We start from the raw sequence: 53,996 nt of genomic DNA, 5'->3' as shown, positions 1-53,996 counted from the left end.
CTTATGTCGTGATCTCCCCGGGGAGCGATGCACTATTGCCCCCGTCGCCTTGCGGATGGCTGATGCGTGTGCCCGGTCGGGCAACCCACATCACCGCAACGCTTGACGCACAGACCCCGGGCGTCAGGACCACACGATTTTGCCGTACGCCGATCACACCGGTCGTGCGCGCGAGGCCTTCACTCACGGTTGCCCGCCCTGCGAAGCCCATCGCGCCGATGTGACCAACGTCCACCGCCATCCGGCCCGCGTTCGTGACGATCGCGATACGCCCCTCTTCCTTGGGCCGGAGTGAGGCCTGGATATGCTATTTCCGAATTTCGGTAAAGTGGAATATTTTTAGTGGCGCGCGTTGACGGACAGTTTGGGTGTTTTGCCCGACGGGCAACACACGGCCTTGTAGCCCGGATGGAGCGCAGCGTAATCCGGGGTTGTCGAAGGCGGACGCAGCGGTCCCGGATTGCGCTGCGCTCCATCCGGGCTACGGACCTTCGGACGCGACTAGTCCTCGCTGGACGTCGCCAAGCGGCTGCGCAGATGGGCCTGCGACAACAGAAAGAACAATGCGCGCTCGCCATGATATTTGGCGGACGGCCGGGTGCGCTCGAAGCCATCGGCAAATTTCTTGCCGGATTGGTCGCACACCTGCCACCGCCAGCCGAACCGCTTACGCCTGGTGAGGATCACTTCGAACATGTCGACGAGCTTGGCCCCTGCTCCTTGCCGGTCTCGCAGACGCACGAGCCTGCTCCGGCCTCCTCCGTTGGAGTGATGCCCGACATATAGCGCAGCAGGATGGAAAGCGACTAAAATTGATTATCGGAAATAGGTATCTTGCACCGGCTGTGAGGAAGTCGCGGCGTCGCTGGAATAAGCCGGCAGTGCCGGTGTTGGTCGGTCCTGCTTGGTAGCGCTGCCAGAGCTGTTCAAATCGAAACACCAACCAAATCGCAACGCCAAACCGGGCAGCGGAGAGCATCTGCTTTCGCACGCGGGACTGGCGGTAATACGATATGGGAGATCCGTGCGCTGAATGAGAAGTATTCACCAGACACGAAGACCTGCGTCGGGCCGCATGCGGGATCACCGCTCACGCACTACCGCGCGACGACTTCTACTTCGCCGTCGACGCCGTTGACGACGTTGAAGCCGCGCTCGTAAACCTTGCCCTCGTTCTTGGCGATGGCGCGGTATTCGCCTTCGGAGAGCACGACGCGCGGAAAGGCGCCGATCGATTCCTTGATGACGTCGCCGCCCGGGGTCAGCACCGACCAGGCGGTGTTGGCGAGCGCCTCGCCGCCCCTGTCGCTGACAAGCTTGAGCGTGATGACGGCGGCGCGGTGGGTGATGGTGACGTCGGTGAGCTTGCTGGCCTGGACGCGGATGTCCGAGCGCACCACCGAATTGGCATCACCGTAATTCGAGATGATGTAATAGGTACCCTCCGGCAGCAGCACGACGTCACCGGCGGCGACGTTCGGCACCAGGGAGGCGCGCTCGCCGGATTCGAACTGGCTGCCCTTGTAGATCGCGAACGAGATCTGGTTCTGCGGAATGCGACTGGTGCCGACGCGGCCCTCGATGCGCAAGCCGCCGGCGGGCAGCACGAAGGATTCCCGGTCGGTTTCGGCCTTCAGGGCGACGGTGCGCACCGCGCTGACCAGACCAAAGGCGACGTGCACGACGTAATTGCCGGGCGGCAGCACGATGTTCGGCGTGGCATTGCGGTCTTCGCGGATCAGCTTGAAGGTGCCGTTCTCGTCGGGACGATCGGCAAACACGCGCCAGACCAGACCGCTGGTGATCGGCGGGGTGTCCTTGCCGTATTTCGCCGTCAGCGACAGCACGCCCTGTCCGGGCACGGCCGCGTTGAGCGGCGGAGCGGACGGCACGGTCGTGACCGCGGGCGGCGGCATGCTGGGCGTGGTCGGCTGCAACAGGGTCGGCGGCAGGCTCGGCGGTCCGGCACCCGGGCCGGAGGGCGGCGCCAGGCTGACGGCACCGCCGGGATCTGGCACCGACGCGGGCGGCACCGGCGGCGGACGATCGGAGAAAAGCTGCGCCTGCGCAGCATTTTGGCCAAGAGTATAGAGGCAGGCAGCAAGGACCAGCGCCGGCAGCAGCGATGCGCTGCGCCGCCATCCGATGATGCCGTCACCCCCGAGAGTCATGCCACCTGCTTTTCACCGAAAACGCGGCAAATTCAAGCCTCTGACTCCCCGAGAAATACGGCCCGACACGGTTTTGGAACCTGGTTGACGCCTGCGTGATTACCCGAGAGGCAGCTGCGCCTCGCCATACTCCTGCCCCGTGCGCTTCCCAAACCGGCATAAACCATGCTTCGGCCCGGTTCTGGCGGAGCGCGAGTACGGTGCCTAGTCTGATGGCGGGTCCCGGCGTAGGAGAGTTTCGGTGCTGGACATATTGAAGGGTCGGGGTTCGAACAGCGATAGGGTCGCCGAGAAAGTCGGCCTGGGCAGCATCCGCCGGCCGGTCATCGGCCTTGCGCTTGGCGGCGGCGCGGCGCGCGGCTTCGCTCATATCGGCATTATCCGGACCCTGCTCGCCAACGGAATCGTGCCCGACGTCGTGGTCGGCACCTCGATCGGCGCGGTGGTCGGCGGCCTCTATGCGGCCGGCCGGCTCGATACGCTGGAAGAATGGGGCCGCAGCCTGCAAGGGATGCGCAACATCCTCGGCTATCTCGACATCCGCCTCAACGGCTCCGGCCTGATCGGCGGCGAGAAGTTGGCGACCCGGCTCGAGGCTGCCTGCGGCCAGAGCCAGATCGAGGATCTCCCGATCAAGTTCGCCGCCGTCGCGACCGAGGTCCGTACCGGCCACGAGATCTGGCTGACGCGCGGGCGCGTGGTCGACGCGATGCGCGCCTCCTATGCGCTGCCGGGCATCTTCTCTCCGGTCCTGATCGGCGATCGCTGGCTGGTCGACGGCGCATTGGTGAACCCGGTGCCGGTCTCGGCCGCCCGTGCGCTCGGCGCGGAAATCGTCATCGCCGCAAATCTTTCCAGCGACATCTTCACCTATTCGACGACGGTGTATTCGCACGGCGCGATACCTGAACCGGTGATCCCCCCGACCGAAGAGCCGGCGTCAAAGCGGCGCTTCCCGAGATTCTTCTCGCCTGAGAAGACGGTGAAGCGCGAGTTCTTCGGCGGCGGCAGCGCCCGGCCCGGCCTCTCTTCGGTGATGGTCGACGCCTTCAACATCATGCAGGACCGCATCACCCGTGCCCGCCTCGCCGGCGATCCGCCCGATATGCTGATCACACCGCGGATCGGTCAATTCGGCTGGTTCGATTTCCACCGCTCCGAGGACCTCATCGCCCTGGGCACCCGCGCTGCCGAGCGCGCGCTGGAGTCCATCCAGGAGGCAATCCAGGAACTGGCGCCGGCGCCCGAGGGCGCCGCGCCCAAAGCCGACCAGCAGGCCTGATCAGGCGGTCTTACTGATCAGGCGGTCTTGATGTAGTCGCGCAGAGCTTCCTGCTCGGACTCGTATTCCTGCACCCGACGCTTGACGATGTCGCCGATCGAGATCAGGCCGACCACCTTGCCGTTGTCGACCACGGGCAGATGGCGGAACTTGCCGGTGGTCATCATCTCCATGAGCTCGGCGACCGTGTCGGTCTCTTTGCAGGTGACCACTTTGCGGGTCATGACCTGAGAGACCGGCTCCTCCAGCGCGCCGGCGCCGCGCTCGCCGATCACCCGCACGATGTCGCGCTCCGAGAGGATGCCTTCCAGCCGGCTCTGGTTCATCACCAGCACAGCGCCGATCTTCTTCTCGCCGAGCAGTTTGACCGCGACCGCCAGCTTCGCGTCCGGCTCGACGCTCATGATCTGGTGGCCCTTGGTGTTGAGAATCGAACGTACCGTCATTGTCGCCTCCCTGAATCGCAACCGTCCGCTGTTCGCGGTCCGGACTTGTTCTTCGAGTCTTCAACTAACAGTTTCAGCGCCGGTTTCACGCTCGGGCGCTTTGCGAAGCAAAGCCGCTAGCGGCCTGTCGCTTCGGAACATTCTTCTCGGGAATGATGGATGAATTCGGGCGGCGCCGCAAGCGCCGCTTCAAATGCGGTCTGAAATGTCCCGTGATGACGCATCCGCAGCATCGCTTCGCACGCGCGGCACGGGATCGAACAGCGTGAACAGCAACAGGCCGGCAAGGAAGCCGCCGATATGCGCCTGCCATGCGACGCTCGTGGTCTCGCTATCGACGCCGATCGCGCCGACGCCGAAGACGATGTTCACGCCGAACCACACCGCGAGGAAACCAAGCACTCGCCCGTCGCGCAGCGCGCGCGCCAGCGGCAGCGCCGGAACTCTTGCGGCGGTATCGGCATCCGATCGGCTGAACGACAGGAAGCTGCCGCGAACGAAGGCGAAGCGGATGGCCGCCGCCATCGCGCCGGACACCGAGGCCGAGGCGCCGATCATCGGCGCCACCGCGTGCTCATGGGTGACGAGATGGGCAAGCGCGCCGGCCGCCGCCGTCACCGCGAGGAACAGGAAGAACCTGATGGCGCCAAAGCGCCGCGCCAGCGCGCTGCCGAACGGCAACAGCCACAACACGTTGAAGCCGATATGGGTGAGATTGGCGTGCAACAGCGAATAGGTGACGAAGGTCCAGACCTTCGCGCCGGCCCCGCCGGGAATTTCCAGATTGAGCAGCGAGGAATCGTAGCGCTTCGGGATGAAGCCGAAGACGTCGATGGTCCAGTTCTCCAGCTCCGGCGGCAGCAGCACCCGCAGATGGATCGCCGCGAGCAGGAGGATATAGGCGGTCAGCGCGAACGGCAGCGTCAGGATCGGCTCGCGCGGAGGCTCCCCGACAACGGCCGGCACCTCCAACGAAGCATCTTGCAACGGAGGATCTTGCGGCGGAGAATTTGGCGGGGAATCCAAGGCGGCTTCGCTTTCAGGCGCGATCGGAGCGACAGTCTTGACGACAGGCCTTGGAGATAGTCGCCTTTGCCCGCCCTGCGCAAGTGCACAAAAGGAAAAGGCAGGGCCCTGGGAAAGCCCTGCCTATCCGTGTCGGACTTCCGGTACCCAGAGAGACGGGAATATCCCCACCCCTCCCCGCGGCCGGTGACCAAACTGTTTGACGCCTGTGTACAGGCCTCGCCGAGAACCTGGAGAAAAGCGGCGAAGCTTGCGACCGCGGCCACCATAGCAGCGGGGCGGCGCACGGAAAGCGCATAGTTAATTTAACGTTAACGACGCAAAGGCAGCGCCAAGGGCGCCGAAAACGCCGCGGCGGCATGGACGCTGCAAAGTCCCTCCTGCACAACAACACAGGGATCGTGGCTGCACTGAAGCGGGACAGGTTTGTCCCGCAAGCTTGCGCCCCGGGATAAGCGTTCAGCCATGAAACATCCGTCGAGCCGCGAGTTCTTCGCATATTGGAACGAGAAGCGCGGTACTGCGCGGGCGCCAGACCGGGCCGATATCGATCCGGCCGCCGTGCGCGGCCTGCTCGGTGATATCTTCGTGCTGTCCTGCGAGCCCCATCTCGGCTTCCCGTTCCGCGTCGCCGGCACGCGCGTCTGCGCGCTCGCGGGGTGCGACCTCAAGGACTCGAGCTTCGCGGCGCTGTTCGACGAAGGCAGCCGCCGCGAGATCGAGGAGATCACGACCATCGTCGCCGACGAGAGCCTCGGCGCAATCGCCGGCATCACCGCCGCGCGCGACGACGGGAGCAAGGCGCATCTCGAGCTGCTGCTGCTGCCGTTCAATGCCCGCCCGCATACACCTGTGAGCGTGACAGGCGTGCTCGCGCCGTTCGACGACGAATGCGGCGCGCTCGGCCCGTTCGCCCTCACCTCCTGGCGCTATCTGCACCAGCCGGAAAAACTGCTGCCGCGCGCGATCCGCAAACTGCAGATCGCACGCGGGCTGATGGTGTATGAGGGGCTGCGCTAGGAGTGCACCCCGCTCACGGCATCGCCAAATGCCAGGCGCCGTTCAGAAAGCCGTCGCCGGTGACGTCGCCGGGCTTGGTGTCCTTGGCAAAGGTGTAGAGCGGCTTACCCTTGTAGGCCCATTGCTTCGAGCCGTCGTCGCGCGTGATGATGGTGTAGCCGTCGGCGGCGGCATCGCTCGCTTCGGCCTTCAGCACCGGCCAGTTGGTCGCGCAGGCACCATTACAGGCCGACTTGCCATCCGCGTCCTTGTCGAAAGTATAGAGCGACATGCCCTTCGCGTCGGTGAGCACATTGCCCTTGTCGGTCTTGCCGGTCTTGGTCGGCGGTGCCGCGAAAGCAGCGGGAACCATCGCGAGCGATATTGCGAGCGTGAGCGCGAGGCGGATCGAGGATGTCGTCATGGTCTCTCCTGTCATGCAATGGGCTTGCATGGGTAGGACGCCGCGCGAGCCGTCGTATTCCTGAGATCGCGGCAAAGATATTTTTCGCTGCGCGCATCGTCGCATCGGAATAAACTGGGATGATTGAGACGGAACGACGGATCGACATGAGCAAGCCGCATTGGCGTCCCGCCCGCGCCTCCGATCTGCCGGCGATCAGCGTGATCGCAGCGCGGATCCATCCTGATCTGCCTGAGCGGCCTGAGGTCTTCGCGGAAAAGATGCGGCTCTATCCTGACGGCTGCCGCGTGCTTGTCGCGGACGACGGGATCGTCGGCTACGGTCTCGCGCATCCCTGGATGCAGCACCGGATTCCGCCGCTCGACGGCTTCCTCGAGCAATTGCCCGGCCATGCGGATTGCCTCTATTTGCACGACGTCGCGGTGCTGCCCGACTTTCGCGGCGGCGTTGCGCGCGACTATGTCGTCGTGGTCGAACAGCTCGCGCGCGCGTCAGGAATCGCGATGCTCGCATTGGTGTCGGTCTACGCCACGCGGCCGCTGTGGCAGCGTCTCGGCTTTCGGCCGGTCACGGCGGATGCGGAGCTGCGGGCAAAGCTCGCGTCCTACGGCGACAGCGCAACCTACATGCTGCGCGACCTCGCTGCGACGTAACGTCCCTGCCCCGCCGGCGCAGCTCACGCCGGCGTGAAGCTATTCCCTCGAACCGGGTTCGATCAGCTCTCGTCCAAGAACTGTGCGGACCGTTCTGGTCTCGCCGAATCGAGGCTGGAGAATTTCCATGAAACTCACATTGTCGAAACTTGCTTTGCTTGCCTTGGCTGCGACGGCCGCGTTCAGCGCAACCAGTGCCAACGCGGCTCAATTCCGGACCTATGGCTGCGATTCCGCTTTCTTCGAGGGCTGCGGCATCCTGATCGAGCAGCCAACGCCGAGCGGCAGAAGCCGCGTCAGCGTCACTCACGACACCTCGCCCACCTACATGAAGCAGACCGATCCCCGCTACATCTCGTCGATGCGCGATGCCGGCGGTGGTGGCGGCGGAGGTGGTGGTGGTGGCGGCGGCGGCGGTGGCCGCTGAGCCCATCCGGCTTTTCAGATGATGTCGCCGGTGCAATCCGGCGGCATCGTTGCTGTCGCTGCTGAACAGCGCCCGTTCAACCGCGATGCTTTTTCTTCTTCGGCTTCTTGCCCGACGCACCCTTTTCAGACCACGGCGTGACCGAAGCTTCGGAATGGCCCGGCTTGGTCTTATGTTTCTTTTTCTTCGCGAACGCCGGAGCGTCGTCGAATTTCGTCGGGCGCTCGCCGAAAGTCTTGCCGCGCGGCTTGAATTCGCTCTTGTCGCGCGGGCGATCGTCTCGACGTTCACGATGATCGCTGTCGCCGCTCTCGCGCCGCGGCGCGTGGGGCCGCTCTTCCGAAGCCGCTTGCCGCTGCGGCGCATCCGCCATCGGCTCGAGGCGGATATTGTCTTCCTTGTCCGGACGCTTGATCTTCACGGCGAAGGAGTCCGCGACCCGCTGGGAAATTTCGAATTCGGTCGTGGTGTCCATGATCTTGATCGCGCCGATATCGCCCTTGTCGATGCCGCCACGGCGGCAGATCATCGGCAACAGCCAGCGCGCTTCCGCGTTCTTTTTTCGTCCGATGTTGGCCCGGAACCAGACGCTGCCATCCGCCATGCCATGTTTCGACGACGATTTGCCCGCTTTGGGACGAGCCCTTTCGGGCCGATCGTCGCCACGCGAAGCGCGGACATCGTCGCGCGGTGCGCGCGTATCGTTGCGGCCGCGATCCTCGCGCGGCCGGCCAGCTCGCTCGCCGGGATCCATGATGTCTTCGGGCGATGGCAGCCGCGCGCGATAGAGCCGTGCGAGTGACGCGGCGATCTCCTCGGCCGACCGCTCGGCCAATAGCGCCTGCGCCAGCGCCCGATCGTCGGCGGTGGTCTCCTCCGTGAACAGCACGTCCTTCATGCGCTCATGATCGAGCTTGCGGATCTCATCCGGCTGCGGCGCCGTCCCCCAGACCGCGTCGATGCCCGAGACGTTCAGCAGCATTTCCGCACGCCGCCGCCGCACGGGCGGCACCAGCATGACGCTGGTCCCCTTGCGGCCCGCGCGTCCGGTGCGGCCGGAGCGATGCTGCATGACCTCGGCGTCGTTGGGCAGATCCGCATGAATGACGAGGTCGAGGCTCGGCAGATCGATGCCGCGGGCGGCGACGTCGGTTGCCACGCAGACGCGCGAGCGTCCGTCCCGCAGCGACTGCAACGCCGTGGTTCGCTCGTTCTGCGTCAATTCGCCTGACAGAGCGACCACGGAGAAGCCACGCTCCAGCAGCGCCGCCTGCAAATGCCGGACGCCATCGCGCGTGCTGCAGAACACCAGCGCGCTCGGTGCCTCGTAGAAGCGCAACACGTTGACGACGGCGTGCTCGGCATCGCCGGGCGCGATCCGGATCGCGCGATACTCGATATCGGCATGACCGCCTTCGTCGCCGGCGACTTCGATCCGGAACGCCCGCTGCTGATACTGCTTGGCCAGCGCGACGATGCCGCGCGGGAACGTCGCCGAGAACATCAGGGTGCGGCGCGTGTCCGGCGTGGTCTTGAGGATGAATTCCATGTCTTCGCGAAAGCCGAGATTGAGCATCTCGTCGGCCTCGTCGAGCACGACCACCTTTAATTCCGAGATATCGAGACGGCCGCGGCGCAAATGATCGCACAACCGGCCGGGCGTGCCGACGACGATATGAGCGCCGGCCGCAAGCTCGCGCTGCTCGCGCCTGGGGTCCATGCCGCCGACGCAGGAGACGACGCGCCCGCTCGCGTGCTCGTACAGCCACGCCAGCTCGCGATGGACCTGCAAGGCAAGCTCGCGGGTCGGCGCCACGATCAGGGCAAGCGGTGCACCCGCCCGCTCGAACCGCTCGGCGTCGCCAAGCAAATCCTTGGCCATAGCCAGCCCGTAGGCCAGGGTCTTGCCGGAGCCGGTCTGGGCCGAAACCAAGAGGTCGCGGTCAGCGGCCTCATCGGTCAGCACGGCGAGCTGAACGGGGGTCGGACGGTCGTAGTTGCGCTCGGCCAAAGCTCGGGCGAGCGGCGCACTCATGGTCGGAAAAGACACGGGATAAACCTTGGTTGGTCCAGGCGCGGAACGTCGAGCCGCGCGACCTGAAGCTGCGTAGGCGGCAAATGGTCCAGCCGCACGCGTGGTGATTTGATTTGGACGCTCTTTACGCCAAGTGCGGGCAAATCACCATGCCTATGACGCATGGCTTTGGTGATGCCGAGAATAAGCTTACCGGCCAGCTCGACCCACTATATCCAGCGTTTTCGAGCCGTTTCGCTGCATCTAGCGGGATTTTCCACCGAAGCCGCCGCCGCAGTGCGCAAACTCGCATAGAGAGCGACGCGCGGGCCCTAATCCCTGGAGGCCACCAGCCTGCCGAAGCCGCCAGCCAGCCTGGCTCTGGCCCGGGCAACAGTGTCTCTTGCCGCGCGGCCCAAGGCTCGGACCGCGCGCCAGGCTTCGGTGGCCTGCAGCCATGCCTTGACGTCTGTGAACTTGCCATAGGCCCAGGCGAAGGCCGGAATCCGCATCAGCTTGTCACGCGTGAGATGGAACAGGCGCTCGACCAGGACCAGCTTGAGCAGCTCGCCGATGATGAATGTCACGGCCCCGCTCACGACCTGACCGGTTGCGGCGAGATAGGCCGCCACGGGCTTGACCGGCTCCAGGATGATGACGGGCACGGAAAACAGGGCGAGCGAGCAATAAGGCGACAGCGATCTGATCCAGCCGCGCAATCGCTTCAACTGGAGATGCCGCCCGATCCAGCGCGAGATCGGCCTCGCCACGGCCATGAAGACCGCATCCACCAGGAAGTAGATGGCGGCCAGGATGTAAGTGACGGGTTTCAGGATCCGCTTCACGATGAACTCTCCCGTGAACTGAAAGCCGAAACCCGGGCCTGAGTTTCACCCCGGCGTGAAAAACTCGATGGAACTTTTCGTGCACGGCCGCCCGCTCCCGCGGTTCAGATCTCCGCATAGACTTCCAAAAGATTGCCGTCGGGGTCGCGAAAGAACAGCGTCCGATGCCCGAACGACTGGTTCGTTGGGGGTGACAGCAGCGCCACGCCGTGGCGTGCGAGTTCGTCGGCACACGCATCGACTTCGGCCGCGGACACCCCGAAGGCCAGTTGCAGCGCGGCACTGCCCGCCGGCGTCGGCGCGTCAGTCGCAGTTCGGCCCGGTGTAGCGAGAGCCAGCGTGTTGGGGCCCAAGCCGTACTCGATCCAGTTCGGCGACAGCTCCCGCAGCAGCGGAAACGCGAGGACGTCTTCATAGAAGCGGCGCATCGCCGCCATGTCGCGCACGAAGACGACGGTGTAGTCGATCGCGCGGATGGCACGGAAGGGCGAGCGCGTGCGTTGGCCTGGCTCGGTCGTTTGTTCGTTTGTCATCTCGTCCTTCATTCCAAACGCCGGCCCGTAGCCCGTATGGAGCGTAGCGGAATACGGGACTGGCGGCCCCGGATTACGCTGCGCTCCATCCGGGCTACGGATCATCTAGCGCAACATGCCACCACCATAGCGCAGCTCGTAAAGCAGCGCGCCATCCTGCTGCGCAATCGTCTCGATGCCGTGGAAGCGATCGAAGGAGCCTTCGACCTCGTTGCGGTAGATCATGCCGTCCTGCTCAAACAGATGCGGCCCCCGGTACGGCTCCTCCACGGATACGGCCAGTAGTGCCTTGCGCAGGAATTTGTAGATCGCAAGGAAGGTGTCTCGCCCCGTGATCTCCGCGCGGACGCCACCGCTGTAGCTCATCGACCAGATGACGCGCTCATCCCGGGACACGGTCTCCTGCCCGACGAAGAACCCCATCCCGAAATAGATATCGCGATAGGCATAAGGCGGCGCGCGATGCTCAAGCTGCTTGGAGCCTCTGAGCAGCGGAGCGGCCACGGTGGCGTCGTCGTCCAGCCCCGCATAGGTGCTGCGCTTGGATTCGACCAGAAACGCTGCGAGGTCGTGCGGGATCGATGCCATCGTTACTCCACCAATTCCGGCCACGGCACGATGGTTGATTTCACCGTCTTCATCGCCATCGCATCCCTGACCGCCTGTGCGACCCCCTCTTCCGTGAACGGATAGATCGTCTGCATCTTGAGCCAGGGATATTTGTCCGCCGTGCGATAGAGCATGTCGACGCCGAGCGGCAGATCGTTGGCGGTAAAACCCCAGGAGCCCAGCACGTTGATATCCTTGGTGCATATGCGGTGCCAGGAGGTCTCGATCGAGCCGGCGTCTGTGAACTGGCCCATCTCGACATAGGTGCCGCCGTCGCGCAGCATCTCGATGCCTTCGGGGCCGGCGGAGGGGTGGCCCGAGCAATCCATCACCAGATCGGCGCCGAAGCCGCCGACGATGTCGCGTACGCGTGCGATGCGGTCTCGTGGTGACTTCAGTTCGTCGATGTTCACCGTCGCCTCGGCGCCGAACTCGCGCGCGAGCTTGAGCCGCGGCTCCTCCGGCGCACCGACGCAGATCACGCGCCCTGCCCCCATCTCCTGCGCCGCGGCGACTGCGAGAATGCCGATCGGGCCCGAGCCCTGGATCACCACCGTGTTGCCCCAGGAAAAACCGCCGGCGCGGCTGGCGCGATTGAAGGCGCGGATGCAGGAGGTCAGCGGCTCCGACAGCGCACCCAGCCGCAGCGACATGTCGTCAGGCAATTTGTAGATCTTGGTGCCCGGCAGCATGTCGAGATCGACATAGACATATTCGGCCCAGCCGCCCCACATGTGAGGTGCCTTGTCGAAGCCGAGATAGCGGCCGTAGTAAACCGGCGTCAGGCACTTGTTGGCGCTCAGGGGATAATGGATGCAGTAATAGCAGCGGCCGCACGGCATCAGCGGCGGGATCATCACTTTTGATCCGACCTTGAGCGGCTTGCTCATGAAGTCCTCGGTGAATTCGTCGCCGCATTCGACGATGATGCCGCCGAGCTCGTGGCCGAGCGTGAACGGCCAGGGCAGCGGCTTCGGCCAATGTCCTTTCAGGATGTGCAGGTCCGTGCCGCAGACGCCGCACGCGCCGACCTTGATCAGCGCGGCCTTTTTGCCAACCTTCGGCCATGGCACGGTGCGAATGACGGGCTCACTGCCCGGCCCTGCGTGGGTGCAGACGCGGATCTGGTCCATGGCGTGTCCTCGCTGCCCGTCTGTTATTATGGCTGATTGGTGCGAGCTGACGAGCAGCGTATGTGAGATGCGCGGTCATGCCAAGCCGTGGGCGCGTAGCCCGTATGGAGCGTAGCGGAACACGGGGAGCCGCAGGCGAGAATCCCGGATTACGCGTCGCTCCATCCAGGCTACGGGACCGCTGTTCTCACACACCCAAGTGTCTTGAGCGCTCGACGGCGAACGTGTAGGCACGGCGCGAAAGTCCCACCCAGGTGCCCTCTTGAACCCCCTCCCTCAAAATCCTGTCGTCGCATCCGGATCGTTCGCTGCGATGAAGTCGGTGCCGTATCGACTCCAGTTCATCGCTTACGTGCTGGCGATGATGGCCGATAATATCGAGCATGTGATCAGCTATTGGGTGGTGTTCCAGAAATTCCATTCGCCCGCGTTGGCGGGGTTTGCCGTGCTGTCGCACTGGCTGCCGTTCCTGCTGTTCTCGGTCGCGGTTGGCGGGCTCGCGGACCGGGTCGATCCGCGCCGCATCATTCAATGCGGCATGTTGCTGTTCATCGTGGCCTCGGCTGGATGGGGTTTCTTCTTCATCACCGACACCATTGAGATGTGGCACGCCATGCTGCTGCTGGTGATCCATGGCTGCGCCGGCGTGTTGTGGCAGACGCCGAACCAGCTGCTGCTCTACGATCTCGTCGGCCCCGCCGACCTTCCGAGCGCGGTGCGGCTGAATGCGATGGCGCGCTATCTCGGCATTCTGGTCGGACCTGCCGTCGGCGGCATCATCATGCTCACGCTCGGCACCTCGCATGGCATCATCTTCAACACGCTGTTCTATCTGCCGATGCTGCTGTGGCTGTTCTGGGCGCCGGTGCGCGACAGCAGCGTGGCCGTGCGGCGCTTCGCGGTGCGCGGCCTTGCCGACATCATGCTGACGATCGGCGCCATCGGCACGCAGCCGGTGCTGACGGCGATGACATGGCTCGCCGGCCTCACCTCTTTCATGATCGGCAATGCCTATCACGCCCAGATGCCGGGCTTTGCCGGCGATCTCGGCCATGGCGATCCCGGAATCTCCTACAGCGTGCTGCTCGCGGCAGATGCTGCCGGCGCGCTGCTCGCCGGCATCGCGCTGGAATCCTGGGGGCGGCTCAAGGGTACGCCGCGCACCGCGATCATGCTTGCGATGCTGTGGAGCGTGGCGCTGCTCGGCTTCGCCTCGGTGCGGATCTATCCGGTCGCGATCGTGCTGCTGTTCTTTGCAGGCTTCTTCGAGCTGTCGTTCAACACCATGGCGCAGGCGCTGGTGCAGTTGAACGCGCCGTCCGACATTCGCGGCCGCGTCGTCGGCCTCTACAACATGGCGGGGCTCGGGATGCGGGCCTTCAGCGGCATCACGGTCGGACTGTTCGGCGCGGCGATCGGCATTCACTGGTCGCTCGGGCTCTCGGCCGCGGTGCTGCTGGCGCTGCTATGTTTTCTCTATGGGCGCGCGACGAGGAAGACGTAAGCTCAGAGCTTGCGGTTGACTCCGGCGTCTCCCCACCGCACGCTCGATACAGGGTTCGGGGAGATGAAGCGTTGCGCAATCGGTGGGGCATACTTGCGATCCTGTTCGTCGTTCGCCTCACCATCGCGTTCCAGTTCCAGAGCGTGGCCGCGGTCGCGCCGCTGCTGCAGCAGAGCTTCGGCGTCGGACTCGCCGATATCGGCATCCTGATCGGACTCTATTTCACACCGGGCATCGTGCTGGCGCTGCCGGGCGGCGCGATCGGCCGCGCCCTCGGCGACAAGCCTACCACGATCGTGGCGCTGCTGCTGATGACGGCGGGAAGTCTCGTCATGGCCACCACCGACGTCTGGGGCTGGCAGATGGCGGGCCGGCTCGCCTCCGGCGCCGGTGGCGTGCTGCTGACCGTACAGCTCACCAAGATGGGCACCGACTGGTTTGCGGGTAAGGAGATCGCCACCGCGATGGCGATCTTCGTCAACTCCTGGCCGGCGGGCGTTGCGATCTCGCTGCTCGTGCTGCCGGCGATCGGCACGGCCTATGGCGCGGGCGCCGTGTTCCTGGTGGCCGGCGCGCTGACCGCGATCGGCATTGTGCTGATCATTTTCTACCAATCGCCGCCGGGAGCAACCGCCAGCGCGGCCGGCTCCGGGCGGCTTGATCCGCTCGCTCTCCTGGCGGTGATCGTCGCGGGTGCGATTTGGGGCCTTTATAATATCGGCTTCGCCATGATTTTCTCGTTCGGCCCCTCATTGCTCGTCGAGCGCGGCTGGAGCATTGCGGCGGCGGGCTCGGCGATCAGCCTCGTGATGTGGCTGTCGGTGATCTCGGTGCCATCAGGCGGATATCTCGCCGATCGCACCAAGCGCCCCTTTGTCGTGGCGATCGCGGCGAGCCTCGTGGTGGCCGGTCTGCTCGCCTGGCTGACCCGGTCCGACGCTGTGATCGCGATCCTGGTCCTGGGCGGCTTGATCGGCGGCCTTCCCGCCGGCCCGATCATGAGCCTGGCCGCCCGCGTACTCGCGCCGGAGACACGGGCGATCGGAATGGGCGTGTTCTACACTCTCTTCTATGCCGCGATGATGCTGGGGCCGGCGGTGGCGGGCCGGCTCGCCAAATCGGCCGGCACTGCCGCGGTCGCGCTCGACCTCGGCGCACTGACAGTGCTGGCCTGCCCGCCCCTGATGTGGCTTTTCGAACGCATTGTGGCTGTTCGTCATCGCCGCGCCCGATCCTAACGCGGCATTAACCCTGTGCACCTTAGGGTCGTCCCGGACTCCGCCAGGCGGGGGGTCGGGTTGTGAAAATGGCGTTGGCGCACAAAAAATTTCTTCCGGCCGCCGAGGAACGTCGGCGTTTCCAGCGGGTGAAGGTTCACCTGCTCGGCCGCTACATGCTGCCGGACCGCCGTGAATTCCCTTGCCAGGTGATCAACATGTCGCCGGGCGGGCTGGCGCTGCTGGCCCCCGGCATCGGCAATGTCGGCGACCGCGTGGTCGCGTATCTCGACCATATCGGCCGCGTCGAGGGCAAGATCACCCGCATCATCGACAATGGCTTCGCCATGACGGTCGGCGCGACGCCGCGAAAGCGCGACAAGCTCGCGGCACAGCTGACCTGGCTCGCCAACCGCGACATTCTCAACCTGCCGGAAGACCGCCGTCACGATCGTATCGTGCCGCGCAACCCGATCGCGGTGCTGACGCTCGAGGACGGCACCAAGATGACCTGCCGCATCATCGACCTCTCGCTGTCGGGCGCAGCCATCGCCGCAGAGAACCGCCCCCCGCTGAAATCGACGGTTCTGCTCGGCCGGGTGCAGGGCCGCGTGGTCCGAAACCTCGAGGACGGCTTCGCACTCGAGTTCATGCATTCGCAGCCAATTGAAACTCTCGAAGAGAGCGTTACCGCGCGGTAAAGCGCCAAGGCACCAAAACCACTGCATTTCCAGCCCTGAAGGCGGCCTCCGCGATGCGGACGCCGCCTTTTTCATGGGTCGTGACGGGCCTCGCGCGGGTTAACGCGGGGGCTGCGGGTGCGTGCAAGCAACAGTTCCGCCAGCGTTTCCGCGTTAATCGATAAAATTTGAATCAATCGCAGTCATATTGAATTTTATTCAAGTTTGACTCAAGTATAGATCGAATTCGCCGCGTGTTTTACTTGCATTCGTCTCGACTTGACTTGGCTGACTTAGCGGCAACTCAAAAGCTCCCTGCGCAATGTGGTCCCAACAAGAAACGGGGGCCGCAATGTTTGATTTCAGGGGACAGGGGAAGGGATTGGCGCTCGCCGCCATGCTCTTCGGAATGAGCGCGGCAGCGCAGGCCGGCGAAGGCCGTCTGCTCTACGCAAGCCTCGGCGACACCACGCGTGCGCCGATCGGCTGGGTCGAGTTCTGTGCGGATAATGCCGCTCAGTGCCAGGGCGCACCGACGCAACCGCGTGACATCGTGATGTCGCAGGCTGCATGGCGCGACCTCGTCAAGGTCAATCGCTGGGTCAACGAGACCGTCAAGCCTTTGACCGACCAGGAGCACTGGGGCGTGATCGAAAAGTGGTCGCTGCCGTCCGACGGTTACGGCGACTGCGAAGACTACGTGCTGTTGAAGCGCAAGATGCTGATCGATGCCGGATGGCCGCGCGAGGCCCTGCTCATCACCGTCGTGCGCGACAAGAAGGGCGAAGGACACGCGGTGCTGACGGTGAAGACCGACAAGGGCGAGTTCGTTCTCGACAATCAGAACGAGAACGTCGTTGCCTGGACGGAGACCGGCTACCGCTTCGTCAAGCGCCAGTCGCAGAGCGATCCCAACGTCTGGGTCTCGCTCGGCGACACCAAGCCGGCGGTTTCCACCGCCAGCGCGAGAGATCAGTAGAGACCAACGAAAGAGATACGCGACCCGGTCACATCCCCACCCCTCCCCGTCCCAGACCGGTTCGCGCGCGGCCAGCCATCCCCCAATGGCTGGCCGCAACTTTTTTAGGATGTGCTTAGCTCAGTCCTGCGGCGTCTGCCGCGACCAGGGCACGCGCGCGGCGGTGAAATCGCGCCATGTGCTTTGCAGGGCGGACTGCACCCCGACCGACGCGCGCGCCTGCCAGCCGGCGATCGCCGCCGCCGCGATGGCGCAGTCGGGCTCGGCACCAAGGCCGTCCAGCAATGATGCCGTGACCACCATGTCGTTGAAGGCGCCAAGCTGCTCCTGCAAGCCGGCGAGCCTGCGCGCGAATTTTCGCGCGCATTTGCGGTCCGCGAACAGCGGCAGCAGAAACTCGCTGACATAACGCAGCCGCTTGGTCGCGAGCCGCACGCGGTGCAGACCTTCGGCGGGAAGCGATTTGAAGCGGCGGCCGCGCCTGAGCACCTTGGCGTACTGCGCCGACAGGATGCGTGCCGCGAAGTCGGCCGCGGGTTCGGCGAGCCGGCCGAGATCCTGCGCGGCGACGTCGTTGCGCCAGCCGCGCGCCTCGATCCACCCGCCGAGGCTGATCAGGAATATCGCGCAGCGGCGATCGTCGAGCGCATCGTGCGCCTTGCGATAGGCATCCGACTGCCGCTCGGCCCCAACCTGGCCCAGCGCATCGAAGCCCGCGACCGACGGACAGGCTGTTGCGATCATCGGCAAGGTCTCGAGCCGGAACACATCCCAGTCGCGCGCGGCGGACAAATCCTGCGCCAGCCATTTGGCTTCGGTTCGCAGCGTATCGACGTTGCTCGACACGCCCGCCGAACGCATCAGATCCAGCACGGACCGCAGCCGGCGCAGCGAGACGCGCAACTGATGGATTCCTTCCGGATTGCGGCCGTCCTCGGCCGCTGGCAGCGACTGAAGCAAATGGAGAAAGCAGGAACGCAGGATTGTCGCGAACGCCTCGTCCAATGTCACCGACGGATCGAGACGAAGTTTTCGCGGACGCCGCGCCGAGGGCGGCTTGTCGGCGGCAAGATCGAAGCCGCGCGCCGATTTGGTGCGGATGGACGGCTTCACGACGCCGTGCTCCGCGAGCCGCAACGCGAGCTCGTAGATCGCGCTCGCGCTGCCGCTCTTGAGCTCCAGCTCGATCTCGCTCACCGGCAGTGAATGGTCGCCGGCCGTCAACTCGCCCCGGTCGAAGGCGATCTCGACCGTGCCTGACGGCAGGTCAATCATCCGCGCATGGCGATGGACATCGGCGGTGAAGACCACTTCGAGCGGTTGCGCTTCCAGGTGGCCGCGAAGCTTCTCGGGAATGAAAGGCATCGCCAAAGCGAGCTCGGGCGCAAGCGAAGGCACGCTCGCCTCCCACTCACCACGGCGGAGCGGATCATTCACCGCATCGGTCTTCACGGTTTGCACGAACCGCGCGCCGCTCTGACGAACGCGCAGGCTCAATCCGTTGCGCCGAAGTGTCCGCTCCGGCGTGTCATAATAGACCGACTTGAGCCGCTTGCGCGTGCCCTTGTTGCGCGCGTTGACCGCGATCATAGGCGCGGCGTTGAAATGCGCCATGCGATCGGCATCGACGAAAAGCTTGAGCTCGATCTCACCGGCACCATGCGCGGCAGCACTCGACCGGAGTGGTTCCGTTGCCGGTTCCGCGTCTTGCGATGGCGTCTGATCGATCACAGGTTCCGCGACGAGTTCGACAGGTTCACGTTGCCTGAAGAAGCCGGCGGTGACTTGCGTTCTCTTGTTGTCCCTCGCAACAGGATTCCCATCCCGCGCGCTCGGAGCCTTGCGAACCGACGTTGCGTCTGACTTCAGCATTTACGGTAACATGACAGTTCGATGACAGAGCGCCATCCTATAGCCGGTGCGGCTCGCGAGGAATAGTCACGTGACGTCGCAGCGCCCGACCATCCACACTAGGCTGGGAGCGCACAATCCAGCTCGACCACAGGAACTAAATTGCCGGCGGGCGCAACGTGCGATCGACTGGGCTGCGAATCCCGCCCTTCTCGAAACCGAGATGAACGCGTCAGCGAGCTTGACTCATGCCAGCCTTCCCGCAATCGGTAGCGATGGCGTCGAGCGCGCTGCCCTGTCCCTCCGGCGGTTGCTTCATCGGCTCACGACACAGGCAATCACAAGGAGTTGGCATGACGTCGTTCCGTCCGGTCATTGCGTTGTCCAGGGGTCTCGAAGTCCTGCGAGCGATCAATCAGGAACGGCAGTCGACCGTCGGGTCGCTGCACAAGGCGACGGGACTCAACAAGGCGACGATCGTCCGCATGCTCGAGACGCTGGAGCATGAAGGTTATGTGGTGCGCCGTACCGAGCCGGCCAGCTACGCGCCGACGGGACGCGCGCTGTTGCTCAGCGCAGGCTATGACGAGCCGACCTGGATTGGCGGCATCGCCGAACCCATCCTCAACAAATTCCGCAAGCAGATCCATTGGCCGTCAGACATCGCGGTGCTCGATCAGGAGTCCATGGTCATCGCCCACACGACGCGCGTGGATGGATCGCTGCTGTTCAGCCGCCCGCCGGGTTTTCGCTTTCCCGTCCTCGGCACCTCGATGGGACGCGCCTATCTCGCCTTCTGCGAGCCCGCCGAGCAGGAGCGCATTGCCGCGCGGCTTGCCCTCGGTCCAGAGCCTTGGAACGATCTGGCGCGCAATCCCGACAAGCTCAGCAAGGCGCTGCGCACGATCCGTAAAGCCGGGTTCGCGGTGATGGACGACAGCTACAGCCGCAGTATCTTCGGCGGCGCGGTCTGGGCGCTTGGCGTTCCCGTCGCGCTTCAGAACCGGCTGTTCGGCAGCATGAACGTGATGATGCTCCGCGAAGCGGTCAGTCCGGAGGAAGGCATACGCCGCTTCGTACCTCCGATGAAGAAAGTCGCTTCCGCACTTGCCGAGGCGCTCGGCGCCAAGCTTGCCGCGCCAGGCTCTTCTGCAGGTCGGCCGTGACCATTTCACACAGTGAAACGATATTTTGATTTCTTGACCCTCCTCCTTGCCCATGTGACACCTCGTTGCGGTGGCTTCCGGCTGCCCAATGACACAGGGAAAAGGGGAGGCCGAAGTGCGGACATCCGCGAGAATTTGGGCTGCCGTGATTGCATGCCTGACGATGGCCGCTTCTGAAACGGCTTGGGCCGAAGCCTGGCCGACTCGGGCCATCAAGATCGTCGTCTCCACGCCGGCAGGCGGCATCACCGATGCCTTCGCCCGTGCCTATGGCGACTATATCTCGCAGAAGCTTGGGCAGCCGGTCATCGTCGAAAACAAAACCGGAGCCAGCGGTGCGCTGGCGGCACAGTCGGTGAAGGATTCCCCGGCCGACGGTTACACGCTGATGTACACGATCTCGTCCACCTTGCTCGGTAACCGCCTGCTGCTGAAATCGCTGGCCTATGATCCGGACAAGGATTTCACGATCGTCGCGGTGACGCCTTCGGGGCATCTGCCGCTGGTGGTCCATTCCGCCACCAATGCAAAGACGATCGAAGAGTTCGTCGCGTACGCACGCGGCAACAAGGTCACGGCCGGCTCGTACGGGATCGGCTCGTTCGCGCACATTGCGATCGCCGAGCTCAACCGCCAATTCGGTCTCGACATTTCCATCGTGCATTACCGCGGCGAAGCGCCGATGTGGCAGGATCTGGCCGCCGGAGTGATCCAGGCGGCGGTCGGCAGCTATCAGGCCGCGCTGCCGGTACTCGATACCGGCATCGGCCGCCCGATTGCCGTGCCGACACCGGTGCGCATGAAGAAGCTGCCCGAGACCAAGACATTTGCCGAGCAAGGGGTCACCGGCAATGTCTTCCAGCTCATCAGTTTTACCGCGCTGGTGGCGCCCGCTGCGATGCCGGCAGACCGGATCGACATGCTCGCCAAGCTGATGGTCGAAGGCGGCAAGACGGAGCGCGTGCAGAAGCTGCTCGATGCCTTCGGCGTCGACCAGCCGGCCATGGATCGTGCATCCTCGATTGCGCTCTATGAAAAGGAAGGGCCGGTCTGGCTCGAGTCGATCAAGACTCTGGGATTGGAGCCGCAATAGTCGCGCCCGCGCCTATTCGGGTGCGGACGCCTCGTTACCCTCACGCACCAAGTACGTCCGCGAGACGCAACTCGTCGGCGGCGGGATCCTTCAGGAACAGCTCAGCCTCGATCTCGTTCAGATGCGACAACATCTGCGCGCGCGCGGCGTCCCTGTCGCATTTGCGGATCGCGGCGACAATTCCGGCGTGATGATCGGTGCCGCAGGCCGGCGTGTCGTGCCGGCGATAAAGCAGGATGATCAGCGAGGAGCGGGCAATCAGCTCCTTGAGAAAACCGAGATAGATGCTGTGGCCACTCATCTCCGCAACGAGTCGATGGAAGTCGCCGGAGAGGCGGACCGAAGCACGCGCATCGCCACGCAGTTCCGCCTCGCGTTCCTCGGCAAGATGCCGCTGGAGACGCCCGATCCACGCCGGCGACACCGCGTCAACGGCGTGATCGACGATCGTCGGCTCGATCAGGCGGCGCGCCTCGAACACTTCGCGTGCGTCCGCAGGTGTCGGCCGCGCGACGAAGGCGCCGCGGTTCTTCTCGATATCGACGATGCCCTCATGGGCGAGCTGTTGCAGCGCGGTGCGAACCAACGTTCGGCTTGCGCCGTAGATCTCGCCGATCTCGTCCTCGCCGAGTTTCGTGCCGGGCAGCAGGCGATGCTCGAGGATCGCCGCAGTTACACCTTCCCGGATGCGGCTGACGCGATCGCTCGCATCTGGCGCGTCGGATTTCGGTCGGGATTTGGCGGCCATGGGAGTGAGGACTCGATCGTCGAAGATGGCGTCGAATCCTAATCGACCAGCTGTATCCAATCACAGGCGAAACTTTATACAATCCACGCCTGTTTTGTGTGCACGCAGCTGCGAAGGCGGCGAGCCACCCAGACCATGCGATTCAATCTAACGATCTGACTCCGCTGCACTGTTTTGGAATTCGGCCCACCGAGAACGATTCAAGCGCGATTGGCATGGACCTTGCGGAGAGAGGCGCAGCATCGCCCTCGCCCCGGACACGCCATGGCCACTCCCGCCGCCCTCGAACTGGTCGCCGTCAGCAAGCGCTACGACACGACGCTGGCGGTCGACACCGTCAATTTGAAGATCCCGGCCGGCACCTATTGCTGCCTGCTCGGCCCCTCCGGCTGCGGCAAGACCTCGACCTTGCGCATGATCGCCGGTCACGAGGCGGTCAGCGAAGGCGACATCATCCTGGGTCCGCAGAACGTCACCGATCTCGAACCCGCCAAGCGCGGCACAGCGATGATGTTCCAGTCCTACGCGCTGTTTCCGCACCTCACCGTGATCGACAACGTGGCGTTTGCCCTGAAAATGCGCGGCATCGACCGGGCGACGCGGCACAAGCGCGCCGGCGAGTTGCTCGAGCTGGTCGCGATGACGCCCTACGCAGCCCGCCTCCCCGCACAGCTGTCCGGCGGCCAGCAGCAGCGCGTCGCGCTCGCCCGCGCGCTGATCACCGAGCCGCAGATCCTGTTGCTCGACGAGCCGCTCTCTGCGCTCGATCCGTTCCTGCGGGTGAAGATGCGGGGTGAACTGAAGCGGCTGCAGCGCGAGCTCGGCATCAGCTTCGTTCAGGTCACGCACGGCCAGGAAGAGGCGATGGCGCTGGCCGACCACATCGTCGTGATGAACCAGGGCAGGATCGAACAGCAGGGAAGCGCCCGCGACATCTTCCATCATCCCCGCACCGAATTCGTGGCGCGCTTCATCGGCGGTCACAACGTCCTCAGCGACGCAGGCAAACTCATCGCCGTGCGCGCCGATCAGCTCGGCATCGTGCCGATCGCCGACGGCGCGGTCGGCGCGCCGGCGCTGCTGACCCAGACCGAGTACCAGGGCTCCTACATCGCCGTCTCGCTCACGCTCGAAGACGGGACCGCTCTGTTCTCCCACCTTCCCGAGGCTGCCTTCGACGTCCACCAGTTCCGGCCGGGCGATCGCGTGCTGGCCACATGGGATCCCGCCAAGGCGCAACGTCTGCAATAGCGCCGATCAATCACCGGAATGCGCAACAGAGGAGTGAGTGATATGACCGAAACGACCAGGAAGAAGGGCCTTAGCCGCCGCACGCTACTGAAGAGCACCGCGGGTCTCGCCGGACTTGCCGCAGGCTCCGGCGCCATCACCGGCTTTCCCTACGTCATGTCGGCTGAGCCGAAGGTGCTGCGCTATCTCGGCACCGCGGTGAACGAGGGCGACGAGATCTCCAAGCAGTGCCTGAAGGACACGGGCATCAAGATCGAATACATCACCGCAACCACCGACGACGTCACCAAGCGCGTGATGACCCAGCCGAACTCCTTCGACGTGCTGGACACCGAATATTTCGCGCTGAAGAAGATCGTGCCCTCGGGCAACATCCTTGCCCTCGATGCCAAGAAGATCAAGGAATTCGACAACATCACGCCCGTCTTCACCAAGGGCGTCACCCCCGGCGGCAAGAAGATCGGCGGCCAGGGCACCGCGCCCTGGAAGGTGCTCTATCTCGAAGGCAAGGACTCCAAGAAGTTCGCGACGTCGGCCACCGAATTCGTCACGCTGATCCCGACCGTCTACAACGCCGACACGCTCGGCATCCGTCCCGACATCATCAAGCGTCCGATCCGCTCGTGGGCCGAGCTGCTCAACCCTGAGTTCAAGGGCAAGGCCTCGATCCTCAACATCCCCTCGATCGGCATCATGGATGCCGCGATGGTCGTGGAAGCCACCGGCAAGTACAAATATGCCGACAAGGGCAACATGACCAAGGAAGAGATCGATCTCACCATGAAGGTGATGACCGAGGCTAAGAAGGCCGGCCAGTTCCGCGCATTCTGGAAGGACTTCAACGAGAGCGTCAACCTGATGGCCTCGGGCGAGACCGTCATCCAGTCGATGTGGTCGCCGGCGGTGACGAAGGTCCGCTCGATGGGGATTGCCTGCACCTTCCAGCCGCTCAAGGAAGGCTATCGCTCCTGGGCCTCGGGCTTCTGCGTCTCCAAGGGCGTCTCGGGTGCGAAGCTCGAATGGGCCTATGAGTTCGTCAACTGGTTCCTGTCCGGCTATGCCGGCGCCTATCTCAACCGCCAGGGCTACTACTCAGCCGTGCTCTCCACCGCGAAGGCGCATATGGAGCCTTACGAGTGGGCCTACTGGATGGAAGGCAAGGCGGCCGAGAAGGACATCAAGGCGCCCGACGGCTCGCTGCTCGAGAAGGCCGGCGCCGTGCGCGACGGCGGCTCCTACGAGGACCGCATGGGCGGCGTCGCGTGCTGGAACGCCGTGATGGACGAGAACGACTACATGGTCCGCAAGTGGAACGAGTTCATCGCGGCGTAATTTGATGGACACGTCAGAGGACATCCTGCAACAGGCATCCCCGGACCTGGTCCGGGGATCGGAGACGGCGCGCCGCAGCAAAGCGGCGCGCCTGTCGCCCTCTTTCATCTCCTGGCTCCAGGCCGGGCCGATGATGCTGGTTTTCCTCGCCTTCTTCCTGATCCCGCTGGTCTTCGTCGTCATCGTCTCGTTCTGGGACTACAACGAATACCAGTTGCTGCCGGCCTTCTCGGGCCGCGGTTACACCGACACGTTCGAAGGCTGCATCGCGCAGCTCCCCGACCTCTGCACGATCGCCAAGACTTATCTGAAGACGCTGAAGCTCTGCTTCCTCGTGTGGGTCATCACCCTCTTCATCGGCTTCTGGGTCGCCTACTTCCTCGCCTTCCACGTCAAGTCGAAGACCTGGCAGATGGGACTGTCGCTGCTCTGTACGATCCCGTTCTGGACCTCCAACGTGATCCGCATGATCGCCTGGATCCCGCTGCTCGGGCGCAATGGCCTTGTCAACTCAGGCTTGGTCAAGACGGGGCTGATCAACCATCCCATTGAATGGCTGCTGTTCTCCGAATTCTCCGTGGTGCTGGCACTGGTGCACCTCTTCACCTTCTTCATGGTGGTGCCGATCTTCAACTCGATGGTGCGCATCGACAAATCGTTGATCGAGGCCGCCTATGACGCCGGCGCCACCGGCTTTCAGACGCTCGTCAACGTCATCATCCCGCTCGCCAAGCCCGGCATCGTGATCGGCTCGATCTTCGTCATCACCATTGTGATGGGCGACTTCATCACCATCGGCGTGATGGGCGGGCAGCAGATCGCGGCCGCCGGCAAGATCATCGAGACGCGGGTGAACGCGCTGCAATTCCCGGCGGCCGCTGCGAACGCCGTGATCCTGCTCGTCATCACGTTCCTGATCATCACCATGATGTCGCGCATCGTCGACATCAAGAAGGAGCTCTAGAGCATGAAGGAAGGACGGCCGCGCTCTTTCTACGTGCTCGCGATCTTCTTCGCGGCCTACACGCTGTTTCTCTACGGCCCGATGATCGCGATCTATGTGCTGTCGTTCCAGGGGCCGCAGGGCGGCCTCACCTTCCCGATGAACGGTGTGTCGACTTTCTGGATCGCAAAACTATTCCAGGGCACCGGCATCGTCGATCTCGGCGCGGCCTTTCGCCGCTCGCTGCTGCTCGGCGTTATCGTGATGATCGTCACCGTCGTGCTGTCGGTCGCCGCCGGCATGGCGTTTCGCCGCAAGTTCAAGGCGCAAAGCATCCTGTTCTACTCGGCGATCGCGAGCCTGATCGTGCCCTCGATTATCACCTCGCTCGGCATCTCGCTTGAATTCCGCATCATCGACGACCTGATCAAGGGCACCTTCAACGAGAATTTCGAGACCTCGATGGGTCTGCTCACCTCGGGCCTCGGTGCACATCTGACCTGGACGCTGCCGTTCGGCCTGCTCATCATGTTTGCGATCTTCAACCGCTTCGATCCCAGGCTCGAGGAAGCCGCGCGCGATCTCGGTGCGACGCCGTGGCAGGCCTTCCGTCATGTCGTGCTGCCGATCATCCTGCCCTCTGTGATCGGCATTGGACTGTTCGGCTTCACGCTCTCCTGGGACGAGCTCGCACGTTCCAGCCAGGCGATCGGGGCGGTGAACACGCTGCCTCTCGATCTCCAGGGCCTCACCACCACCGTGACGAACCCCGATATCTATGCGCTCGGCACCGTGATCTCGGCCGTCTCGTTCACGGTGATCGCGCTTGCGCTCGGCACCATCCACATGCTCAACAAGCGGCAGGCGGCCAAAGGCTCGGACGCCGGCAAAGGGCTTGTCTGATCTGATGCGGCTTCACGTCGTCAATCCCAACACCACTGCGACCATGACGGCGAAGATTGCTGCTGCCGCGCGAAGCGTCGCCCTGCCCGACACCGTGATCGATGCGCGCCAGCCCACGATGGGCCCGGTCTCGATCGAGGGATTTTACGACGAGGCGTTCGCGGTGCCGGGCATGCTCGGCTGCATCCGCGAGGCCGACCGCGACGGCGCGGATGCGCACATCATCGCCTGCTTCGACGACACCGGCCTCGACGCCGCGCGCGCCGCGGCAAAGGCACCCGTGATCGGCATTGGCGAGGCGGGCTTCCACATGGCGAGCCTGATCGCGGCGCGCTTCGTCGTGGTGACGACGCTCGGTGTCTCTATCGTGCCGATCGAACACAATTTGCGGAAATACGGCCTCGCCGATCGCTGCGTCCGCGTCCGCGCTGCCGAGGTGCCGGTGCTCGCGCTGGAGGAGCGCAACACCGATTCGCTCGCAAAAATCTCTACGGAAATTACGGCCGCGATCCGCGACGATCGCGCAGAGGCCATCGTGCTCGGTTGCGCCGGCATGGCCGATCTCGCCAGTGAATTCGCCGCCACGCACGGCCTGCCCGTGATCGACGGTGTCGCCGCCGCGGTGACCTTGGCGGAATCATTGGTGCGACTGGGGCTGAAGACCTCCCGGCTCGGACCCTATGCGACGCCGCGCTCGAAGACCTATTCAGGTCCGTTTTCGCCGTTTCAGCCCTGATCTCTGCCTCTGACGGACGTTCGGAGGCCCTAAGGCATCCTGATTGTTGGTTTTTTTGCTCTTGGCCTCTTTTTGGTCCCATTCCTTGCCGAAACGTAACGCTTTCGGGACCCCCGGTGACCTCAGGGTTGCCGGTCTTCACCACTCAAGTTTCAATTTGGGTTTTGTCAGCGATGATCGATCTCGCAGAGGACACACGGTCCCATCCCCTCCTTCGCCTTGGCGCCCAGCCCATCGCGCTGACGGCCGCCGCGCTCCTGCTGCTGATCGCCGGTGTGACCTCGATCGCGATCTGGCGCGCCTATACCGGCTCAGCCCCCGAGACCGACCGGGTGGTGGCCTCGCGGCAGCTTCAGGCACGTACCGCACAGGCGTCCGAGCAGCTGGTCGAGAAGACCAAGGGGTTGGAAGCAACCCAGCAGGAATCGATTGACCAGCTCCAGGTCGTGCAGGACCAGCTTCAGAGTGTGAAGCGGTTGCTCGCATTCCAGCAGGCCGACACCAAGCGTCTGTCCGAGCAGGTCACGGCACTCAATGAGTCCATCGACGGCCTGCGGCAATCCTTTGCCAGCGCCCGGGCGACCGAGGCGGAGGCTCCCTCGGTTACCCGCAGGAAACCTGCACGGCATCGCGTCCAGGCCAGTGCACGCAAGCGCTCGCGCGGCTGAGCAGTCGGCGCCGCTAAATTTTTGGACTTGTGAACTGGATCACATTCGCCCGTATGATTCCAAGCGATGCTCGCCGTTACCGGATGGCGTGAGCCGATTTCAATGTCCGGGGCTGGCAAGGCCGTTGACGGTATATTGCGTCAACGGCCTTGTTTTTTAGTGGCCCACCCGCCTCATTCGCAGACGTCGACGCGACGGTATCGCCATCCCGCAGACGTCATCACGCGCTTCCGGACGACGTAACAGCCACCATAACCGCCGTCGTCGTATCCGGTACCATAGTAATAGGAGCTGCCGTAGGAGGGGTAACCGTAGCCGTAATAGCTGCCGTAGTAACCGGCGCCGGCGATACCCGCCCCGATGGCGACGCCTGGCCAGAAGCCACCGCCATGCCAGTGGCCACCATGACCCCAGCCGCCACCATGGCCCCAGCCACCGTGACCGCCCGCTTGTGCCGCCTGCGGTATCGACAGCCCAACCGCCGCCACAGCCAGCGCCGTCAACATCATCTTCCGTAACATCACTCGATCCTCCGCGTGGAGACGCTCCACGCTTCAAAAGCAGGATCAAGCTAATTGGCTTGCGGCGTTCCTGACAGCCTCACTGTCTCACTTCCCCGCGAGCATCAGCAGCCGCGGCAGATGCTCTTGAGCTTCTTGTCGAGCAGCCGGTTCTCGGCGTTGACGGCGGCGTCGGTGGATCCACCTCCACCGGTCCCGGTGGTGGTTCCGGAGGTGGCATTCGCTCCCGATGATTGAGCAGTACCCAGACTGTTGGTGCCGGGCGCAGTCGCCGGAGAATTGGCCACACCTCCAGCCGATCCCGCCGAGCCGCCGGTGGCTTGCGCGAACGATACGGCCGGCATCGCGGCAAGGGCGAAGATCACGATCACGGTCTTGATTGAACAGGTTGTGGGCAATCTGGCCATTCTAGTTCTCCTTCGCCGATCAACCGCCGCAGCAATGACCGGTTCCGGAACAAATGCCGTCGCATCAGCTTGAAACCGGGAAGGCTCCGAAAACAGAAAGGCGCAGTCACGATGAACGATCGCGATGCTTTTGCAGAAGGCGAACGCGCGGCGCGTCAAAACATTCCGGCGGAAGCCAATCCGTACCAAGACGGCAGCGACGAGCATGCCCTGTGGTCCGCGGGGCACGAGAAGGTCGCAAGCGCACTAGAAGCGCGCGAGTCCGAAGGAAGCTGAGCTCACCCGATCCGCTTGAGGCCCTTCGTGAAGCGCGGGCCGTTGGCGACGTAGAACTTCGCCGCGCTACCCATCTTCTGCACCTGGGCGTCGTCGAGCGTGCGGATCACCCGCGCCGGCGAACCGATGATCAGAGACCGTTCGGGGAATTGCTTACCCTCGGTGATGACGGAGCCGGCGCCGACGATGCTGTTGCGGCCGATCCTGGCGCCGTTCATCACGATGGAGCCCATGCCGACGAGCGCGCCCTCCTCGATGGTGCAGCCGTGCAGGATGACGTTATGGCCGACCGTGCAGTTCCTGCCGATGTGAAGCGGAAAGCCGAGATCGGTGTGGCAGGTCGAGCCGTCCTGCACGTTGGCGCCGTCGCCGATCTCGATCCACTCATTGTCGCCGCGCAGCACCGCACCGAACCAGACGCTCGCGCCCGGCTTCAGGCGCACGCGGCCGATCACGGTGGCGGTCTCCGCGATGAAGTAATTGCCGTCGGCGGGAAGGTCGGGCGCTTGCCCGTCGAGCTCGTAGATCGCCATGAGGGTCTCCTGTCGCGTCAACCCCAGCCATAGCGAAACGGCAGCCTCGACGCAAAGGGCCGCCGCGCAGGCAGCCCTACAGGGCGGGCATCAGACCAGAACGCCGGCCGCGCGGAGCGTCATCAGGAAGAAGGTGCCGCTCATCATGCTCCAGAAGCCGGCGATGACGGTCGCCATCATCACGAATTCGACGCGGCGGCTCTCCAGCTGCCTGCCGCGCAGGGTGTTGCGCATGATGATGAAAGGCGCTGCGAACACCAGGAACGGAACCGCCGCGAAGGTCTTCGGCGCCACGCCGTCCTGCAACAGACCGAAGCCGGCCGGCCGCTGTGCGATCGTCTGGTATCCGCTCACGAGCGCTCCCGCGAGCGCGAAACCGATGCCGATCGAGAAGAAGGTATTGAGAGCTTCAGGTGTCATCGGAACGGTCCGCCCTTACGCAACGCGAGGTGCCTTCCTGTGACAAAGAGTGCCGGTTAACGCTACATTATCCTTAAGGGAAGGTTAACGCCGCCGGCCGACCCACGCAGGCCTCTCTCCCTTTCGTGCAGCCGGTGAACGCTCCGCGAAATCGCAGCCGCGTGGCATATTCGCCGCTGATTCGTCGGCCATCGGCCGACTTCCGGCTCATTGCGGCTCATGACGGTGTTTTCGGCAACCTCCCCCCAGTCTCCCCGGGCGCGCACCCGGGCCCACGTGGTCCCGATCGTGCTCGGCGGCATTGCCGCGGTGTGTGCCGTCGCGCTCGTCGCCTATTTGTTGTGGCCGACCTGGGGCCCGAGCGGCGCGAGCGCCCCGGACAAGCTGCCGGTGAGCGTCGGCGGCACGCTGTTCAACCTGCCGACCAACGCGATCCGCATGAAGATCCAGCGCCACTCCGGGCCGCAGGAGCGGATCGATCTCGATTTCCTGTACCCTTCGCTGGAGCCGCCGGGCGCGCCGAAGCACGTCACCGCCGATAGCGTGGATGCGGCGATGCAGCCGATCGACCGCATCTTCCTGTCGATCGCCGCGCATCGCGATGCGCTGTCGCCCGAGCAGCGCGCAGCCACGATCTATCCGCGCTATCTCGACCAGGCCGCGGCAATGCCTCAGGACGGGCTGACGATGCGGATATTCCGTGTCGACACGCCCTATGGCAGCGAGGATCTCTATTCTGCCGCAAGTCCCGCGCTGACCGCGCGCTGCACCCGCGATGGAGCGACGCCCGGCATGTGCCTCGCCGAACGCCGCGTCGGCGGCGCCGACCTCACCTTCCGCTTTCCGCGCAGCTGGCTGTCGCAATGGCGCGATGCGGCGGAAGCGATGGACCGCCTCACGGCGCAATTGCGCGGGCCGCGGGGCTGAGCGCGGCGTCTCTGCCGTGCCGCGCGACAGGCATGCGGGGACAAGCCTGGAGCCGTCCCAACAATAATCTCGAAAACAACCCCATGCACAGTAGCCAGGCGTCTGTAATCACTTCGCATTTTTGATACTTCGGTTTTTCGTAATCGAACTTGACCCGTCGGGCAAAACAGGAGCATGATGCCATCATGGGGCGATCGACTTGAACGATGCGGCAGCAGATCTCCCGCCCGGAGCCCAGTTGCTGGGACGGGAATGGCTTGGCTTCGACGACAACGGGGATGCGCTAATCCGCTTCCAGGCTCAGCCGGCTTTCACCAACAGGCACGGGACGATCCAGGGCGGATTTCTGGCGGCGATGCTTGACTCCGCCACCGGTATCTGTGCGCTGGCCGCGCTCTCGTCCGAGTTGACCGTCGTCACAAAGAGTCTTGATACTCGCTTCCTGAAGCCGGCAGCGGTCGGCCCCATCACGGCCCGGGCGCGTGTTGTCGAGCAGACCGATCGCGACATGGTCGTGCAAGCCAAGCTCGTCGATGCAGCCGGCATCACTGTCGCCGATGCCACGGCGCGGCTGCGTGTTCTTGCAAAGAAATAGCGTATGAGCTGCGGGAATAGGATCCGTAATTGCGAGCAAAGCGAAGCAATCCAGACCGCGTCCACGGAGAGACTTTGGATTGCTTCGCTCGCAATGACGAAAAGAAAACTATTCCTGGTCGACCAGGTCGTCCTCGAGGATCGCCATCTGGAACTGGAACGAGCGATCGTCGTCCTCGTCATCGACGAAGAGCACACCGATGAATTCCTCGCCGATATAGACCTCGGCGGAATCATCCTTCTTCGGCCGCGGCACGACGCGGATCTTGGGATTGCCGAATACGCGCTTCAGATACGCGTCGAGCTTCCTAACTTCCTTGACGTCCACGGCAAGTCTCCAATCGAAATCTGGGTTGGCGCGGGTTTTAGGACGAGACGCGACCAACCGCCAGCATGAATTGCCAAAGAATTTTGCGGACAAAAGGGGCAAAATCCGCCCCTTCCGACAAGCTCGAAGTCCCGCCTCAGAGTCCCCTCTCAGAGACCCATCTCAAAGTCCCATGGCGTTAAAGTCCCATGGCGTTGATCATCTGATCCATGGTGCGCGACGGCTCGGCGCAGCCGGCTTCGCCGACGACCTTGGCGGGCACGCCCGCGACCGTCACGTTGTGCGGCACCGGTTTGACCACGACCGAGCCCGCCGCGATGCGGGCGCAATGACCGATCTCGATGTTGCCGAGGATCTTCGCGCCGGCGCCGATCAGGACGCCGTGACGGATTTTCGGATGGCGGTCCTCGTTCTCCTTGCCGGTGCCGCCGAGCGTGACGCCGTGCAGGATCGAAACGTCGTCCTCGATCAGCGCCGTCTCACCGCAGACGAAGCCGGTGGCGTGGTCGAGGAAGATGCCGCGGCCGATACGCGCGGCGGGATTGATGTCGGTCTGGAAGACCGCAGATGCCCGGCTCTGCAGATAATACGCAAAATCCTTGCGGCCCTTCAGATAGAGCCAATGTGCGAGGCGGTGGGTCTGGATGGCGTGAAAGCCCTTGAAATAGAGCAAGGGATCGATGAAGCGCGAGGTCGCGGGGTCGCGGTCGTAGACGGCGACGAGATCGGCGCGGAAGGCGTTGCCGAGATCGGGATCGTCGCGCAATGCCTCGTCATAGGTCTGGCGCACGAGATCGCCCGACAGCGCGGAGTGATCGAGCCGGTCGGCGACACGATGAATCACCGCATCTTCCAGGCGGCTGTGATGCAGCACCGTCGAATAGATGAAGGTCGCAAGCTCCGGCTCGCGATGGACGATGTCCTCCGCTTCGCCGCGGATCCGATCCCAGATCGGATCGAGCGTTGCGAGCTTTCCTCCCGGATTGACCTGATGCACTGCCATGAGATCTGCTCTTTCGAATTGGCTCGTTTCACTGGTTCTATAACACAGTCTAGGCGACAAAGTCCTGACGGGCTTGCCTGAGAGTGAACAGTGTGTTGCCCAGCGAGGGTATGCCAACACGTTGAATCACAACAGTTTCTTCCGACACCCCGGGCGGCAAGGTCGGCTCAAAATGGTCAGGGTTTCGCCAAATTCAAGCCGGGCGGCGTCAAACTATTGGTGAATTCCGCCTCAACCGTGATTGCGGGCATGGTCCGAGTGAGGACGGAGCGGATTTGACCATCACCACTGATCATGCGCGCGCGGGCGCCGCGGGCTCACTCTGGCTGCGGCTGGCCGGGATCGCCCTGCCGCTGCTGTTGATCGCGCCGGCGTTCTGGAACGGCTATCCGCTGTTGCAATGGGATACCGGAGGCTATCTGGCGCGCTGGTACGAGGGCTATCTCGTCCCGAGCCGCTCCACGGTGTTCGGCATCTATCTGCACTATGGCGAGAGTTCTGGTTTCTGGATCAACCTCGCGGTCCAGTCGCTGGCGACGCTGTGGCTGTTGCAGCTCACCTTGCGCGTGCTCTCGATGATGCAGACGTTCCGCTTCATCGCGATCAGCCTGCTTCTGATCCTGTCGACTGCGCTGCCCTGGCTGGCCAGCATGTTGCTCACCGACATCTTTGCAGGCCTGTCGGTGCTGTCGCTATTCCTGCTGGTCATCGGTGGACAGCGGACCTCCGCGCTCGAAAAGATCACGCTGTTCGTCTTCACCGCCTTTGCCGCTGCGACCCACAGCGCCACGCTCGGCGTGCTGCTCGGTCTCTGCGTTGCAGGCTGGATGATGCGGCCATTCCTGCGCGCGCGTCTGCCCGTCGCAGGACTGGCGCAGGCGAGCCTGACCATCATCGTGGGCGGGCTGATGCTGGTGTCAGCCAACCATGCGCTGTCAGGCAAATGGGCCTGGACCCCCGGCGGCACGGGGGTCGCCTTCGGCCGCATGATGCAGGACGGCATCGTCGCGCGTTATCTCAACGACCATTGCCCGCGCGAAAAACTCAAGCTCTGCCCCTATCGCGACCAATTGCCGGCGACCGCCGACGAATTCCTGTGGGGCAAGAGCATGTTCAACACGCTAGGCCGGTTCGAGGGCATGAACGACGAGATGGGCGCCATCGTCGTGGGTTCGCTCGCCGACTATCCCGCCTGGCAGGTCGGCGCGGCGTTGCGGGCGATGGGCCAGCAACTGCTGCATGTGGCGACCGGCGAAGGCGCAAGTGTCTGGATCCCGCACACCTACGGCATCATCGAGCGCTACATCCCCTCCCAGGTCGCGCCGATGCGGGCGGCGCGCCAGCAGAACTGGGCCCTCGACTTCGACTACGTTAACTGGCTGCACGTGCCCGTCGCGCTGGCCTCGATGCTGGCGCTCCTCGTGCTGCTCGGCCACGCGCTCGCACATCGCCGGCTGGACGATCTGACGCTGCTGGCGGCGACCGTGACCCTGGCGCTGCTCGGCAACGCCTTCATCTGCGCCGTCATCTCCGGCCCCCATGATCGCTACGGCGCGCGGATGGTGTGGGTTGCGACCTTCGTGGTGCTGATGGCGCTGTTTCGCTCGTTCGGCGATGAGGCCGCGGACGAGACCTCAGCCGCGGCGTGACAGGAAATCGAGCACGCCAGTCTTGTAGACCTTGTCGCCGACCGCCCGCATGTGATCGCGGTTCGGAATGTCGAGCACTTCCGAACCCGGGATGATGGCGCCGAGTGCGCTGGCCGAGCCCGCGACGTCGTCGGTCGAGCCGACCGCGATCAGCACGGGCACGTCGATGCGCGCGGCTTCGTCCTTGGTCATGAGATCGCGCGTGCCGCGCAGGCAGGCGGCGAGCGCCTTGCGGTCGGAACGGGTCTGGTCTGCAAAAGCACGAAACGTCCGTCCGACGGGATCGGAGACGTCGTCGAGCGAGGGCGCTTCCAGCGCCTTTGCCACGTTCTCGCCGGGCCCGGTGCCCTCGATCAGGCCGCCGATGCCGATGCCGCCGAGGATTGCCGAACGCAGGCGCTGCGGCTCGTTGAGGGAGAGCCAGGCCGTCATCCGTCCGCCCATCGAATAACCCATGAGATCGGCCTGCGGGATGGCGAGGTGATCCATCAGCGCGAGCACGTCGCCGGCCATGGTCGGGATCGAGTACTGCGCGGGCTCGTAGAGCTTTGCGCTTTCGCCATGGCCGCGATTGTCGAGGGCAATGACGCGACGGCCGTTCTTGCGCAGCTCCGAGACCCAGGTCGGATAGACCCAGTTCACGTTCTTGCTGGAGGCAAAGCCGTGCACCAGGATGATCGGATCGCCCTCGCCTTCGTCGAGATAGGCAATTTCAACGGCGCCGTTGTGAAAGCTCGGCATCATCAGTTCCGCAATCTTGAGGGGAAGAGGTATCTTAGGCCGTGACGGCAGCGCTTGTCAGGACGGCCTCGGCGATCCGGGCCTGGCGAAGTCGCCGCGCCCGCCTGCGATCGCACCAGGCCTGGGTCAGGCGCTCCGTCGTCGCCTTGATCGAGGACAACAGACCGAACAGCGTCAAGGCCGCGCCGAACAGCCAGAGTGCAAGATTGAACGCCCCGCCGATCAGCAGCAGCGCGCCGCGGCCGAGCAGCTTCAGGATCGCGCGCGTCTTGCCGCCCTGGGCTTCCGCGAGCCGCGCCGCGCGTGCGACGTCCTTGGGACCTTCAGCGATGCGCAGGCTATCCATCGCGCCGCGCGTGCCGGTCTTCTCGACGACTCGCGTGACATCCTTGCCGAGCCGAACCAGCGCGCCGGCTTTCTCGGCGCGGAACGCAGCCTTGATCGCGCTCAAGGTCTGGCCCGGCCGCAACACGGAGCCGGAGGCAACCGCGTTCTGGAGCATCGGGGTATCGACGACCTCGCGTGCGGACCGGCCGGCCCATGCCGCCAATCCCTCGCCGAGCCGGCCCACCTTGCGCGCGTCCTTCACCAGCGTCAGCCCGGCGCGAACCGGCGCGGCACCGCCGACAGACACGTAGGTCACGGCCGTGACGGCGAGACCCGCGGCCGCAAGGCCCAGCACGAGGCGATCGGTCTCCTCGCCCATGGCGAGGTGCTTGCCCTCGCGCACGACATCCCTGATGTCGCCGATGACGAAGAGATCGCCGGCCACGGTCCCCGACAAGCTCGCAACATCGTCCGCGTTGCCGGTGACGAGACCCGTGGCAAACCGTTTTGCGAAATGCGAGGTGGAATCTTCGGCTTTGACCGCGTCGCTGACACGGCTCAGGAGGTTGTCAGGCAGCGCGATGTTCCGGTCGCGCGCCAGCGCGACAAAACTGTCGGCGAGATCGGCATCGCCCGATGCAAGCGCGGCCTCGATGTTGTCCTGAATCAGGCGGTCGTTGTGCCGCAGCAGTGCGTCGAGCTTGATCTCGGACAGCGCGGCGGGATCGTCCCGGGCGGCCAGAATCGCGCCGGCCTCTCGGGCGTGCGGTGCTACCTGCGCGAGCAAGAAGCCGCATGCCGCGATACCGGTCAACGCTGTGCTGATTCGCAACCACTTCATGCGGAGAGCCTGGACGGTCCTGAGATCGTTGACGCCTGACGGTTCGTCTTTCGTCGCAATTACGCTCGTCCACCGAGATAGTATGCCAAAATTGCGACACAACGTCCCCGACGAAAGAAGGGCTTCTCTCAGGCCGCAAGATTGTGTCGAATTTGCATGAGCAAATGAGCATGGGGCATTGCGGAGCTTTCGGTTCCGCTGGACTAGCAATCATCTACACCCAACAGTATGGTCCGCGGCGCCTTAATAATGCCGCGTCAGTCATGATTGTTGTCTGCCGCCATTGCCACTCCAGGATGAGTACGATGTCCGACCATGTCGTCCCGCACTTCCACAACGATGCCGGTGTCCCCGTCATCGAGATCGGCTCGCAAGAGTTCATGTGCGTGGGCGCCAACCCTCCGTTCGATCATCCGCACGTCTTCCTCGACCTCGGCAATGACAACGAGATCATCTGCCCCTACTGCTCGACGTTGTACCGTTTCGCCGCCGACTTGAAGGCGGGCGAAGCCCGTCCGCCGGAATGCGTCCTGAAGGACAAGGTGGCCTGACCGCTTCCATCGGCCAGGGGTGGCGCTCTCCCGAACGATTGTCATCGCCGGTGCCGGCATAGGTGGACTAACGGCTGCGCTTGCGCTCGCGGCCCGCGGCTTCCGCATCGTCGTCCTGGAAAAGGCCGAGCGGCTCGAGGAAGTCGGCGCCGGCCTGCAACTCTCCCCCAATGCCAGCCGCGTGCTGGTCGAGCTCGGCCTTGCCGAGCACCTCAAGCTGCGCGCCGTGATCCCGGAGGCGGTCTCGATCATGAGCGCGCGGGCCGGCGGCGAACTGTTGCGGATGCCGCTGGGAGAAGCCGCCGCCGCGCGCGCCGGCGCCCCCTATTGGGTGGTGCACCGCGCCGACCTGCAAACCGCCCTCGCCGGCGCAGTCTCCGACCATCCCGATATCGACTTGAAACTCGGCGCGACCTTCGAAGACGTCGCGCCTCACGCCAAGGGGCTGACGGTCGTCCATCGCAGCGGCACGATCCGGCGCAGCGATCTCGCCAGTGCGCTGATCGGCGCCGACGGCATCTGGTCGACGGTGCGCCAGCATCTGTTTCCGGAGGTGCAGCCGCGCTTCTCCGGGCTGATTGCCTGGCGCGGTACGCTCGATGCCACGCAACTGCCGAAGGACTACACCACGCGCCGGGTCCAGCTCTGGATGGGCCCGAATGCCCATCTCGTCGCCTACCCGATCGCGGGCGGACGCCAGATCAACGTGGTCGCGGTGCTGCCGGGCACCTGGAACAGACCGGGCTGGAGCACGCCCGGCGATCCCCGCGAGGTGATGGACGCCTTCGCCGCGCCGCGCTGGCCGCCAGCGGCGCGCATGATGCTCGCCACGATCGACAGCTGGCGGAAATGGGCGCTGTTCGGCGTCCCCGACGACTGCCCCTGGAGCAAAGGGTCGGTCGCGCTGCTCGGCGACGCCGTGCATGCGATGCTGCCGTTTGCGGCGCAGGGCGCCGGCATGGCAATCGAGGACGCTGCGGTGCTCGCGCAGCATTTGAGCCCTGAGATCGCCGAGAGCACCGCGGGAATCACGGCTGCGCTGAAACAATACGGCCGGACGCGTCAGGCGCGCGTGCGGCGGGTGCAGCGGACTGCGCGGCAGCAGGGCCGCATCTATCATTTCACTGGGCCGCTCGCGTTCGCGCGCGATCTTGCGGTCCGGGCGCTCGGCCCGGAACGCATGCTGGCACGGCAGGACTGGATCTACGGCTGGCGGCCCTGACGCGAGACGCTGATGGCAGGACGTTTCAGCGCACTGCTCTTGTCGATTTCGGGCCAGGCTGGTTCAGACCAGGATTGGCCGCGGGCGCCTCGGGCGGCGTTTCCCGGCACCTGTTGCGGCGCCAAGCGTCATCGGCCATCTGCGCCTGCCCGCGTACCGCGACGTAATCGTTGCGGTAGGCAAGCTCCGACACCACGGCGCCGCCCGCGCCGGTTTGTGCCTTGTCCATCAGCCTCTGCAAATCAGCGGTGCGGCTGGCGAGCGACTTGCGCTCGCCTTCGAGCTGCTTGCAATCGTACAATTCGTACTTGGCGGGATCGGCAAAGGCCGGAGCGACCGTCTCGCTCATGCCGGCGCAGCCGGACAGCGCGAAGCCGGCCGCGAGCAGCGCGGCGGCCACGCAGCACGTGCGCAGGCGAGATTGGACCAAAGCAGACATGTCGGATGAATAGTCCCCGTCGATTGAGAATGCCTAAAGCAACAACAGATGTCCGGATTGAGGCTTTGCCTTGTGCCGCCGGCTCGCCTAAGGAAGAACCGCCCTTCCGGCCTGCAAACGCCAATTCCAGACCGCCGGTAAGGGACTTAAGTGGCTGATCTCGTTGGATCAAGCGGGCATGGCGGAATTGGTAGACGCAAGGGACTTAAAATCCCTCGGCGCGCAAGCGCTGTGCCGGTTCGACCCCGGCTGCCCGCACCACGAGAGCTGCGCGGACGATCCCACCGACCGCCGCGGCCGCAAGCGCTGATACCTCATCAATTCCTGCCTGCTCCTGCACCGCCTGCCAGCCATCCCGAATCATCGCTTGTGCAACGCAGCATCGGGGTTAGACAAGGACCTCAAATCAGAGGTGAGCTACTTGTCCGACGTCAATGCCGACGATTGGGTGTCCTCGGGACACCGCCCCATGGGTTTTCCCGAATTCATCATCGTGATCGCGTCGATCATGGCGCTCAATCCGCTTGCGATGGACATGATGCTCCCGGCGCTGCCCAACATCGGGTCGGCCTTCAATATCCCCGTCGCTAACCATCTTCAGCTGGTGCTGTCGACCTTCCTGATCGGCTTTGGCGCGGGGCAGTTCGTCATGGGCCCGCTGTCGGACCGCTTCGGCCGCCGCCCGGTGCTGCTCGGCGGGATGGCGGTCTATGCGGTGGCAAGCGTGCTGGCGATTGCCGCGCCGTCGTTCGAGACGCTGCTGCTGGCGCGCGCATTGCAGGGCTTCGGCACCTCGGCGACGCGCGTGATCGCGACCTCGATCGTGCGCGACTGTTACGTCGGCCGCCGCATGGCGAGCGTGATGTCGCTCGCGATGATGATCTTCATCGCCGTCCCCGTAATCGCCCCCTCGTTCGGACAGGCGGTGCTGCTGGTGACGGCGTGGCGCGGCATCTTCGTCGTGCTGATGCTCTACGGTCTGCTCGCGCTTGCATGGTCGGTGCTGCGGCTTCCGGAGACCCTGCCTGAGAGCGAACGCAGGTCGCTCGCGCCGGCCGACGTGCTCACGGCCTACTGGCAGACCGTGACCCATCGCCAAACTCTCGGCTACGCGCTCGCAGCTGGCAGCGTCATGGGTGCGCTGTTCGCCTACGTATTTTCGGCCCAGCAAGTTTTTGTCGGCATCTATCATCTTGGCCATTATTTTCCGCTCGCCTTCGCCGCGATCGCGGCCGGCACCGCCATTGCCGGCTTCCTCAACGCGAGATTCGTCGGGACCCTCGGCATGCGCGTGATCTCGCACGGCGCGCTGACGCTCTACACCGCGGTGGCGGGTGTGATGCTGCTGACGGAAAGCCTCGGCGCGTTACCGCTTCCCCTGTTCATGGTGCTTTCGGCGCTGATGATGTTCTCGTTCGGCATGATGGTTGCCAACTTCACCGCACTCGCGATGGAGCCGCAGGGCCACATCGCCGGCACGGCGTCCTCGCTCTACGGCTCGATCACCACGCTGATCGGCATCGCCGTCGGCATGGCGATCGGGCAAAGCTTCGACGGCACGTTGCTGCCGTTCTCGGTCGGGTTCTTCGTGTCGTCACTCGCCGCGCTCCGGATCGTGCTGGTGGTGGAGAGAGGACGGTTGTTCAGGCCGCATCATCGCGCCATCGGGTGAGGAACTTCGCGGCGCTCTCGATGTTGTACTGCAACAATTTGAAAAGGCGCTTCAATGGAACCGAAACCCCGTAAAGACAACGACGCCGCGGAGCGGGCGAAGACGGAACGCACGCCGTCGGGCGCCGAAAAGACCGCCGTCACCGTGCCATTCGCGAGTGAAGGGCTCGAGCGGGTCCGCGACAGCCACTGCTGACGAAGACGCCTATTGCGTTGCGCGCCTGCTGGCGCTGAAATCGTCCGCAATGCCTTCGGGTGCCGCACCACTTCCACGGGGCGGCACCATCAGCACAACCACTTCCCGTGTGAGACCGGGCCGGCCCCATAGCTGCGCCTGTACAATCAATTCCCGCCTCATGAAGTGCCCGGCACGCCCGGCCACCCAGTCCATCCACCGGCTGCAATCATCCTGATCGCGGAAACAGAGCGCGGCCCAGCCGCGGTCCAGCGTCACCTTGCGCGGCAAACCCCCGGGATATTGATCCTCGAACGGCCGCACGTAGTGCGGATGGTCCGGGCTGTAGAACGCTGTCGCGAACGCCAGCGAATCGTCGCCGCTGACGCCGGCGAGCGGCTCGTCCGTCAGTTCGCGCCACTCGCGTGTCAATCGGCTCGCCGCCTGCGCGTAGAAATTGCGCCCCTCCTCGTAACCGTGATCGTTGCGATAAACCGCGTGGATCGGCGCGGCGACGAGGACGGCCGTAAGCGCGACGCTGGCCACGACCACGGTGAGGTTGACGGTGTAAAAGCGCTCGATTGGATAATTTGTGCCGCAGACCACGAGACACCCAGGCGACGGCTGACACGCTGATGGCGGCCAACAGCCCCAGCAGGAAGTTCCTGGCCTCACCGAGCGAGCTCACCGCAGTGCCGTTGACATGGTTCAGCGCGTAGGTGAAGGTCGGTGCCCCCGTCGTCGCGAGCCAATGAACATGCGGTGACAGCGCTGCAAGCCCGACGACCACCGAGATCCAGGGCGAAGCAGAAGTGAAATAGGCGCGTCGCGCCGGATGTGCCAGCGCGGCAAGCGTGAAGCTCGCGACGAGGAAGATCGAATAATATTTTCCGACCATGGCCAGCGCCGTCGTGCATCCCACGGCGATCGCCCACGACGCCGCTCGGGTCTCGAATGCGCGCAAGAAGCACCAGGTCGCCAGCGGCCAGACGGCCAGCAGCACCGCATTGGCGTTGAAGCGCTGGGCATGAAACTGATAGGCCGGTGTCAGCATCAGGAGCAACAGCAACAGCACCCGCTTGTGCCCCGTCACGAATTGCCGCGCGATCCGGTCGACGAAGACCAGCGCAAGCCCGGCATTGGCCATCGCCATCAATTGCAGCGACCACTCGCTGAGCGGAAAGATGGCGCTCCAGCTCGCGGCAACCCAGCCGGTCAATGGCGGATGCTTGTGATAGCCCCAGGCGAAATGCCGCCCCAGCGTCCAGGCTTCCAGCGTATCGGGGTGCAGACCGCCGCCGGCATAGGCGACCGCCAGATAGAGTGTCCAGATCGCGACGAAGCAGGCGATGAGAAGCGGCGCGGCCCAGCCCGTCTCGACGCCATCGAGCCAACGCAGGAATGGCCGGCGCCATCGCGCCGGCGCGCGATCGGACCGTTCGGCCATCGCCTGGAATGCAAAATCGATCGGCACTGGAATCAAATGGAGGAAGGAAGGTGATGCGCAAGAACGGCACATCTAGTTCAGTACGGAAACAAATAGCAATGATTGGAAACTGGAAAAGATTGAAAACGTCCGCCTTCTCGGCCGGCGCAAGGTCGACAAACGACTAAGATCGACAAACGACAACGGCGCCGCTGATGACAGCGGCGCCGCATGGTGATCCGGAGGAAAGGAAGAGTTCGCCCTACTCCGACTTGTCGACGTTCCAGAACAACGGGGTCGCGGGACCGTCGAGCACGCCGGTCAGCGATTTACGCCAGCCGCTCGGCAGGAGATACTGTCCCAGCGGGATGTAGATCACCTGCTCATAGGCTTCCTTCTGGATCTCAGCGGCGATCTTCTTCTGATCGTCGAGCGAGGCGGCGCGAACGAAGTCATCCTTGAGCTTTTCGATCTTGGCGTTCTCGGCCCAACCAAACCAGCCCTTCTTGCCCTGGCCGCCGATCGAGAGATTGGCGATCGGGTTGGAGACGTCGGCCGCGACCCAGTTGGTGAAGAACATGTTCCAGCCGCCCTCCTTCGGAGGCTTCTGGCTGGCGCGGCGGCTCACCACCGTCTGCCAATCGGTCGCTTGCAGGTCGACCTTGAAGCCGGCCTCGCGCAGCAACTGAGCCGCAACGATCGGCTGCGCCTTCAGCGTCGTGACATCGCCGGGGGCCATGATCACGATCGGGGTGCCGTCATAGCCGGATTCGGCGAGCGCCTTCTTGGCTTCGGCCATGCCGTTGCCCTTCACCAGCGTCTCCCCGCCGACTTCGGTCGCGAACGGCGTATCGCACACGAAGAAAGCGCCACAGATCTTCTGATATTTGGCGTTGCCGACGAGTGCGTCGAGAACATCCTTCTGGTTGATCGCCAGCAAGGCAGCACGGCGCACTTTGACGTTATCGAACGGCGGATAGAGGAAGTTCATCCGGCCGAGAGTCTGGAAACCGAACTTGTTCGAGACCTCGATCGTGATCTCCTTGTTCGCCTCCAGCAACGGAAGCATGTCGTAAGGCAGATTTTCCACGAAGTCGATGTCGCCCGACTGCAACGCGTTCACCGCGGTCTGCGAGTCCGGCATGGTGATCCACTCGACGCGGTCGACCTTCACCACCTTGCCGCCGGAGGTCCAGCTCGACGGCTCCTTGCGCGGCACGTAGTCGGTGTTCTTGACGTAGACCGCCTTCACGCCCGGCTGGAATTCCGACTGCACGAATTTGAAGGGACCCGAACCGATCTGCTCGGGGATCTGCTTGTCCGGCGGCGTCTCGGCCAGGCGCTTCGGCATCATGAAGGCAACGCGGGAGGACGGCTTGCCGATCGAGTCGAGCACGAGGCCGTAGGGCTCCTTCAGTTTCAGCGTGATGGTCTTGGCATCGGTCGCCTCGATGCTCGCGGTGAAGTCGAACAGTTTCTGGCCCATGCCGTCGACTGCGCCCCAGCGCTTGAGCGAGGCAACGCAGTCCTCCGCCGTCACTGGCGCACCGTCATGCCACTTCAGGCCGTCGCGCAGCGTGAACGTGTAGGTGAGCTTGTCGTCGGAGATCTTCCAGTCCGCCATCTGCGGCTGGATCTTGAAGTTCGAATCGGGCGCCACGAGCGTGTCGTAGATCATGTAGCCATGGTCACGCGTGATGTAGGCCGTGGTGAAGATCGGATCGATGATGCGCAGATCCGAATGCATCACCGCCGTGATGGTCTTGCCGGCCGCAAGCACCGGCGAGGCCAGTGCGGTCGAAAGCGCGACGACCGACAGCGCAAGTTTGGAGGCGAACGCGCGAGGCCCCCGGCGCATCAACTTCAACATAAAAAGTTCTCCTGACGTGAAACTGTTCAAAGGCAGGTTATCGATTGAGCATCCGGTTCGTTCTTTAGGCGAACTAACCTCATGCAATGCCTTTATCTTTTCGAGACTTGCAGACAGTGCCGAGCGCGTCAATCCGGTTTCGCTGCAAGCCCAAGCGGCGCGCGCGCGGGCTCCACAAGGATCGGTTTGGCTCTAAAACGCTCTCCGCCTGTCCTGACCCGCGCCGATGCAATGCGCGTTCCATGTTCCGAAGCCCAAGAGACATTGGAGAGACATTGAGATGAATCCAGCCAATCTTCCCTTCGATTCCGAAGCGATGCTCCAGGGCCTGCGCGGCTGGGTGGAATGCGAAAGCCCGACCTGGGACGCGAGCGCCGTGAATCGCATGCTCGATATCGCGGCGCGGGAGATGGCGATCATGGGTGCGACGATCGAGCGCATCGCCGGTCGCCAGGGCTTTGGCGGCGTGATCCGCGCCCGCTTTCCGCATCCGAAGCAAGGCGAGCCCGGCATCCTGATTGCCGGACACATGGATACCGTCCACCCCACGGGCACCATCGAGAAGCTGAAATGGCGCCGCGAGGGCAGCAAGTGCTACGGACCCGGCATCTACGACATGAAGGGCGGCAATTATCTTTCGCTGGAAGCGATCCGGCAACTGGCCCGCGCCTCGCTCACGACGCCACTGCCGATCACCGTGCTGTTCACGCCCGACGAGGAAGTCGGCACACCCTCCACGCGCGATATCATCGAGGCGGAGGCCGCGCGCAACAAATACGTGCTGGTGCCGGAGCCCGGCCGCGCTGACAACGGCGTCACCACCGGACGTTACGCCATCGCGCGATTCAATCTCGAGGCGACCGGCCGGCCCAGCCACGCCGGCGCGACCTTGTCGGCGGGCCGCTCTGCTATCCGCGAGATGGCGCGGCAAATCCTCGCCATCGACGCGATGACGGGCGAGGACTGCACGTTCTCCGTCGGCGTCGTGCACGGGGGTCAATGGGTCAATTGCGTTGCCACGACCGCCACCGGCGAAGCGCTTTCGATGGCCAAGCGCCAGGCCGACCTCGATCGCGGCGTTGGGAGGATGCTGGCGCTCTCCGGTACAACCAATGATGTCACCTTCAAGGTGACGCGCGGCGTGACACGTCCGGTCTGGGAGCCCGATGCCGGCACCATGGCGCTGTATGAAAAGGCGCGCGGGATCGCCAAGTCGCTCGGCGCAGAACTGCCGCATGCGAGCGCCGGCGGCGGCTCCGACGGCAATTTCACCGGCGCAATGGGCATCCCGACTCTCGACGGCCTGGGCGTGCGTGGCGGCAACGGCCACACGCTCGAAGAGTATATCGAGGTTGAAAGTCTGGTCGAACGCGGCCGGCTGATGGCGGGGCTGCTCGCGACTCTGGAGTAACGGCGCGAGCCACGTCGCCAAAACCGGGCCAGATCAGCGAAACAAGTTGACCGCACTGCAAAAACGGTGGCCCGGATGGCATGGGAATTGCTGAAATGTTAGGCTGGTGGCAGAACGCAGCCTTCAGCCGCTGTCTCTGATCTGACTCTAATCTGACGGGATCCAACTTGCTCGGATATCTCCTTCGCCGAATTCTCGCCGCCGTGCCCGTGATGGGCGTGGTGGCGCTATTCGTCTTCCTCCTGCTCCGCCTCACCCCGGGCGATCCCGCCGCGATTCTTGCCGGCGACAACGCCACGCCGGAGCGGCTCGAGCGCATCCGCACCTCGCTCGGCCTAAACGAGCCGCTGATCGTGCAGTTCATCACCTGGCTGAACAAGCTGCTGCATGGCGATCTCGGAACTTCACTCATCTCCAACCTTCCGGTGATGAAGATGATCGGCCAGCGGGTCGAGCCGTCGATCTCGATTGCGCTGTCGACCATCATCCTCGCCGTCATCGTCGCCGTTCCCCTGGGTGTGATCGCGGCCTGGAAGCACGGCACCTGGATCGACCGCTTCGTGATGGGCCTGTCCGTGCTCGGCTTCTCGGTGCCGGTGTTCGTGGTCGGCTACATCCTGATCGAGGTCTTCGCGATCGACCTGCGCTGGGTGCCGGTGCAGGGCTTCCGCAGCATCTCGAACGGTTTCGGGCCGTTCTTCGAGCGCATCATCCTGCCCACCTGCGCACTGTCCTTCATCTACATCGCGTTGATCGCGCGCATGACGCGCGCGGCGATGCTCGACGTGCTCGGCGAGGATTACGTCCGCACCGCGCGCGCAAAAGGCATCAACGAAGTCGCCGTGATGATGCGCCATGCGCTGCGCAACGCCGCCGTGCCCGTGATCACGGTGATCGGTACCGGCTTTGCGCTTCTGATCTCCGGGGTCGTCGTCACCGAGAGCGTGTTCAACATCCCCGGCATCGGCCGCCTCACAGTGGATGCGGTGCTGGCGCGCGACTATCCGGTGATCCAGGCGATGATCTTGCTGACGTCGTTGATCTACGTCGTCGTCAACCTCCTGATCGACGTCGCCTATACGCTGCTCGATCCCCGGATCCGGTACTAGGGCTAAGGATAACAACAAGAATGTCTGTCGATACCCTTCCCCAGTCGTCCATCCCGATCACGTCGCCGCTGCGGCCGCGCTTCGGATTCCTGACCTCGACGCCGATCATCGCGGCAGCGACCATCTGCCTGGCGTTGGTTGTGCTGATCTCGATCCTGGCGCCGTTGATCGCGCCGTATGATCCGATCCAGCTTGCGCCCTCGCAGCGGCTGAAGCCCTCTTCGGCGCAATTCCTGCTCGGCACCGACGCCTATGGCCGCGACCTGCTGTCGCGCGTCATGTATGGCGGACGCATTTCGCTTCTGATCGGCATCGGTTCGGCGATCATGTCGATCGTCATTGGGTTGGCGATCGGCCTCGTCTCCGGCTTCTTCAAGCTGGTCGATTCGGTCATGATGCGGATCATGGACGGCCTGATGGCAATGCCGAGCATCCTGCTGGCAATCGCCGTGGTGTCGCTGTCCGGCGCCAGCCTTTGGACCGTCTTGATCGCGATCACGATCCCCGAAGTTCCGCGCGTGGCACGCCTGGTGCGCTCGGTCGTGCTCTCGGCGCGCGAAGAGCCCTATGTCGAAGCGGCGATCTCCGTCGGCACATCCCTGCCGAAGATCATGTGGCGGCATTTGATGCCGAACACGATCGCACCTCTGATCGTGCAGGGCAGCTACGTCTGCGCGTCCGCGATCCTCACCGAGGCCATCCTCTCCTTCCTCGGCGCCGGCATCTCGCCGGAAACGCCGACCTGGGGCAACATCATGGCCGAGGGCCGTCAGTACTTCCAGCTCAAGCCGACGCTGATCTTCTGGCCGGGCCTGCTGCTCTCGATCGCGATCCTCAGCATTAATTTGATCGGCGATGCCGCCCGCGACGCACTCGATCCGCGCATGAAGCAGCGGGAAGGCAAATGATGACCGATCAAGTGATGACCAGCCCCATCCTCGACATCAACAACCTCGTCGTCTCCGTCGGCAAGAAGCCGAACGCCGCAAACATCATCGACGGCATCTCGATCCAGGTGCACGAGCGCGAGACGCTGTGCCTCGTCGGCGAAAGCGGCTCGGGCAAGTCGGTGACCTCGCTGACCACGATGGGTCTGCTGCCGAAGGGCACCCTGATTCCCACCGGCGGCAGCGTCAAGCTGGTCGGCGAGGAGATTCTCACCGCGACCGACCGCCGCCTGCGGCAGCTCCGCGCGACGCGGATGGCGATGATCTTCCAGGAGCCGATGACGGCACTCAATCCGGTGATGCCGGTTGGCCGCCAGATCGACGAAGTCCTGCGCGCGCACACCAAACTCGATGCGAAGGCGCGCAAGAAGCGCATCCTCGACATGATGGAGCAGGTGCGCCTGCCCCAGGTCGAGCGTATCTTTGCCTCCTATCCTCACCGACTCTCCGGCGGTCAGCGCCAGCGCATCATGATTGCGATGGCACTCGTGCTCGAACCGAAGCTGCTCATCGCGGACGAACCGACCACCGCGCTCGACGTCACCACGCAGAAGCAGATCTTGACCCTGATCCGCGACCTCCAGCGCGATCACGGAACCGCCGTGCTGTTCATCACCCACGACATGGGCGTGGTCGCAGAGATCGCCGACCGCGTCGCGGTGATGCGGCAGGGCCGACTGGTCGAGACCGGAACGCTGGATTCCATCCTGCGCAATCCGACCATGGAATACACCCGCAACCTGCTCTCTGCAGTGCCGAGCCTGGTGCCGCGCGCGGCACGGCCTGAGACCAAGGAACCGGTGGTGCTGGAGGCCAACGAGCTCGGCAAGGTCTATCGCGAGCGCGCGTTCTTCGGTAAAGGCCGCGAAGTCGTCGCTGCCGACAGGGTCACGCTGACGCTACGCAAGGGTCGCACGCTCGGCATCGTCGGCGAGAGCGGCTCAGGCAAATCGACCGTGGCGCGCTGCATCGTCCGCCTGATCGACCCGACCTCCGGTGGCGTACGCCTCTCCGGCCGCGAGATCTCGGACATTTCGCGGCGGCTGTTGCAGCCGCATCGCAAGAAGATCCAGATCGTATTCCAGGACCCCTATCGCTCGCTCAACCCGCGCGTCACCGTCGGCGAAAGCATTGCGGAAGGCCCGATCAATTACGGCGTGTCGCATGCCGACGCAATGAAGCGTGCCCGCGAATTGCTGGAGCTGGTCGGCCTGCCCGCCGATGCGGTCGCACGCTATCCGCACCAGTTTTCCGGCGGCCAGCGTCAGCGCATTGCGATCGCCCGCGCGCTCGCGCTCGATCCCGACGTGTTGGTCGCGGACGAGGCGGTCTCCGCCCTCGACGTCTCCGTGCAGGCGCAGGTGCTGGACCTATTCGACGAGATCCAGAAGCGGCTCGGCATCGCCATCCTGTTCATCACTCACGATCTGCGCGTCGCAGCACAGATCTGCGACGAGGTCGTGGTGATGCAGCACGGCCGCGTTGTCGAGCAGGGCCCGGCCGCCGAAGTGCTGACGCATCCGAAGGAGGCGTACACCAGAGCCTTGCTCGAGGCCGCGCCAGGCCGCGGCTGGGATTTTGCGAACTTCCGGCCAGTGGCCGAGGGCGTGGCGGCTAGCGCCTAGTCTCTCGCCTCGTCATTCCGGGGCGTCGCGAAGCGATGAGCCCGGAATCCATCGGGCAGCAGACTCCGTCGCACGATGGATTCCGGGCTCGCGCCGAAGTGGCGCGCCCCGGAACGACGGCGGAGCAGCATTCCCAAAACGATCTGACGCCATGCGCGCCGCGATTGCTTCCCGGCTTGCTCTCGCCGCAAGCACAGGGCTAACGTCGCGCACTTTCAATTGCTGGACTTGAGTTGATGACACGTATCGCCGTCGGCGGCTTCCTGCACGAGACCAACACCTTCGCTCCGACGAAGGCGACTTTCGCGGATTTCCAGCACGGCGGCGGCTGGCCGGCGATGACGCAAGGTCCCGACGTGCTGAAGGTGATGCGCCGCATCAATGTCGGCCTCGCCGGTTTCGTCGACAGCGCCGAGGCTAACGGCTGGGAACTCATTCCAACGATTGCCTGCGGCGCGAGCCCTTCGGCGCATGTCACCAAGGACGCCTTCGAGCGCATCGTGAAGGTCATGGTCGATGGCATCGCTGCCGCCGGCCCGATCGACGCCGTCTATCTCGATCTGCACGGCGCGATGGTCACGGAACATCTCGACGACGGCGAAGGCGAGATTCTCGCGCGCGTGCGCCGCGTCATCGGCAAGGACATTCCGCTGGTCACCAGCCTCGACCTCCACGCCAACGTCACCCCCGAGATGATGGAGCACGCGGACGCGCTGATCGCCTACCGCACCTATCCCCATGTCGACATGGCCGAGACCGGCCGCGCCTCGGCCAAACATCTCGCGCTCCTCCTGAACACCAGGCAGCGTTTTGCAAAATCCTTCCGGCAATTGCCGTTCCTGATCCCGATCAGCTGGCAGTGCACCAACGACCAGCCGACCAAGGGCATCTACGAAAAGCTTGCCGCGCTCGAGAGCGACGCCGTTCCGACGCTGTCCTTCGCGCCCGGCTTCCCCGCCGCCGATTTCCGCGATTGCGGGCCGAGCGTGTTCGCCTATGGCAAGACGCAAGCCGATGCCGACCGCGCTGCGGATGTGATCGTGAAGTTGATCGAAAGCCATGAGGACGATTTCGACGGCAAGATCTGGTCACCCGATGACGGCGTGCGCCACGCGATGGAACTCTCGAAGGGCGCCAGCAAGCCCATCATCATCGCCGATACCCAGGACAATCCGGGCGCCGGCGGCGATTCCGACACCACCGGCATGCTGCGCGCGCTGGTCCGCAACAAGGCCAGTGCCGCGACCGGCGCGATCTACGATCCGGAATCGGCCAAGGCCGCGCATGCAGCCGGCGCCGGTGCCACCGTGACGCTGTCGCTCGGCGGCAAGTCCGGCATTCCCGGCGACGAGCCCTATCGTGAGGCCTTCGTCGTCGAAAAACTCTCCGACGGCCGCTTCATCGCGCCCGGTCCCTACTATGGCGGCCGCGAGATGGAGATGGGCCCGTCCGCCTGCCTTCGCATCGGCGACGTCCGAATCGTCGTCTCCTCGCACAAGGCGCAGCTCGCCGACCAGGCCATGTACCGCTATGTCGGCATCGAGCCGACCGAACAGAAGATTTTGGTCAACAAGAGCTCGGTGCACTTCCGCGCCGATTTCGAGCCGATCGCGGAAAAGCTGATGATCTGCGCCGCCCCTGGCGCGATGCCGGCCGACACAGCGACGCTGCCATGGACACGCCTGCGGCCGGGCATCCGCATCAAGCCGAACGGCCCGGTTTTCACTCCCTCCTCACGCTAACTGGACAGAACACATGCCCACGATCGAGCGCATCGACGGCTATGCCGACGAACTCACCGCTATCAGGCGCGACCTTCACGCCCATCCGGAAATCGGCTTCGAGGAAGTGCGCACCTCCGGAATCGTCGCGGACAAGCTGAAGAGCTGGGGCATCGAGGTGCATCGCGGTCTCGGCGGCACCGGCGTGATCGGAATCATCAAGGGCAAGGGTTCGAGCGGCAAGCGTATCGGGCTTCGCGCCGACATGGACGCGCTGCCGATGGAGGAGAACACCAATCTGAAGTGGAGTTCGAAGATTCCCGGCCGCTTCCACGGCTGTGGCCATGACGGCCACACCACCATGCTGCTCGGCACCGCGCGTTACCTCGCCGAAACCAAGAATTTCGACGGCACAGTACACCTGATCTTCCAGCCGGCCGAGGAAGGCCTCGGCGGCGCCCGCGCGATGATCAAGGACGGGCTGTTCGAGAAATTTCCGTGCGACGAACTCTACGGACTGCACAACGCGCCCGACCTCAACCACGGCGAGATCGCGATCCTGCCCGGCCCCGCGATGGCCAGCGCCGACTTCTTCGACCTCCGCATCACCGGCTATGGCGCGCACGGTGCGATGCCGGAGCGCTCCAAGGACGCTGTGATCATCGCGACCACGCTGGCGCAGGCGATCCAGACCATCGTCAGCCGCAATGTCGAGCCGCTGCAAGCCGCCGTCGTCTCGATCACGCAGATTCACGCCGGTTCGGCGTACAACGTCATCCCCGGTGACGCGCATCTCTGCGGCACCATCCGCACTTTCTCGAAAGAAGTCCGCACCCTGATCAGCGAACGCATTCGCACGATCTGCGCCGGCATCGCGAGCGCCTATCAATGCGTGATCGACGTCGACATCCGCGACACCTTCGACGTACTGGTCAACCAGGTCGAGCAGTCCAAGGTGGTCGAGGAGGTCGCGCGCACCATCGTCGACCCCGCCAACGTGATCACCCGCGCCCAGCCGAAGATGGGCAGCGAGGATTTCGCCGACATGCTGCAAACCATTCCCGGCGCCTATTTCTGGGTCGGCCACGACGGCTCGGTGCCCGTGCACAATCCCGGCTTCGTGCTCGACGACAAGATCCTGCCGATCGGTGCCAGCATGTTCGCCCGGATCATCGAGACCCGTATGCCGGTGGGTGCCCATGCATAAAAAGAGCGTCGAAGAGGAAGTCACCTCGTTGCACGATCTCTCCGCAGTCGATCTGATCGCGGGCTATCGCGCCAAGCAGTTCTCGCCGAGCGAGGTGCTGGAAGACGTGCTCGCGCACGTCGCAGCTTGGGAGCCGCACCTCAAGGCGCTTTATGCATTCGATCCCGACGGCGCGCGCGAGGCCGCGAAGGCCTCGACCGCACGATGGTCCGGGGGCGAGCCGTCCGGCGCGCTCGACGGCGTGCCGGTGACCGTGAAGGACAACATCGCGACCAAGGGCGTGCCGGTGCCGCTGGGCGCGGCCAGCGTCAAGTTGGTGCCGGCCGAGAAGGACGCGCCGCCCGCCGCGCGGCTGCGCGAGGCCGGTGCGATCATCTTCGCCAAGACCACCATGCCCGATTACGGCATGCTGTCTTCGGGGCTATCCTCTTTCCATGCGCTCGCGCGTAATCCCTGGGACCTCTCCAAGAATCCCGGCGGCTCCAGTGCCGGCGCGGGCGCCGCTGCGGCGGCTGGCTATGGTCCGCTGCATCTCGGGACCGATATCGGCGGCTCGGTCCGCCTGCCCGCGGGCTGGTGCGGCCTCGTCGGATTCAAGCCGAACTTTGGCCGCGTGCCGATCGATCCCGCCTATGTCGGCCGCGTCGCCGGTCCCATGACCCGCACCGTCGACGATTGCGCGCTGATGATGAGCGCGATCGCAAAACCCGACCGGCGCGACGGCACGAGCCTGCCCGCGGAACCCCTCAACTGGAAGGGGCTGGAGAAATCCCCGCGCAAACTCCGCATCGGATTGATGCTCGATCCCGGCGTTGGTCTGGCGCTGGAGAAACCGGTGCGCGATGTCGCCGTGAAGGCGGCAAAGGCATTCGAGTCCGCAGGGGCCGTCGTCACCGAAGTCGACGGCATCCTCACGCGCGAGATGCTCGACGGCCTCGACAACTTTTGGCGCGCACGGATGTGGGATGACCTGTCGAAGCTGACGCCCGCCGAACAGGCCAAGGTGCTGCCCTACATTTTCAAGTGGGGCGAACCCGGCGCGAAGCTCTCGGGTATCGACGTCATCAGGGGCTTCAACCAGACCATGGCAATCCGCGCTGCGGCATCAAAACTGTTCTGCGAGCTCGACTATGTGATCTCGCCGACCGCGCCGAACGTGAACTATCCGGCGGAGTGGGCCTCGCCGACCAACGATCCCATGAAGCCGTTCGAACACATCGCCTATACCGTGCCATGGAATATGTCGGAAAATCCGGCGATCTCCATTAACGGCGGCTTCGACCCCAGGGGTTTTCCCATCGGCGTGCAGATCGTCGGCCGCCGCTTCGACGATATCGGCGTGCTTGGCATGGCCAAGGCGTTCGAGAGCCTGCGCGGGCCGCAGAAGCCCTGGCCCAGCCCGCCGGCGAAGTAATCTACATACTCCGTCATGGCCGGGCTTGTCCCGGCCATCCACGTCTATACGCTTGCACTGAAGCAAGTACGTGGATGCCCGGGCCTTCGCCTCGCCGAAGCGGCTTCGGTCGCGCAGGCGGGACAAGCCCGGGCATGACGGCAGGCTGCGTAGCAACACCAATAACAAAGAAAAGGAAGGAAACCACCATGGCGTATGAGACGATCAAATACGAGGTCGCCGAGCAGATCCTCACCATCACGCTGAACCGGCCCGACAAGCTCAACGCCTTCAACGCTCAGATGCAGGGAGAGCTGATCGACGCGTTCGACGCCGCCGACAAGGACGACGACGTCCGCGCCATCATCGTCACAGGCGCCGGCCGCGGTTTTTGCGCGGGCGCAGACCTTTCGTCGGGCGCGGATACGTTCGATCGCGACGCCCGACGCGGGCCGGTGAAGCGCTTCGCCGACGGCAAGGTCGACTACAGCGATTCCCAGGTGCGCGACGGCGGCGGCCAGGTGACGTTGCGCATCTTCAAATGCCTGAAGCCGGTGATTGCCGCGGTCAACGGTCCCGCGGTCGGCATCGGCGTCACCATGCAGCTCGCGATGGACATCCGCATCGCGTCCGAGGCCGCGCGCTTTGGCTTCGTGTTCTCCCAGCGCGGCATCGTGCCGGAGGCCGCCTCGAGCTGGTTCCTGCCGCGCATCGTCGGCATCTCGCAGGCGCTGGAATGGTGCTATTCGGGCCGCGTCTTCCCGGCGCAGGAAGCCCTCGGCGGTCGCCTCGTCAGCAAGGTCGTAGCCCCTGATGATCTGCTACCGACCGCACGCGCGCTCGCCAAGGAATTCGCGGCGAAGACGGCGCCGGTGTCGGTGGCACTGATCCGCCAGATGATGTGGCGCATGATGGGCGCCGACGATCCCATGGAAGCCCACAAGGTCGACAGCCGCGGCATCTACGCCCGCGGCCGCTCTGAAGATGTCAAAGAGGGCGTGGTGTCGTTCCTGGAGAAGCGCCCAGCTC

55 protein-coding genes, 1 tRNA gene and 1 pseudogene (1 of these 57 running past the window's edge) are annotated in these 53,996 nt (G+C 64.3%); 34 read left to right on the top strand and 23 right to left on the bottom strand.

Annotated features, from left to right (window positions below):
* Positions 1–501: 501 nt before the first annotated feature.
* Together AC0L3S_RS15755 and AC0L3S_RS15750 are read right to left on the bottom strand one after the other, a co-directional pair.
* A complete protein-coding gene (locus AC0L3S_RS15755; protein ID WP_473258753.1) occupies positions 502–741 on the bottom strand; it encodes a hypothetical protein in 240 nt (79 codons plus the stop codon).
* Positions 742–1,097: 356 nt separating this feature from the next.
* Positions 1,098–2,171, bottom strand: a complete 1,074-nt coding sequence (locus tag AC0L3S_RS15750) for a hypothetical protein (protein WP_473258755.1) — start codon at positions 2,169–2,171, stop codon at positions 1,098–1,100.
* A gap of 241 nt (positions 2,172–2,412) precedes the next feature.
* Here AC0L3S_RS15750 and AC0L3S_RS15745 point away from each other — a divergent pair, with 241 nt between their 5' ends.
* The gene (locus AC0L3S_RS15745; RefSeq protein WP_473258758.1) at positions 2,413–3,453 is read left to right on the top strand and encodes a patatin-like phospholipase family protein; all 1,041 of its coding nucleotides are present in this window, start codon (positions 2,413–2,415) and stop codon (positions 3,451–3,453) included.
* A 17-nt stretch (positions 3,454–3,470) separates the two neighbouring features.
* Here the strand turns inward: AC0L3S_RS15745 and AC0L3S_RS15740 are convergent, their stop codons facing one another.
* Both AC0L3S_RS15740 and AC0L3S_RS15735 read right to left on the bottom strand, forming a co-directional pair.
* Positions 3,471–3,899 carry a CBS domain-containing protein gene (locus AC0L3S_RS15740; RefSeq protein WP_007611784.1) on the bottom strand — a complete coding sequence of 143 codons (429 nt, stop codon included), beginning with the start codon at positions 3,897–3,899 and terminating at the stop codon, positions 3,471–3,473.
* A 189-nt stretch (positions 3,900–4,088) separates the two neighbouring features.
* The gene (locus AC0L3S_RS15735; protein ID WP_473279687.1) at positions 4,089–4,925 is read right to left on the bottom strand and encodes a rhomboid family intramembrane serine protease; all 837 of its coding nucleotides are present in this window, start codon (positions 4,923–4,925) and stop codon (positions 4,089–4,091) included.
* Positions 4,926–5,390: 465 nt separating this feature from the next.
* Here AC0L3S_RS15735 and AC0L3S_RS15730 point away from each other — a divergent pair, with 465 nt between their 5' ends.
* Positions 5,391–5,945, top strand: coding sequence for a PAS domain-containing protein (locus AC0L3S_RS15730; RefSeq protein ID WP_473279685.1), 555 nt, complete (start codon positions 5,391–5,393; stop codon positions 5,943–5,945).
* Between the two features lie 13 nt (positions 5,946–5,958).
* Here AC0L3S_RS15730 and AC0L3S_RS15725 read toward each other — a convergent pair whose 3' ends face one another.
* Positions 5,959–6,348, bottom strand: a complete 390-nt coding sequence (locus tag AC0L3S_RS15725) for a COG4315 family predicted lipoprotein (RefSeq protein WP_473279683.1) — start codon at positions 6,346–6,348, stop codon at positions 5,959–5,961.
* Between the two features lie 146 nt (positions 6,349–6,494).
* On the opposite strand from AC0L3S_RS15725, the gene AC0L3S_RS15720 reads away from it, so the two are divergent.
* Entirely contained in the window at positions 6,495–7,001 is a 507-nt protein-coding gene (locus AC0L3S_RS15720; protein WP_473259426.1) for a GNAT family N-acetyltransferase, read from the top strand.
* A gap of 127 nt (positions 7,002–7,128) precedes the next feature.
* Complete coding sequence (locus AC0L3S_RS15715; protein WP_473279681.1) at positions 7,129–7,428, top strand: hypothetical protein; 300 nt, start codon at positions 7,129–7,131, stop codon at positions 7,426–7,428.
* Positions 7,429–7,504: 76 nt separating this feature from the next.
* On the opposite strand, the gene AC0L3S_RS15710 is transcribed toward AC0L3S_RS15715, so the two are convergent.
* The 5 genes from AC0L3S_RS15710 to AC0L3S_RS15690 all read right to left on the bottom strand — a co-directional run bounded on the left by AC0L3S_RS15710 (position 7,505) and on the right by AC0L3S_RS15690 (position 12,562).
* Positions 7,505–9,463 (bottom strand): DEAD/DEAH box helicase, encoded by a 1,959-nt coding sequence (locus AC0L3S_RS15710; protein WP_473279701.1) that lies wholly within the window; start codon positions 9,461–9,463, stop codon positions 7,505–7,507.
* Between the two features lie 311 nt (positions 9,464–9,774).
* The gene (locus AC0L3S_RS15705; protein WP_473279679.1) at positions 9,775–10,287 is read right to left on the bottom strand and encodes a hypothetical protein; all 513 of its coding nucleotides are present in this window, start codon (positions 10,285–10,287) and stop codon (positions 9,775–9,777) included.
* Between the two features lie 104 nt (positions 10,288–10,391).
* Positions 10,392–10,832 (bottom strand): VOC family protein, encoded by a 441-nt coding sequence (locus tag AC0L3S_RS15700; RefSeq protein ID WP_473279677.1) that lies wholly within the window; start codon positions 10,830–10,832, stop codon positions 10,392–10,394.
* Between the two features lie 93 nt (positions 10,833–10,925).
* Positions 10,926–11,408 (bottom strand): DUF5680 domain-containing protein, encoded by a 483-nt coding sequence (locus tag AC0L3S_RS15695; RefSeq protein ID WP_473258775.1) that lies wholly within the window; start codon positions 11,406–11,408, stop codon positions 10,926–10,928.
* A 2-nt stretch (positions 11,409–11,410) separates the two neighbouring features.
* Entirely contained in the window at positions 11,411–12,562 is a 1,152-nt protein-coding gene (locus tag AC0L3S_RS15690; protein ID WP_473279675.1) for a zinc-binding dehydrogenase, read from the bottom strand.
* Positions 12,563–12,824: 262 nt separating this feature from the next.
* On the opposite strand from AC0L3S_RS15690, the gene AC0L3S_RS15685 reads away from it, so the two are divergent.
* The 4 genes from AC0L3S_RS15685 (at position 12,825) to AC0L3S_RS15670 (ending at position 16,942) form a co-directional block, all read left to right on the top strand.
* Positions 12,825–14,066: an MFS transporter gene (locus AC0L3S_RS15685; protein WP_473279673.1), complete on the top strand. Its 1,242-nt coding sequence runs from the start codon at positions 12,825–12,827 to the stop codon at positions 14,064–14,066.
* A 71-nt stretch (positions 14,067–14,137) separates the two neighbouring features.
* The gene (locus AC0L3S_RS15680; RefSeq protein ID WP_473279671.1) at positions 14,138–15,304 is read left to right on the top strand and encodes an MFS transporter; all 1,167 of its coding nucleotides are present in this window, start codon (positions 14,138–14,140) and stop codon (positions 15,302–15,304) included.
* Between the two features lie 68 nt (positions 15,305–15,372).
* A complete protein-coding gene (locus AC0L3S_RS15675) occupies positions 15,373–15,984 on the top strand; it encodes a PilZ domain-containing protein (protein WP_007602573.1) in 612 nt (203 codons plus the stop codon).
* Positions 15,985–16,315: 331 nt separating this feature from the next.
* Positions 16,316–16,942 carry a transglutaminase-like cysteine peptidase gene (locus AC0L3S_RS15670; RefSeq protein ID WP_026232931.1) on the top strand — a complete coding sequence of 209 codons (627 nt, stop codon included), beginning with the start codon at positions 16,316–16,318 and terminating at the stop codon, positions 16,940–16,942.
* A 120-nt stretch (positions 16,943–17,062) separates the two neighbouring features.
* Here the strand turns inward: AC0L3S_RS15670 and AC0L3S_RS15665 are convergent, their stop codons facing one another.
* Positions 17,063–18,556: a CYTH and CHAD domain-containing protein gene (locus AC0L3S_RS15665; RefSeq protein ID WP_473279669.1), complete on the bottom strand. Its 1,494-nt coding sequence runs from the start codon at positions 18,554–18,556 to the stop codon at positions 17,063–17,065.
* Here AC0L3S_RS15665 and AC0L3S_RS15660 point away from each other — a divergent pair.
* From AC0L3S_RS15660 to AC0L3S_RS15650, 3 genes are all read left to right on the top strand, one after another.
* Positions 18,548–18,805: a hypothetical protein gene (locus AC0L3S_RS15660; protein ID WP_473279667.1), complete on the top strand. Its 258-nt coding sequence runs from the start codon at positions 18,548–18,550 to the stop codon at positions 18,803–18,805. The two genes, AC0L3S_RS15665 and AC0L3S_RS15660, sit on opposite strands and share 9 nt — an antisense overlap.
* 341 nt (positions 18,806–19,146) lie before the next feature.
* Positions 19,147–19,959 (top strand): helix-turn-helix domain-containing protein, encoded by an 813-nt coding sequence (locus tag AC0L3S_RS15655; RefSeq protein WP_473258789.1) that lies wholly within the window; start codon positions 19,147–19,149, stop codon positions 19,957–19,959.
* Positions 19,960–20,122: 163 nt separating this feature from the next.
* Positions 20,123–21,052 (top strand): Bug family tripartite tricarboxylate transporter substrate binding protein, encoded by a 930-nt coding sequence (locus AC0L3S_RS15650; RefSeq protein WP_473279665.1) that lies wholly within the window; start codon positions 20,123–20,125, stop codon positions 21,050–21,052.
* A gap of 40 nt (positions 21,053–21,092) precedes the next feature.
* Here AC0L3S_RS15650 and AC0L3S_RS15645 read toward each other — a convergent pair whose 3' ends face one another.
* Complete coding sequence (locus AC0L3S_RS15645) at positions 21,093–21,800, bottom strand: GntR family transcriptional regulator (RefSeq protein WP_473258793.1); 708 nt, start codon at positions 21,798–21,800, stop codon at positions 21,093–21,095.
* A 264-nt stretch (positions 21,801–22,064) separates the two neighbouring features.
* Here AC0L3S_RS15645 and AC0L3S_RS15640 point away from each other — a divergent pair, with 264 nt between their 5' ends.
* The 6 genes from AC0L3S_RS15640 to AC0L3S_RS15615 all read left to right on the top strand — a co-directional run bounded on the left by AC0L3S_RS15640 (position 22,065) and on the right by AC0L3S_RS15615 (position 27,633).
* The gene (locus tag AC0L3S_RS15640; protein WP_275174674.1) at positions 22,065–23,051 is read left to right on the top strand and encodes an ABC transporter ATP-binding protein; all 987 of its coding nucleotides are present in this window, start codon (positions 22,065–22,067) and stop codon (positions 23,049–23,051) included.
* A 42-nt stretch (positions 23,052–23,093) separates the two neighbouring features.
* Positions 23,094–24,383, top strand: a complete 1,290-nt coding sequence (locus AC0L3S_RS15635) for an ABC transporter substrate-binding protein (RefSeq protein ID WP_473279663.1) — start codon at positions 23,094–23,096, stop codon at positions 24,381–24,383.
* 4 nt (positions 24,384–24,387) lie between these two features.
* Complete coding sequence (locus tag AC0L3S_RS15630; protein WP_473279661.1) at positions 24,388–25,347, top strand: ABC transporter permease; 960 nt, start codon at positions 24,388–24,390, stop codon at positions 25,345–25,347.
* 3 nt (positions 25,348–25,350) lie between these two features.
* Positions 25,351–26,229, top strand: a complete 879-nt coding sequence (locus AC0L3S_RS15625; protein ID WP_473258800.1) for an ABC transporter permease — start codon at positions 25,351–25,353, stop codon at positions 26,227–26,229.
* 4 nt (positions 26,230–26,233) lie between these two features.
* Positions 26,234–26,965, top strand: a complete 732-nt coding sequence (locus AC0L3S_RS15620; protein ID WP_473279699.1) for an aspartate/glutamate racemase family protein — start codon at positions 26,234–26,236, stop codon at positions 26,963–26,965.
* A gap of 173 nt (positions 26,966–27,138) precedes the next feature.
* The gene (locus tag AC0L3S_RS15615) at positions 27,139–27,633 is read left to right on the top strand and encodes a hypothetical protein (RefSeq protein ID WP_473279659.1); all 495 of its coding nucleotides are present in this window, start codon (positions 27,139–27,141) and stop codon (positions 27,631–27,633) included.
* A gap of 173 nt (positions 27,634–27,806) precedes the next feature.
* Here the strand turns inward: AC0L3S_RS15615 and AC0L3S_RS15610 are convergent, their stop codons facing one another.
* Together AC0L3S_RS15610 and AC0L3S_RS15605 are read right to left on the bottom strand one after the other, a co-directional pair.
* Complete coding sequence (locus AC0L3S_RS15610; RefSeq protein WP_473279657.1) at positions 27,807–28,154, bottom strand: hypothetical protein; 348 nt, start codon at positions 28,152–28,154, stop codon at positions 27,807–27,809.
* Positions 28,155–28,258: 104 nt separating this feature from the next.
* Positions 28,259–28,561, bottom strand: coding sequence for a hypothetical protein (locus AC0L3S_RS15605; RefSeq protein WP_473258806.1), 303 nt, complete (start codon positions 28,559–28,561; stop codon positions 28,259–28,261).
* A gap of 111 nt (positions 28,562–28,672) precedes the next feature.
* Here AC0L3S_RS15605 and AC0L3S_RS15600 point away from each other — a divergent pair, with 111 nt between their 5' ends.
* Positions 28,673–28,837, top strand: a complete 165-nt coding sequence (locus AC0L3S_RS15600; protein ID WP_198034864.1) for a ribosome modulation factor — start codon at positions 28,673–28,675, stop codon at positions 28,835–28,837.
* 2 nt (positions 28,838–28,839) lie between these two features.
* Here AC0L3S_RS15600 and AC0L3S_RS15595 read toward each other — a convergent pair whose 3' ends face one another.
* Positions 28,840–29,370 carry a gamma carbonic anhydrase family protein gene (locus AC0L3S_RS15595; RefSeq protein WP_473279655.1) on the bottom strand — a complete coding sequence of 177 codons (531 nt, stop codon included), beginning with the start codon at positions 29,368–29,370 and terminating at the stop codon, positions 28,840–28,842.
* Between the two features lie 90 nt (positions 29,371–29,460).
* A complete protein-coding gene (locus tag AC0L3S_RS15590) occupies positions 29,461–29,790 on the bottom strand; it encodes a DUF6949 family protein (RefSeq protein WP_473258810.1) in 330 nt (109 codons plus the stop codon).
* 219 nt (positions 29,791–30,009) lie between these two features.
* Here AC0L3S_RS15590 and AC0L3S_RS15585 point away from each other — a divergent pair, with 219 nt between their 5' ends.
* Together AC0L3S_RS15585 and AC0L3S_RS15580 are read left to right on the top strand one after the other, a co-directional pair.
* Positions 30,010–30,717: a hypothetical protein gene (locus AC0L3S_RS15585; RefSeq protein ID WP_473279653.1), complete on the top strand. Its 708-nt coding sequence runs from the start codon at positions 30,010–30,012 to the stop codon at positions 30,715–30,717.
* Positions 30,718–30,916: 199 nt separating this feature from the next.
* The gene (locus AC0L3S_RS15580) at positions 30,917–31,312 is read left to right on the top strand and encodes a PaaI family thioesterase (RefSeq protein WP_473279651.1); all 396 of its coding nucleotides are present in this window, start codon (positions 30,917–30,919) and stop codon (positions 31,310–31,312) included.
* 108 nt (positions 31,313–31,420) lie between these two features.
* Here the strand turns inward: AC0L3S_RS15580 and AC0L3S_RS15575 are convergent, their stop codons facing one another.
* Together AC0L3S_RS15575 and cysE are read right to left on the bottom strand one after the other, a co-directional pair.
* Entirely contained in the window at positions 31,421–31,639 is a 219-nt protein-coding gene (locus AC0L3S_RS15575; protein ID WP_007602550.1) for a DUF3126 family protein, read from the bottom strand.
* Between the two features lie 178 nt (positions 31,640–31,817).
* Positions 31,818–32,642 carry a serine O-acetyltransferase gene (cysE, locus tag AC0L3S_RS15570; RefSeq protein ID WP_007602549.1) on the bottom strand — a complete coding sequence of 275 codons (825 nt, stop codon included), beginning with the start codon at positions 32,640–32,642 and terminating at the stop codon, positions 31,818–31,820.
* Positions 32,643–32,917: 275 nt separating this feature from the next.
* Here cysE and AC0L3S_RS15565 point away from each other — a divergent pair, with 275 nt between their 5' ends.
* Positions 32,918–34,291, top strand: coding sequence for a hypothetical protein (locus AC0L3S_RS15565; protein ID WP_473279649.1), 1,374 nt, complete (start codon positions 32,918–32,920; stop codon positions 34,289–34,291).
* Here AC0L3S_RS15565 and AC0L3S_RS15560 read toward each other — a convergent pair.
* Positions 34,277–35,032 (bottom strand): alpha/beta fold hydrolase, encoded by a 756-nt coding sequence (locus AC0L3S_RS15560; protein ID WP_007611849.1) that lies wholly within the window; start codon positions 35,030–35,032, stop codon positions 34,277–34,279. The genes AC0L3S_RS15565 and AC0L3S_RS15560 overlap by 15 nt on opposite strands.
* A gap of 34 nt (positions 35,033–35,066) precedes the next feature.
* Positions 35,067–36,200 carry a hypothetical protein gene (locus AC0L3S_RS15555; RefSeq protein ID WP_473258821.1) on the bottom strand — a complete coding sequence of 378 codons (1,134 nt, stop codon included), beginning with the start codon at positions 36,198–36,200 and terminating at the stop codon, positions 35,067–35,069.
* A 305-nt stretch (positions 36,201–36,505) separates the two neighbouring features.
* On the opposite strand from AC0L3S_RS15555, the gene AC0L3S_RS15550 reads away from it, so the two are divergent.
* Together AC0L3S_RS15550 and AC0L3S_RS15545 are read left to right on the top strand one after the other, a co-directional pair.
* A complete protein-coding gene (locus tag AC0L3S_RS15550) occupies positions 36,506–36,751 on the top strand; it encodes a zinc-finger domain-containing protein (protein ID WP_007602543.1) in 246 nt (81 codons plus the stop codon).
* A gap of 19 nt (positions 36,752–36,770) precedes the next feature.
* Positions 36,771–37,973 carry an FAD-dependent monooxygenase gene (locus AC0L3S_RS15545; protein ID WP_473279647.1) on the top strand — a complete coding sequence of 401 codons (1,203 nt, stop codon included), beginning with the start codon at positions 36,771–36,773 and terminating at the stop codon, positions 37,971–37,973.
* A gap of 25 nt (positions 37,974–37,998) precedes the next feature.
* On the opposite strand, the gene AC0L3S_RS15540 is transcribed toward AC0L3S_RS15545, so the two are convergent.
* Entirely contained in the window at positions 37,999–38,412 is a 414-nt protein-coding gene (locus AC0L3S_RS15540; RefSeq protein WP_473258825.1) for a twin-arginine translocation pathway signal, read from the bottom strand.
* A 172-nt stretch (positions 38,413–38,584) separates the two neighbouring features.
* Here AC0L3S_RS15540 and AC0L3S_RS15535 point away from each other — a divergent pair.
* The 3 genes from AC0L3S_RS15535 (at position 38,585) to AC0L3S_RS15525 (ending at position 40,279) form a co-directional block, all read left to right on the top strand.
* Positions 38,585–38,673, top strand: a tRNA-Leu gene (locus AC0L3S_RS15535).
* A 160-nt stretch (positions 38,674–38,833) separates the two neighbouring features.
* Positions 38,834–40,084, top strand: coding sequence for a multidrug effflux MFS transporter (locus AC0L3S_RS15530; RefSeq protein ID WP_473279646.1), 1,251 nt, complete (start codon positions 38,834–38,836; stop codon positions 40,082–40,084).
* Between the two features lie 54 nt (positions 40,085–40,138).
* Positions 40,139–40,279, top strand: a complete 141-nt coding sequence (locus AC0L3S_RS15525) for a hypothetical protein (protein ID WP_473279645.1) — start codon at positions 40,139–40,141, stop codon at positions 40,277–40,279.
* Positions 40,280–40,288: 9 nt separating this feature from the next.
* Here AC0L3S_RS15525 and AC0L3S_RS15520 read toward each other — a convergent pair.
* Positions 40,289–41,741: pseudogene (locus tag AC0L3S_RS15520) on the bottom strand (glycosyltransferase family 39 protein).
* Between the two features lie 205 nt (positions 41,742–41,946).
* Positions 41,947–43,554, bottom strand: a complete 1,608-nt coding sequence (locus tag AC0L3S_RS15515) for an ABC transporter substrate-binding protein (RefSeq protein ID WP_473279644.1) — start codon at positions 43,552–43,554, stop codon at positions 41,947–41,949.
* Positions 43,555–43,834: 280 nt separating this feature from the next.
* Between AC0L3S_RS15515 and AC0L3S_RS15510 the strand changes: the two genes are divergently transcribed.
* The 8 genes from AC0L3S_RS15510 to AC0L3S_RS15475 all read left to right on the top strand — a co-directional run.
* Positions 43,835–44,965 carry a M20/M25/M40 family metallo-hydrolase gene (locus AC0L3S_RS15510; protein ID WP_473279643.1) on the top strand — a complete coding sequence of 377 codons (1,131 nt, stop codon included), beginning with the start codon at positions 43,835–43,837 and terminating at the stop codon, positions 44,963–44,965.
* Between the two features lie 167 nt (positions 44,966–45,132).
* Positions 45,133–46,074: an ABC transporter permease gene (locus tag AC0L3S_RS15505; RefSeq protein ID WP_007602533.1), complete on the top strand. Its 942-nt coding sequence runs from the start codon at positions 45,133–45,135 to the stop codon at positions 46,072–46,074.
* A gap of 20 nt (positions 46,075–46,094) precedes the next feature.
* Positions 46,095–46,982, top strand: a complete 888-nt coding sequence (locus AC0L3S_RS15500; protein ID WP_007611875.1) for an ABC transporter permease — start codon at positions 46,095–46,097, stop codon at positions 46,980–46,982.
* A gap of 14 nt (positions 46,983–46,996) precedes the next feature.
* Positions 46,997–48,646 carry an ABC transporter ATP-binding protein gene (locus tag AC0L3S_RS15495; RefSeq protein ID WP_473279697.1) on the top strand — a complete coding sequence of 550 codons (1,650 nt, stop codon included), beginning with the start codon at positions 46,997–46,999 and terminating at the stop codon, positions 48,644–48,646.
* Positions 48,647–48,882: 236 nt separating this feature from the next.
* Complete coding sequence (locus AC0L3S_RS15490; protein WP_473279642.1) at positions 48,883–50,388, top strand: M81 family metallopeptidase; 1,506 nt, start codon at positions 48,883–48,885, stop codon at positions 50,386–50,388.
* 13 nt (positions 50,389–50,401) lie between these two features.
* A complete protein-coding gene (locus AC0L3S_RS15485) occupies positions 50,402–51,574 on the top strand; it encodes a M20 aminoacylase family protein (RefSeq protein WP_473258871.1) in 1,173 nt (390 codons plus the stop codon).
* Positions 51,567–52,988: an amidase gene (locus AC0L3S_RS15480; protein WP_473279641.1), complete on the top strand. Its 1,422-nt coding sequence runs from the start codon at positions 51,567–51,569 to the stop codon at positions 52,986–52,988. The genes AC0L3S_RS15485 and AC0L3S_RS15480 overlap by 8 nt, the downstream gene beginning before the upstream one ends.
* 188 nt (positions 52,989–53,176) lie before the next feature.
* A protein-coding gene (locus AC0L3S_RS15475; protein ID WP_473279640.1) for a crotonase/enoyl-CoA hydratase family protein crosses the window boundary here: on the top strand, positions 53,177–53,996 show its 5' portion. 71 nt of this gene lie beyond the right edge of the window; only the first 820 of its 891 coding nucleotides appear in the window; the start codon lies at positions 53,177–53,179; its stop codon lies off the right edge, out of view.

It is taken from the genome of Bradyrhizobium sp. Ken01, from assembly GCF_055807355.1.
The sequence above is the reverse complement of the archived record's forward strand: the minus strand, read 5'-3'. Positions and strand labels throughout refer to the sequence as shown.

Bases quoted from the DNA above. Each gene is read 5' to 3' on its own strand.
- AC0L3S_RS15690 (WP_473279675.1), bottom strand. From the start codon at position 12,562: ATGGACCAGATCCGCGTCTGCACCCACGCAGGGCCGGGCAGTGAGCCC.
- cysE (WP_007602549.1), bottom strand. From the start codon at position 32,642: ATGGCAGTGCATCAGGTCAATCCGGGAGGAAAGCTCGCAACGCTCGAT.
- AC0L3S_RS15615 (WP_473279659.1), top strand. From the start codon at position 27,139: ATGATCGATCTCGCAGAGGACACACGGTCCCATCCCCTCCTTCGCCTT.
- AC0L3S_RS15700 (WP_473279677.1), bottom strand. From the start codon at position 10,832: ATGAAGGACGAGATGACAAACGAACAAACGACCGAGCCAGGCCAACGC.
- AC0L3S_RS15670 (WP_026232931.1), top strand. From the start codon at position 16,316: ATGTTTGATTTCAGGGGACAGGGGAAGGGATTGGCGCTCGCCGCCATG.
- AC0L3S_RS15555 (WP_473258821.1), bottom strand. From the start codon at position 36,200: ATGAAGTGGTTGCGAATCAGCACAGCGTTGACCGGTATCGCGGCATGC.
- AC0L3S_RS15500 (WP_007611875.1), top strand. From the start codon at position 46,095: ATGTCTGTCGATACCCTTCCCCAGTCGTCCATCCCGATCACGTCGCCG.
- AC0L3S_RS15585 (WP_473279653.1), top strand. From the start codon at position 30,010: ATGACGGTGTTTTCGGCAACCTCCCCCCAGTCTCCCCGGGCGCGCACC.
- AC0L3S_RS15740 (WP_007611784.1), bottom strand. From the start codon at position 3,899: ATGACGGTACGTTCGATTCTCAACACCAAGGGCCACCAGATCATGAGC.
- AC0L3S_RS15650 (WP_473279665.1), top strand. From the start codon at position 20,123: ATGGCCGCTTCTGAAACGGCTTGGGCCGAAGCCTGGCCGACTCGGGCC.
- AC0L3S_RS15490 (WP_473279642.1), top strand. From the start codon at position 48,883: ATGACACGTATCGCCGTCGGCGGCTTCCTGCACGAGACCAACACCTTC.
- AC0L3S_RS15655 (WP_473258789.1), top strand. From the start codon at position 19,147: ATGACGTCGTTCCGTCCGGTCATTGCGTTGTCCAGGGGTCTCGAAGTC.
- AC0L3S_RS15730 (WP_473279685.1), top strand. From the start codon at position 5,391: ATGAAACATCCGTCGAGCCGCGAGTTCTTCGCATATTGGAACGAGAAG.
- AC0L3S_RS15550 (WP_007602543.1), top strand. From the start codon at position 36,506: ATGTCCGACCATGTCGTCCCGCACTTCCACAACGATGCCGGTGTCCCC.
- AC0L3S_RS15610 (WP_473279657.1), bottom strand. From the start codon at position 28,154: ATGTTACGGAAGATGATGTTGACGGCGCTGGCTGTGGCGGCGGTTGGG.
- AC0L3S_RS15625 (WP_473258800.1), top strand. From the start codon at position 25,351: ATGAAGGAAGGACGGCCGCGCTCTTTCTACGTGCTCGCGATCTTCTTC.
- AC0L3S_RS15495 (WP_473279697.1), top strand. From the start codon at position 46,997: ATGACCAGCCCCATCCTCGACATCAACAACCTCGTCGTCTCCGTCGGC.
- AC0L3S_RS15640 (WP_275174674.1), top strand. From the start codon at position 22,065: ATGGCCACTCCCGCCGCCCTCGAACTGGTCGCCGTCAGCAAGCGCTAC.
- AC0L3S_RS15605 (WP_473258806.1), bottom strand. From the start codon at position 28,561: ATGGCCAGATTGCCCACAACCTGTTCAATCAAGACCGTGATCGTGATC.
- AC0L3S_RS15725 (WP_473279683.1), bottom strand. From the start codon at position 6,348: ATGACGACATCCTCGATCCGCCTCGCGCTCACGCTCGCAATATCGCTC.
- AC0L3S_RS15645 (WP_473258793.1), bottom strand. From the start codon at position 21,800: ATGGCCGCCAAATCCCGACCGAAATCCGACGCGCCAGATGCGAGCGAT.
- AC0L3S_RS15675 (WP_007602573.1), top strand. From the start codon at position 15,373: ATGGCGTTGGCGCACAAAAAATTTCTTCCGGCCGCCGAGGAACGTCGG.
- AC0L3S_RS15515 (WP_473279644.1), bottom strand. From the start codon at position 43,554: ATGTTGAAGTTGATGCGCCGGGGGCCTCGCGCGTTCGCCTCCAAACTT.
- AC0L3S_RS15620 (WP_473279699.1), top strand. From the start codon at position 26,234: ATGCGGCTTCACGTCGTCAATCCCAACACCACTGCGACCATGACGGCG.
- AC0L3S_RS15510 (WP_473279643.1), top strand. From the start codon at position 43,835: ATGAATCCAGCCAATCTTCCCTTCGATTCCGAAGCGATGCTCCAGGGC.
- AC0L3S_RS15630 (WP_473279661.1), top strand. From the start codon at position 24,388: ATGGACACGTCAGAGGACATCCTGCAACAGGCATCCCCGGACCTGGTC.
- AC0L3S_RS15695 (WP_473258775.1), bottom strand. From the start codon at position 11,408: ATGGCATCGATCCCGCACGACCTCGCAGCGTTTCTGGTCGAATCCAAG.
- AC0L3S_RS15750 (WP_473258755.1), bottom strand. From the start codon at position 2,171: ATGACTCTCGGGGGTGACGGCATCATCGGATGGCGGCGCAGCGCATCG.
- AC0L3S_RS15600 (WP_198034864.1), top strand. From the start codon at position 28,673: ATGAACGATCGCGATGCTTTTGCAGAAGGCGAACGCGCGGCGCGTCAA.
- AC0L3S_RS15665 (WP_473279669.1), bottom strand. From the start codon at position 18,556: ATGGCGCATTTCAACGCCGCGCCTATGATCGCGGTCAACGCGCGCAAC.
- AC0L3S_RS15720 (WP_473259426.1), top strand. From the start codon at position 6,495: ATGAGCAAGCCGCATTGGCGTCCCGCCCGCGCCTCCGATCTGCCGGCG.
- AC0L3S_RS15635 (WP_473279663.1), top strand. From the start codon at position 23,094: ATGACCGAAACGACCAGGAAGAAGGGCCTTAGCCGCCGCACGCTACTG.
- AC0L3S_RS15560 (WP_007611849.1), bottom strand. From the start codon at position 35,032: ATGCCGAGCTTTCACAACGGCGCCGTTGAAATTGCCTATCTCGACGAA.
- AC0L3S_RS15540 (WP_473258825.1), bottom strand. From the start codon at position 38,412: ATGTCTGCTTTGGTCCAATCTCGCCTGCGCACGTGCTGCGTGGCCGCC.
- AC0L3S_RS15525 (WP_473279645.1), top strand. From the start codon at position 40,139: ATGGAACCGAAACCCCGTAAAGACAACGACGCCGCGGAGCGGGCGAAG.
- AC0L3S_RS15485 (WP_473258871.1), top strand. From the start codon at position 50,402: ATGCCCACGATCGAGCGCATCGACGGCTATGCCGACGAACTCACCGCT.
- AC0L3S_RS15660 (WP_473279667.1), top strand. From the start codon at position 18,548: ATGCGCCATGCGATCGGCATCGACGAAAAGCTTGAGCTCGATCTCACC.
- AC0L3S_RS15710 (WP_473279701.1), bottom strand. From the start codon at position 9,463: ATGAGTGCGCCGCTCGCCCGAGCTTTGGCCGAGCGCAACTACGACCGT.
- AC0L3S_RS15590 (WP_473258810.1), bottom strand. From the start codon at position 29,790: ATGACACCTGAAGCTCTCAATACCTTCTTCTCGATCGGCATCGGTTTC.
- AC0L3S_RS15480 (WP_473279641.1), top strand. From the start codon at position 51,567: ATGCATAAAAAGAGCGTCGAAGAGGAAGTCACCTCGTTGCACGATCTC.
- AC0L3S_RS15715 (WP_473279681.1), top strand. From the start codon at position 7,129: ATGAAACTCACATTGTCGAAACTTGCTTTGCTTGCCTTGGCTGCGACG.
- AC0L3S_RS15595 (WP_473279655.1), bottom strand. From the start codon at position 29,370: ATGGCGATCTACGAGCTCGACGGGCAAGCGCCCGACCTTCCCGCCGAC.